The organism is Bibersteinia trehalosi USDA-ARS-USMARC-188 (assembly GCF_000521725.1).
Classification (GTDB): Bacteria; Pseudomonadota; Gammaproteobacteria; order Enterobacterales; family Pasteurellaceae; genus Bibersteinia; species Bibersteinia trehalosi.
Genome location: NZ_CP006954.1, coordinates 288,358 through 346,028 on the forward strand (window position 1 = coordinate 288,358; position 57,671 = coordinate 346,028).

The window sequence follows — 57,671 nt, forward strand, 5'->3', positions numbered from 1 at the left end:
GCGCTGGTGCTATTTTTTTGATGAGTTTGTATCGTTTGGCCAGAAATCCAGCTCTTGCTTGTGGCGTGTTAAGCCTCAGGTCTTAGCAGGAATAAGCCTTGTTGAGAAAGTTGAACATATGCCTGTTGTATATTTGGATCAAAACCCTCTGGATTTGCATTCACCCAAAGCTCTGTGCCGCCCCAATCAGCGACCACTTCCCAGTGGTTGCCCATATACACTGCTTTTTTGATTTCACAGCGTTGTGCTTCTTCACCACTGCTAGCAAGGGTTACCGCTTCTGGGCGAATACCGACCAAGCATTTGCCATCAGATAAACCAAATTGAGCTGCATTTTCCACAGGATAGCGATGTCCATTAATGATGACGTTATCCTGTTGTAACTCCCCATTAAAAATACTACTTTCGCCCATAAAGTTCGCAAGGAAAAGCGAGTTAGGACGCTGATAAAGCTCTTTTGCAGGGGCTTTTTGCATAATTTTACCCTTGTTCATTACGATAACTTCATCTGAAACCGCAAAAGCTTCGGTTTGGTCGTGGGTAACATAAAGGGAAGTAATGCCTAAACGTTGTTGCAATTCACGGATTTTTTCACGCATTGAACGACGTAAGTTCGCATCAAGGTTACTTAACGGCTCATCAAAAAGTAATACTTTTGGTTTAAGCACTAACGCACGAGCCAGTGCCACACGTTGTTGCTGACCGCCTGAGATTTGATCCACATAGCGATCTTCAAAGCCCCCTAAGTCCACCAATTCCAACGCTTCTTTTACACGTTGTTCACGTTCTGCTTTATCCACGCCTTGCATTTTTAAGCCGTAGCCCACGTTATCACCAATAGACATATGTGGGAATAAAGCGTAAGACTGGAATACGATACAAATATCACGATTTTGGATTGAAGATTTAGTCACATCTTCGCCATCAATGAAAATTTGACCGCTTGTTGGATTTTCCAAACCTGCCACTAAGCGTAATACGGTGGTTTTACCGCAACCAGATGGGCCTAATAGGGTCACCATTGTGCCACGTTTGATCACTAAGTCTAAATTATCAATGACCGTTGCTTTACCGAATGATTTGGTAATGTTTTTTAATACTAAAAAATCGTTGTTCATAATTCAGTTCCTTCTAATTCATTTTTTTTGCTTTGGAACGAGAGATACGGGTGTCTCCTACAATCCAGTCAAAGAAGAGAATAATTGCCATCATCACCACAATGAGAATTGAGCCGTAAGCGATCGCAATACCATATTCGCCATCTTCTACTCGGTTTAAGATGTAAGCGGTTGCCACACGAGTATCCGCAGTAACCAAGAAGACTATCGCACTCACTGTTGTCATTGCACGTACGAAGCTGGTCACAAGCGCTGAGAGTAACGCAGGTTTGAGTAGCGGGAAAACGATAAACCAAATTGTTTTAAATGAGCTACCTTTGAGTGATAAAGAGGCTTCATCGAGTGATTTATCTAATTGTCCTAAACCTGCAATCGCTGCACGCATACCAATTGGTAAATCACGCATCACCATTGAGATGATAATAATGATACCAGTTCCTGTGATATACATTGGTGCATTGTTAAACGCAAGGATATAAGAGACCCCAGCTACAGTACCTGGTACCGCAAAGCAGAGCATGGTTAAAAATTCAAGGGTTTTCTTACCTTGGAAATCTTTACGCACCACGATATAAGCAATAAGTAAGCCGAATAATGCAGTAAGCGGTGCAGAAATACCTGCATAGATTAAAGTGTTGATGAGTGAAGGCCACGCACCATCGCTTAAACCTTGACCAAATAACATCGTATAGTTTTTCATGGTTAAGGTGTAATCCACACCCCAGTTCACGGTGAAGCTACCGTAGAAAATACTGCCGTAAAGTGCAAGGTTGAATGCAATCCAGAAAGCAAGCATGACCACAATGGTATATTTCAAGCCATTTGGTAATTCTTGCACATCACCACGATAAGATTTTCCTGACACCGTTACATAAGAGCGGTTACCAATCCAAATATATTGAATCACGAAAATCGCCAATGAGAAGATTAACAACATTGAACCAAGCGTACTTGCAGAGGCGTAATCTAATTGTGAGCCTGCGATGTAGAAGTAGATTTGGGTTGCGATCACGTCAAAGCTACCACCAAGTACCAATGGGTTACTAAAATCGGCAAGTGATTGAATAAATACAATTAAGAATGAGTTTGCCAATGCTGGACGAAGAAGAGGGAAAATGATGTTATAGAATGTTTGGTAACGGTTTGCACGCAAGGTGTAAGAGGCTTCTTCTACTGATGGGTGAATCGATTTCAACGCACCATCTAAAATCATAAATGACATTGGCGAGAAAGCGAGAATTTGTGCAATTGCAATCCCATTGAAACCATAAAGCCAGTTGCTGCTAAGACCAAACCAACTATTGAGCCATTCGGTTACATAGCCAGAACGACCTAGCATTAAGGTTACCCCTAAACCAACTACAAAAGGAGGAGTAACAATCGGTAAGATAGAGAAAATTTTACCAATAAATGCCGTACGGCGCGCAATACGAGTGGTATAAAGCGCAAACGCCAAACCAAATACCGTAGAGACCAAACCAACGAAAGAAGATAAGAACAGTGAATTACTGATTACCCGAACAATATAGCCTTGACTTAAAATCGTAACGACTTGCTCTGGTGCAAAGGTATCACCGTCGTAGAACATTGACACGAAAATCGCCAATGTTGGGTAAACGATAAAGAAGAAAATCAGCAAGATAATGCAAAGCAGTGATGCGATAATAAATTTATCGCCTTGCATCACTTTCAATTTGGCTAACGATAGAGTAGCAAGGGCTGTCAGTACCATAAACAGTACAACGATTGAATAGCCTAAGCTTACTTTTAGAATGCTTGCTGAAATAAAGACAAATAAAGCGTTAAATGCGATAAGAGCAAGCTCAGCTTTAGTCTGTTTTATGCTATCAAGCCCTAATGTGGGCAGAATAAAGAAAGCAAGCAGGGGCAAAAACCAAAGCTGTGTGATATTGATGGATGACCATCCCATTGCTGCTAAAAATTCATCCGAAGTGCTATCTAAAATACCGTAATCTAACGCAGTAGATGGTAGAACTAGAAATGCAATAAATGCAAGAATGACCCAAAAGGATGCTTTCTGTGTCATTGGTGTTTTTATACAATCCATAAAAACCTCAAGATAAAATGAAAAAGCAGGGGATATCCCCCTGCTCGGAGGGAGAGATTATTTGGCGAGTTTAACTTCATTTACCCATTTGTTGATTAAGCGTTTCCGCTCATCAGAGGCACCATATTTTTCAAAATCGTAGTTGATTAAGTTTAGTTTCTCAGGGTCGAAAGCGTGTGGAGATTGTTCAGCTGTTGTATTTGTCAGCGTTTGGAAAGCTTGTCCTTTTTTCCATGCTAATTCTTGACCTTCTTTAGATAGCGCCCAATCAACGAATAGTTTTGCATTATCAATATTACGAGCACCTTTAATGATGCTTACTCCGCCAAGCTCATAGCCAGTGCCTTCACAAGGCACAACCATTTCAACAGGTGCTCCATTTTGGATTTGTAGCGCGTAGTCATGTAAAAAACCAACCCCGATAGTCGTTTCGCCGCGTGCCGTATTTTGAGAAGGGGTTACGCCAGATTTTGTATATTGAGAAACATTTGGATGTAAATCTTTGAAGAATTTGAATGCTTCATCTTCTCCCCAGAGTTGTACGAAAGTCGCAATTGCCGTATAAGCCGTGCCCGCACTTTGTGGATCTGAAATTTGTACTTCACCTTTTAAGCGCGGATCGGTTAAGTCTTTCCAGCATTTTGGCACCTCGGTAATGCCTAATTTTTTCAAACGTTCGGTATTTACCCCAAAACCTAAAATACCCATATAAATAGCAGAGCTTAAGTTACCTTTTACTTTTGCAGGATCTTGGAAACGTGGCATAATTTGATCAACATTTGGGGAGCGATAAGCTTCTAACAAACCAATTTCACCTGCTTGTGATTGAGGGTCTAGCGTGCCACCATACCAAACATCAGCTTGAGGATTATTTTTCTCTGCTTCTAATTTCGCGAATGTGCTACCAGAACCATTGCGAATAAAGGAAGTTTTCACATCATATTTTTCGCCGAAGGCTTTGGTTTCTTCCTCGCACATAATATTGGTTGCACTACAATAAACCACTAAGCGACCTTTTGCTTGAGCGATATTACTGCTTGCAGCTAAGCCTGTTACGGCAATGCTGACGGCTAATGCCGCTGTTTTTAATGCTGTTTTCATCGTATTTTCCTTATATTTGTTAGTGAGATACCGCATTATTATAGTCAAACTTACTGACTAAAACCGTGATCCACTTCACAAAATACTGGACGTAAAAACAATAAAAAAGCTGAACCCTTGCAGATTCAGCTTCTCGTTAGCGTTTAAGAAATTAACCTTCACAGCTACTACAGCTCAATAAATTACGGTTAAATACTTGTGCCGCGCTCATTGAGTATTGATAGTAAATAGATTTCAGACCAAGTTCTTCTGCGGTGAGATAGAGTTGGTTCAAATCTCTTGCCGGTGTTGCTGGGTGCACCATAATGTTGATGCTTTGTCCTTGGTCAATATATTTTTGACGTTGTGCTGCTTGTTGAATTACGCTTAATTGGCTGATTTCAGAGAAGGTTTTAAACACTTCTTTTTCATGCTCTGAAAGCTGTTCTAAGTGCTGCACAGAACCATCATTGAGTAGGATGCTTTCCCATGTTTCTTCGGTATCTAAACCTTTTTCTTGAAGTAATTTTTCTAAGAATGGGTTTTTGTACACGGTTTTGATCTTAGCTAGATCTTTTACATAGTAGTTTGATTTAAATGGTTCAACCGAAGGAGATACACTACCTAAAATAAAACTACTTGATTTCGTTGGTGCGATACTCATTAAGGTTGTATTACGGCGCCCATAGCCTTTGAGAATTTCTGGCTCACCAAAGCGACGCGCTAATTCTTGCGAGGCTTTTAACGTTTTTTCTTGCAGGGTTCTGAAGATTAAATTGTTCTTCTGCATCGCTTCAAAACTATCAAACGCAATGTTATTTGCTTGCAAGTAACTATGCCATCCGAGCACTCCTAAGCCTAGAGCACGATGGCGGCGCGCAAAGCGATTCGCGCGATCTAGGAATGGCATATCGGCACTTTTCTCAATAAACTCGCTCATGACTACATCCAAGAAGTAGGTTAAAACTTCAGGTGCATCGGTGTCTTTCCACTCATCAAAATAGAGTAGATTCATTGACGATAAGCAGCAAACAAAACTTTCCTCGTTGTTTGATGGCAACATAATCTCTGTACAGAGATTTGAAGCATGAATAGTCATATTTTTATCTTTATACACATCAGGGCGACCTGCATTTGCGTTGTCTTTAAAGAATAAATATGGAATTCCAGTTTCCGTTTTTCTTTGCAAAAGTTTTGCCCAAAGCTGGCGCTTGTATGGGTCACCGGCTTTCATTGATTCTAACCAATCATGCCCTACGCAAACACCGTAGTACATCAGCTGAATAGGGTTACCTTCAGTATGAATATCCAGCCATTCATCAATATCGCCATGCTCAATATCAATATAACCCGCAAATTGTCCTTTACGTGAAGTGCCTTGTGAAATCACGTCAATGACAGTATCAAACAGTTTACTAAAGTTAAATGAGCCATCGGATTTACCGTTATTCTTGATAGCACTACCACGCGGGCGAATATCACCAAAGTAAGCAGAGGTGCCACCACCAATTTTGCTCATCATCCCGACTTCAGCGGTTGTTACCATAATTTCATGGATAGAGTCACCAATGTAGCTCCCAAAACAAGAAATAGGTAAGCCACGATCTAATCCAAAGTTAGACCAAATTGGTGAAGAGAGTGAGAAGTAGCCACGCGCCATATAGTGATAGAATTTATCCGCATAGCCTTCGATGCCAAGTTTGTGCTCAGCATGCTCAGCGATAAAGCGGATACGATCTAATGCTGTAGTGCCTTCTAGCAGATAACCGCGTTGTAAAAATAAACGGCTATCTTCATTTAGCCAAGCAAAATCAGGACGTTCAGAATTTGTATAAGTCATTTTAAACAGTATTCGTTAATAAAATAGAAAATAGTTGGGTGCAACACGTTGCACCCTACGAATTAGAATAGATCATCAGCAGTAATCTGCTTCATTTTTTTGCTGTAATCGGTACTGCGTTTGTTGAAGAAATCGGTTTCTTTAGTAGAAAGGATTTCAATATCAAACCACTCTGTTTCCTTTAATAAGTCAGGATCAACATCATACGGTGGTTCCAAACCTAAAGTCATTAATGAATTGTTATAGCGAGATCTAATGTAGTTCTCTACCGTTTTTTGGCTGATAAAGCTTAAATCACCTTCTTCAAAGATCCAGTCTAAAATACCTCGTTCTGCTTCAAAAGCCTGTTGTGATAAGGTTTTTAGCTCTTCATAGAATTCAGGTGTAAAGAGTTCGCTGTGTTCATCACGTAGAATTTCGTAAAGTGCTATGCCGAAACGGCCGTGGATCTCTTCTTCTTTAGAAGTTGCCTCAACAGCATTCGAAATCCCTTTAAACAGGTTTTTATGCTTGTTGAACGACATCATAATTAAGAACTGACCAAACAGGGAAATGTGTTCAACAAAGAGAGAAAATAACACTAAAGAAAGTACAAATTGCCCTTTACCTGCATCTTTCTCACGCATGAACTCTTCCATATATTCAATCCGCTTCATTAGCGGTTTGATTTCAGTGATTTGTGAGAACATTTCATTCAAGCCAAGTTTTTCCAGCAAGAAAGAATAAGCATCTTTATGGCGAACTTCACTTTCTGCAAAGGTACCACCCACATCATCCATTTCTGGTTTTGGAAAGTAGCGATATAACTCCCCCCAGAAACGCTTTACATTCACTTCGATCTGAGAAATTGCCAACATTGCACGGGTTAGCACATGACGCTCGTGATCGTTGATATTAGTTCGATAGTCCTGAATATCACCAGTGAAATTAAATTCGGTATGCAACCAATATGAGTGACGAATAGCGTCTTTAAACTCCAAGAGTTCTGGGTATTCATAAGGTTTGATTTGAATACGTTTTTTGAAAATATTACGGGACATAGCGAGCCTAAGATTTGAATAAGATGCACAGTATTCTAGTCATATTTTTTCATAGAACAAGTCTTGACAAATTTCACTGGTTGAAACTTGGTAAGTAGTGTTTGATTTTAAAGGGATTTTTTATTCTGATAGTTCCTGTAGTTTCACTCCAAAAGTTTAGATAAGGATGGATTAAAAGTTCGGCTTTGTTTTATGTGAAATAGCGTTTATAATCTGCATAATTTTCGAAACGAAAGATAAACCGAAACAAAAGTGTCTAAACGAAATACACAACAACGTCGCCAATTTATTGCAAATTTAGTTCAAACAATAGGTGAAGTGAGCGTTGAACAGCTTGCAATGGAATTAGAAACCTCTGAAGTGACTATTCGTAAAGATCTCACCGCTTTAGAAGAAAGCGGTTTTTTATTGCGCCGTTATGGTGGGGCAATTCGAATGCCACTTGAGATCGCAGAGGAAAATGAGGCTACGTTTTCAAAACAAAAGTTAGTGATAGCCTTGGCTGCACTGAACCATATTCGCGAGCATAATCGGATTATTATTGATAGTGGCAGTACCACGAAAGCTCTGGTGAAACAGTTAAATTTGCAGGGGCTAGTGGTGATGACTAATTCACTATCATTAGCTAATGAACTGACCACGTTAGAATGTGAACCAACAATTTTAATGACAGGTGGAACTTGGGATACTCGCTCGGAGTCTTTCCAAGGCAAGGTCGCGGAACAGGTATTACGTTCGTATGATTTCGATCAGCTTTTTATTGGTGCTGATGGTATTGATTTAGCGCGTGGCACAACAACTTTTAACGAGCTGCTTAGTTTAAGTCAAGTGATGGCAGATGTGAGCCGTGAAGTGATAGTCTTAATTGAATCACAGAAAATTGGACGCAAAATGCCAAATGTAGAGCTCACTTGGCAGCAGATTGATAAATTGATTACCGATGATCAGCTTGAACCTGAAATTCAGCAACAAATTGAAGCAAAAGGCGTAAAAGTGATTATCGCTAAATAATGCAAGCGCCTCCTTTTGCAGAAAATATTGCAAAATTGACCGCTTGCTAGGCAAGAATCTTTTAACTTTATAAATAAGGAAACAAAACTATGTGTGGAATTGTTGGGGCAATTGCCCAACGTGATATCGCAGAGATCTTAGTAGATGGGTTACATCGCTTAGAATATCGTGGTTATGACTCAGCAGGTGTTGCGGTATTAGATCAAAATCACAATATGCAAATTGTACGTCGAGTAGGTAAAGTGAAAGCATTAGACGATGCATTAGCTGAAAATTTCACCCATGGCGGTACGGGGATCGCACACACTCGCTGGGCAACCCATGGTGAACCTTCTGAAACCAATGCACACCCACATCGTAGTGGTAAAATTGCTGTGGTACATAATGGGATTATTGAAAACTACGAAGAATTACGTGAATCGCTACAAGCGCGTGGTTATGTTTTCCAATCGCAAACCGATACTGAAGTTATCGCTCACTTAGTGGAGTGGGAATTTCGTACAGCTGCTTCTTTATTAGAGGCAGTACAAAAAACCGTAAAACAATTACGTGGTGCTTACGGTACTGTGGTAATGAATCAAGACGATCCAAACCGCTTAATTGTGGCACGTTCAGGCAGTCCGCTTGTTATTGGACACGGTATTGGTGAAAACTTTATCGCCTCTGATCCATTAGCATTATTAAGCGTAACTAGCCGTTTTACTTACTTAGAAGAGGGTGATGTTGCAGAAATCACGCGTGAAAGCGTGGCAATTTTTGATCATAATGGCAATAAAGTAGAGCGTGAGTTACACGAAGGAAACTTTGAACACGATGCGGCAGATAAAGGTCCATATCGCCACTATATGCAGAAAGAAATTTTTGAGCAACCAGTAGCAATTCGTAATACGCTAGAAGGGCGTATCGCGAACGACCGTGTTTTAATTGATGCGATCGGGGCAAATGCTGAAGAAATTCTGAAAAAAGTAGAACATGTACAAATTGTGGCTTGTGGTACGTCTTACAATGCAGGTATGGTGGCTCGTTATTGGTTTGAAGCAATTGCTGGGGTTTCTTGTGATGTGGAAATTGCCTCAGAATTCCGTTACCGCAAATTTGTTACTCGCCCAAATAGCTTATTAATCACCCTTTCACAATCTGGTGAAACTGCAGATACCCTTGCGGCACTACGCTTAGCGAAAGAGTCTGGTTTTATGTCTGCTATGACAATTTGTAACGTAGCAAGCTCATCACTTGTACGTGAATCGGATTTTGCCTTTATGACTAAAGCGGGGGTAGAAATTGGCGTAGCTTCAACCAAAGCTTTTACCACCCAATTAACCTGCTTATTGCTTTTAAATGTCGCGATTGGTCGTTTAAAAGGTACGGTAAGTGAAGAAAAAGAGCGTGAGATTATCCATGCATTGCAATTATTACCTGCACAGGTAGAAAGCGCGTTAGTCTTCGATAAAGCGATTGAGAAACTTTCTGAAGACTTTGCCAATAAACATCACACTCTCTTCTTAGGCCGTGGTGAATATTACCCAATCGCGATGGAATCTGCATTGAAATTAAAAGAGATTTCTTATATTCACGCAGAGGCTTATGCGGCAGGAGAATTAAAACATGGCCCACTAGCATTAATTGATAGTGATATGCCTGTAATTGTCGTTGCGCCGGAAAATGATTTACTTGAAAAAGTAAAATCAAACATTGAAGAAGTGCGTGCTCGTGGCGGTCAGCTCTATGTGTTTGCCGATAACGAAGCCGGTTTTGCAGATGCGGAAGGGTTTAAAACCATCACATTGCCAAAAGTAAGCGAAGTAACAGCACCAATTTTCTATACTGTGCCGTTACAATTACTTTCTTACCACATTGCTTTAATTAAAGGAACTGATGTGGATCAGCCACGTAACCTTGCGAAAGCGGTAACAGTAGAATAATTTGTAAAATTCTGATGAAAAATAACCGCTTGTATTTTTACAAGCGGTTATTTTTCTAGTTCGTTTATAAGGAATAAACGATATTATTTCACGCTAATATCTTTACCGAAGAACTGTTCACCGATTTTTTTCAATGTACCCTCTTCGCGTAACTCAACAATTGCCGCACTAATTTTAGCTAAAGCCTCATCATTGCCTTTGTTTGCGATTAAACCAGCCCCAACTTTTTCCTCTGCTTCCCAAACAATTTTTAGGCCTGAATTAGGATTTTTCTTTAAGTAATCTAACAGTGACAAACTATCGTTGAAGGTGGCATCTGCTCGTTTTTGTTGGATTAATAATAACCCTTGTGCCATTCCATCGATAGGTACGATTTCAGCCCCGTTATCGCGAGCCATTTCGCCATAGTTAGAACTTAACGTTTGTGCGGTTTTTACGCCTTTCACATCAGCGGGTTTAGTGATAGTGGTATTATCTTCGCGTGTCACTAGTGCTGCGCCAGACCAGCTATAAGATTCTGATTTATCGAAAGTCGCTTGGCGTTCTGGAGTTGTTAAGCCCACTTGGTTTGCCACTAAATCAAAACGCTCGCCTTTTAAACCAGCTAACATGGCATCCCATTGAGTTTCTTTAAAATCAACGGTTACGCCCAGTTTTTCTGCTACTGCACGTGTTACTTCCACATCATAACCTGTTAATTTGCCGCTTTCATCATGGTAAGTATAAGGAGCATAAGTACCTTCTGTCCCTACTGTAATAGTGCCTTTTGCGTTAATGCGATCAAGCAGTGAATCTCTTGCAGCAGCTGAAACTGAAACCGCTAGAGCTAATGCGAAAACAGATAATTTTTTTACCATATGTTATTCCTTTGGGTATTCACAATCTATTTTTGCAAATTTATGCGGATTTCTGAGCGCTTGCAAATAACTAAATGGAATAATAAATAATAAAGTGCCAGAGTTGCTTGAGATTTTTACTGATTTAATTAAAATTGAGAATTAATATTATTTTTTGTGTAATGCTAATGGTATTGAAAAACTTTTTAATGGTAATCGGTTTACTAAGTGCAATCGGCATAAAAATGACTTACACATTTCTTTACCCAAGAGAACAGTTTCCTGATTGGCTTTTTTGGGGACTTATGTGGGTATGTGGAGTCTCTTTTTATGGGATTTTTAGATTAGGACATCGTTACTTTCAGCTGTCTTTTAAGCTATACCAGCATGCCTTAAGCTTATTATTGCTGATTCCAATAGTGATAGTTATGTGGCGCTTATATCTGCTTTATGCTTGTAACTGTCCCTATCAAGGTGGTATAGCTTATGTGATTCTTGTTATGTTTGGTGGCTTGATTTTTGCTGTGCAGCTTAAAAAAGTAACTGCACAAGATTTGCAGAAAATTAGCAAGCAATCACCGCTATAGCACGCCGCAACAGTGCTTAAATTTCTTTCCCGAGCCACAAATACAGGCTTGTTTCATGCTGGGGAGCGGTACGGTTGGATCAACGAAATACCAATTCCCATCAATCTGTACAAATAGTGAGAGCTCGTGGTGGGTATCAAGACCATTTTCTGTTTGGAAGTGGGCTTTAAATTCCACTGTAGCATGTTGTTTGGAAAAGCGAGGGTTGTATTTCAGAATTTCTAGCCCCGCCCATTGGGTATTCTTTCCCCATTCATGCATAGCCTGTTGATCGAGTAAATTCTGTTGGCTAGGTACAGTTGTCGCAATAATATAGTCGATATTTACCATGGTGTAAGCTGTATAACGCGAGCGCATGAGTTGCTCGGCTGTCGAGGGCATTTGCTTGCCAGTATGAAAAGGTTGGCAACATTCAGCATAAGATTTGTTAGATTGGCAAGGGCAAAGTGAAACTGTCATTTTGTAAAATTTTTTAAAAAAGAGAGCGCTTGAAATAAAAAACCTGCATATCGCTATGCAGGTTCATTATCAATTATTTATGGCGACTATGTAAGCCTTTTTTCTCTAAATTACGATAGATTAGCCATTGCTGCACAATCGTAATTAGGTTTGAAGTGAGCCAGTAAAGTACTAAACCTGATGGGAACCATAAGAAGAATACAGTAAACATCACCGGCATAAAGGTCATCACTTTTTGCTGCATAGGATCAGCAACAGGTGTTGGTGACATTTTCTGTAATAAGAACATTGAGCCGCCCATGAGTAGTGGCAGAATGTAATATGGATCTTGTGCAGATAAGTCTTGAATCCAACCAAAGAATGGCGCGTGGCGCAGCTCTACTGCTTCCATAAATGTCCAGTATAACGCAATGAAGATCGGCATTTGCAGCAAGATTGGTAAACAGCCACCCATTGGGTTTACTTTCTCTTCTTTATAGAGCTTCATCATTTCTTGGCTCATGCGTTGGCGGTCATCACCGAAACGTTCACGCATTTCTTGAATGCGTGGTTGCAGCATACGCATTTTTGCCATAGAAGTGTATTGTGCTTTGGTAAGTGGATAAAGAATAGTTTTTACTACCAGTGTTACCCCAATAATTGCTAAACCCCAGTTGCTGACGATGCTCTGAATGAAAGTCAGTAACCAGAATAGCGGTTTTGCAATGAACCACGCCCAGCCATAGTCCACGGTTAAATCAAAGTTGTTGGCAGCGGCTGCCATCGCATCTTGATCTTTCGGACCAGTCCATAAGTTACTGCTGATAGTTGCTTGAGAATTTGGTGCAACGCTAGTTATTTCACCGCGATAACCGATTGTAGCGATGCTATTTGCAGTGCGAGTATAAAGATTATTTTGTGCATCTTGGTTTGGAATCCAAGCTGAAACAAAATAGTGTTGTAGCACCGCAGCCCAGCCGGCTTTAGTATCAATAGATAAGTTTGCTTTAGCCATATCATCGAAACTATATTTTTTGTAATTTGTTTCAGATGAAGAATAAGCGCCCCCTGTATAAGTAGGCATCGCAAAGTTGCCAGAGCTTTCTACGATCGAGTGTTTTAATTGACCATACGGCTGAACTTCTAACGTTTCAGCAGTTGGGTTATTGATATTAAAATCAACTGCAATATTGTAGCTGCCACGTTTGAGCGTGAAGGTTTTGGTATAGGTGACACCATCTTTTTCAAATACTAATGGCACGGCAATTTCATCTTGGCCTTCTGCAAGTGTAAAGCTATCTGCACTGGTTTGATATTGCGGGCGACCAGCATTAGTATCAATACCGTTTTTACCCACTAAACCACTTTGTGCGACATAGGTAAAGTTGCCTTTATTTTGTAATAGCTCAAATGGGGTATTGGAATGAAGTTCGGCATTGTGTTGTAACAATTTAGAATCGACTACATCACCACCTAATGTATCTACGGTTAAACGCAATACATCGGTTTCGATTGTGATAGTTTTACCTTGAGCAGCGAGATCGCTAATCGGTGTATTCGCATTGGAAGAGGCTGGAACATCGCCAGATTGCATTGCAACTTGTGCTTGCTGTGCTTGTTTTTGCGCTTGAATTTCAGGATCGAAATCTTGTTGCCACTGAATAAACATCAAAAACGACACAAGCAGCAAACCCATAATTAGTAAACTACGGTTTGAGTTCATTTTAGGTTCTCTGTGTGATTAAAGTGAAATGGGTTTCCCCACGCTGAAAGGCTCATATTCTAATATAGCAAGGGGCTGTGAACAATTTATTTTTAAACAAACAAGCGGACAAATTTTGCATTTTTTCTGCAAAATCTGCCCGCTTGCTTAATGAGTGAGATTATTTACGGTTATGTAACGCTTGCACCGAATACACATCAAATTCGTTGATATGTGCCACCGCATAAGAAACCGCTTCAGCCCCTGCCACCGTGGTGTAAACAGGAATGCGTTGTTGCAATGCGGTGCGGCGGATAGAATGGCTATCTGCAATCACCTCAGGATCGCCGTTTACCGTATTGACAATCAACGCAATTTCATTGTTTTTGATTGCATCAACAATATGCGGTCTGCCTTCACGCACTTTATTGATGGTTTGGATCACAATGCCGTTTTCACGCAGGAATTTCGCTGTACCGAAAGTCGCACACAAACCATAGCCTTGCTCTTGTAAGCGTTTTGCCACTTCAAGGGTGCGAGCTTTATCTTGATCGGTAACCGATAAGAACACTTTACCCACGCTTGGGATACGCTCGTTTGCCCCTAATTGTGATTTATAGAAGGCCTCAGCAAAAGTTTCACCTACGCCCATCACTTCACCGGTTGAACGCATCTCAGGCCCAAGAATGGTATCTACACCAGGGAATTTAATGAATGGGAATACTGCTTCTTTGACGAAGTATTTGCTTGGGATCACTTCTTCGGTTGCCCCTAATTGAGCGAGGGTTTCGCCTGCCATCACACGAGCGGCAATTTTTGCGAGCGGTTGTCCTGTGGCTTTACTGACAAACGGCACGGTACGGCTGGCACGAGGATTGACTTCCAACACATAAACCACATCATTTTGTACCGCAAATTGTACGTTCATCAAGCCTTTCACGCCCAATGCAAACGCCATTTCTTTGGTTTGGCGGCGGATTTCGTCTTGAATTTCTTTGCCGAGTGAATATGGCGGTAACGAACAAGCGGAGTCGCCACTGTGGATCCCTGCTTGCTCGATATGTTGCATAATGCCACCGATAACGACATTTTCGCCATCGCAGATACAGTCCACGTCCACTTCTACCGCATTATTTAAGAAGTGATCGAGCAGAATTGGGCTATCGTTAGAGACTGATACCGCCTCACGCATATATTTGTTTAGCTCTTCATCGTTATAGACGATCTGCATTGCACGCCCACCGAGTACATAAGATGGACGCACTACGAGCGGATAGCCGACTTCGTTAGCAAGTTCTACCGCTTCAATCGCATTGCGAGCCGTGCGGTTGGCTGGCTGTTTTAAGTTGAGTGTATGCAGGATTTGTTGGAAACGTTCACGGTCTTCGGCAGCATCAATGCTATCTGCTGATGTCCCGATAATGTTTACCCCATTTTCATGTAACGCATTTGCTAATTTCAGTGGTGTTTGACCACCATAATGCACAATCACGCCCCACGGTTGTTCTACACGCACGATTTCTAACACATCTTCAAGGGTCAATGGCTCAAAGTACAAGCGGTCGGAGGTGTCAAAATCGGTAGAAACGGTTTCAGGGTTGCAGTTCACCATAATGGTTTCAAAACCTGCTTCACGCAAGGCAAGGCTGGCGTGCACACAGCAGTAGTCAAATTCAATCCCTTGTCCGATACGATTCGGGCCACCGCCTAAAATCATCACTTTTTTACGATCTGATGGGTTGGCTTCGCACTCTTCTTCATAGGTTGAATAGAGATAAGCGGTATCACTTGCAAATTCAGCCGCACAGGTGTCCACACGTTTATACACTGGCACAACGCCCAAGCTGTGTCGGTAATCACGCACGGCTTTTTCGCTGACTTTGGTCAGTTGGGCGATACGTTTATCGGAAAAGCCTTTGCGTTTTAAGCGGCGAATTTCGGCTTTATCTAAATCACTGAATTGTTTTTTCTCTAATGCTAATTCTTCTTGCACCAGATCTTGGATCTGAATTAAGAACCACGGATCAATTTTGGAGTAGTGGTGAACTTCTTCTAATGAGAAACCAGCACCGAATGCATCCGCCACATAAAGAATACGGTTCGGGCCCGGATTTGCCAGCTCACGGCGGATTTTTTCAGGCTCTTCGGAAAGCAAGTTGAAACCGCAAATCCCCGTTTCTAAGCCACGCAACGCTTTTTGCAAACTCTCTTGGAAGGTTCTGCCCATCGCCATCACTTCACCCACGGATTTCATTTGGGTGGTCAAGCGGTCGTCAGCATTGGCAAATTTTTCAAAGGCGAAGCGTGGGATTTTGGTGACTACATAATCAAGCGTTGGTTCAAAAGAGGCAGGAATTAAACCGCCAGTGATGTCGTTACGCAACTCATTTAAAGTGTAACCCACCGCTAATTTCGCTGCCACTTTCGCAATCGGGAAACCTGTTGCTTTTGAAGCCAATGCAGAAGAACGGCTCACACGAGGGTTCATCTCAATCACGATCATTTCGCCATTTTCAGGGTTGATCGCAAACTGCACGTTTGAACCGCCCGTATCCACCCCGATTTCACGCAACACCGCCAAAGAGGCATTACGCATAATTTGGTATTCACGGTCGGTTAAGGTTTGAGCAGGTGCAACAGTGATAGAGTCGCCAGTATGCACGCCCATTGGGTCAAAGTTTTCAATTGAGCAGACGATAATGCAGTTATCTGCTTTATCACGCACCACTTCCATTTCATACTCTTTCCAACCAAGCACTGACTGCTCAATCAATAATTCGTGGGTTGGCGAGGCTTCAAAACCACGTTCACAAATCGCCATAAATTCATCTTTGTTATAAGCGATACCGCCACCTGAACCGCCCATTGTGAACGATGGACGAATTAAGATTGGGAAACCCACTTGCTCTTGTGCTGCCAACGCTTCTTCAAAGCTGTGGCACACGAACGATTTTGGCGTATTTAAACCAATTTTGGTCATCGCATCTTTGAAACGACCACGATCTTCGGCTTTATCAATCGCATCTTCGCTTGCCCCGATCAGCTCGACATTGTATTTTTTCAGCACACCTTGTTTGGAGAGACCCAACGCACAGTTCAGAGCGGTCTGCCCGCCCATTGTCGGTAAAATTGCATCAGGGCGTTCTTTCTCGATGATTTTCTCAACGGTTTTCCACTCAATCGGCTCGATGTAGGTCACATCTGCCATATTTGGATCGGTCATAATGGTCGCTGGGTTAGAGTTTACCAACACCACTTTATAGCCTTCTTCCCGCAACGCCTTACACGCCTGTGCACCCGAGTAGTCAAACTCACACGCTTGCCCGATTACGATAGGGCCTGCACCGATAATTAAGATGGTTTTTATGTCTGTTCTTTTTGGCATAATTAAATTCCCTTTCTCTATAATTTTGCTCGATCTGATCCCCCTCTTTAGCAAAGAGGGGTTAGGGGAGATTTGGCAGACTTCATTGGCGAAGTGAGAGAATGAATAGGTGATTTTTGATGTTATACAACCAAGGTAACTCAAATTATGCTCTCGTTAATCACTTCTGCCAAATCTCCTCCCGCTCCTCTTTGCTAAAGAGGGGTGTTCGATCTCTATAACTTTCTCATTCTTCTGTCTTCATCGATAAGTGGTCTCTTTTTGCCGATTTTTTACAAAATCAAACCGCTTGTTACCCCTTCACTCTCCGCATATCGCTAATAAAGCGATCAAACAAATAAGCCACATCGTGTGGGCCGGGGCTGGCTTCTGGGTGTCCTTGGAAAGAAAACGCAGGTTGGTCGGTAAGTTCAATCCCTTGTACCGTGCCGTCAAATAATGAACGGTGAGTCACACGCACATTCGCTGGTAAACTCGCTTCGTCCACTTCAAAACCGTGATTTTGGCTGGTGATGAGCACTTTTTGGCTATCTAAATCTTGCACAGGGTGGTTCGCACCGTGATGCCCAAACGCCATTTTTTTGGTTTTGCCACCTGCGGCTAAGCCTAAGAGCTGATGCCCCAAACAGATGCCGAACACAGGGAGCTTCGTTTCAAGAATGGTTTTAATCGCAGAAATTGCATAATCGCACGGCTCTGGATCGCCTGGCCCATTAGAAAGGAATACACCATCAGGATTATAGGCAAGCACTTCTTCGGCAGTGGTTTTCGCAGGTACAACGGTAATTTTGCAACCACGCTCTGCAAGCATACGCAAGATATTGGTTTTTACGCCAAAATCGTACGCCACGATATGAAATTCGGGATGTTGTTGCGTGTTGAATGGCTTGCCATGATTGGTAACAGGCAAATGCCATTCGCCTTCTGTCCATTCGTAAGGCTTCTCACAGGTGACGACTTGGGCAAGATCAAGTCCAGCCATTGAGCCGAAAGATTTTGCTAGCTCTAATGCTTTCGCTTCATCATCGCCCACAAAAATACAGCCAGCTTGTGCACCTTTATCACGCAAAATACGGGTTAAACGGCGAGTATCAATATCGGCAATTGCGACAACGTTATGTTGAATGAGGTAATCAGAAAGGGAGGAATTTGCTCGGAAATTGCTATGAATTAAAGGGAGATCACGAATGATTAAACCGCTGGCACAGATTTTTTTGGATTCTTCGTCTTCGTTATTTGTTCCTGTATTGCCAATATGGGGATAGGTTAGCGTTACCATCTGCTTAGTATAGGAAGGATCGGTGAGAATTTCTTGATAGCCTGTCATTGCCGTATTGAAGACAACTTCACCGATACTATGACCGTCCGCCCCAATGGATTTACCGTGAAAAACCGAACCATCGGCGAGAACGAGAATTGCGGGTTTGAACATTCTTTTTACTCCTAATATCAAATTGATTCGCCTTAGAAGTAAGGCGGCTAAGTTTAATCAAGCAAACGGTTGCGTTCAAGTAAAAATCGCAAAATTTGTTGATGTTGTGTGTTTTGTGAAAATTTATGCATTTATTTTGCATTTTTATTCATTATTAAGCAAGGAAAAATTTATGATTTTTAGCCGACAAGCGGGTAGAATGGCATCATTTTATGCAAAAATGATAGAGAATTAATAAGATGCATACTCAATTTCCTTTTTCAGATCAACTGCTTGCAATTGTTAGGCGCGATGTCGCACCGGCTTTAGGTTGTACTGAACCAATTTCTCTTGCGCTTGCTGCGGCAATTGCAAAATCCTATCTCTCTTCGCCATTAAGCGCAATTCAAGCTAAGGTATCACCTAATCTAATGAAAAATGGTATGGGGGTTACTGTACCAGGTACGGGAATGGTTGGTTTACCTATTGCTGCAAGTATTGGTGCTATTGCAGGAGATGCGCATGCCGGTTTGGAAGTGTTAAAAAAGATTCAGCCTACGGATGTGCTGGCAGCCAAAGATTTTCTTCCTAAAGTGAGTGTTGATATTGCTAATGTGGATTTTCCACTCTATTCCGAGGCGCTATTACTCGGAGAACACGATTGGGTAAAAGTATGCATTCAGGATAGTCATACAAATGTTGTGCGAATTGAGAAAAATGGTGAGGTATTGTTTGAACAAGCCGTACAAGCAGTAGATATTCCAGATGAGTATGCTTTTTTTGAGCATCTTTCTGCTCAGCAAATCTATGATTTTGCTATGCAAGCACCATTAGAGCAGCTCGCTTTTATTGCTGAATCTGCACAATTAAATGCGGCGCTTTCTAAAGAAGGGCTGGCACAAGAATATGGATTGCATATTGGGCGAACATTAAAAAATCAGATTGCACGTGGGTTAATGTCAGATGATTTATTGAGCAAAATTGTGATTGAAACGACTGCCGCGAGCGATGCGCGTATGGGCGGAGCGCTGTTACCGGCGATGAGTAATTCTGGTTCAGGTAATCAGGGGATTGCGGCTACAATGCCCTCAGTTGTTGTTGCACGTTTTGTTGATGCCGATGATGAACAGCTTATTCGAGCGCTATTTTTGTCGCATACCATTGCGATTTATATTCACTCTAAGCTACCGAAACTTTCGGCGCTTTGTGCAGTAACAACCGCGGCAATGGGCAGTGCTGCGGGAATGGCATATTTGCTGGGGGGGGATTTCAAAGCGGTAAGTCAAGCAATTTGCAGTATGATTGGTGATATTAGTGGCGTGCTTTGTGATGGTGCAGCCAATAGCTGTGCAATGAAAGTCTCAACAGGCGTTTCGTCTGCTTACAAGGCTGTGCTGATGGCATTAGAAAATAGCCGTGTAACAGGGGATGAAGGGATTGTAGAACATAGTGTCGATAAATCGATCAACAACCTTTGTGCTATCGCATCAAAATCTATGGTTTATATGGATAGGCAGATCATTGAAATTATGTCGGCAAAGGGGCAAGAATGCTAGGGTTGTCAGGCAGTTAAATGAATTGGTGCTGGCTTTTCATCTCAATATAGTCAAACAGACCGCTTACAAGCGGTCTGTTCTCAACAAAATTTTACAAATTTACCACATATTTTCCCACGCCTAGCTCATCTTCTTTACGAGTGCGTTGGATAACGGCTTGTGGCGATTGCACCACACGCAATCCCATCTGCTCTTCGGTGCGAACGACTTCGCCACGCAATGAGTTAGTGTAAACATCGGTAATTTTTACATCAACAAATTTACCAATCATATCTGGTGTGCCTTGGAAATTCACAATGCGGTTAGTTTCCGTTCTGCCTGTAAGTTCCATAATGTCTTTTTTGCTTGGGCCTTCGACCAAAATACGCTGTTCTGTACCGAGCATTAAGCGGCTAAATTGCTGAGCTTGGTGGTTAATGCGTTGTTGTAGGCGATAGAGTCGCTCTTTTTTCTCATCATCGCTCACATCATCAGGTAAATCCGCCGCTGGTGTGCCTGGACGAGCAGAGTAGATAAAGCTAAAACTCATATCAAAATTAACTTGCTCGATGATTTTCATGGTATCTTCAAAATCTTTGGCGGTTTCGCCCGGAAAACCAACAATGAAATCTGAACTGATTTGAATATTTGAACGAGCTTCACGCAGTTTGCGGATAATCGCTTTATATTCTAATGCGGTGTGGCTACGTTTCATCATGGTTAGAACTCGGTCTGAACCGCTTTGAATTGGTAAGTGCAAGAAACTCACTAATTCTGGTGTATCGCGATAGACTTCAATAATATCATCACTAAATTCAATCGGGTGGCTAGTGGTAAAACGCAGGCGATCAATACCGTCAATACTCGCCACTAAACGGAGTAATTCAGCAAAAGTACAGATGCCGCCGTCAAAGGTTTCACCACGATAGGCATTTACATTTTGTCCAAGTAAATTGACCTCACGCACGCCTTGTTCGGCAAGTTGAGCGATTTCAAATAATACATCGTCCACCGGACGGCTCACTTCTTCCCCACGAGTGTAAGGCACCACGCAGAATGAGCAGTATTTATTACAGCCTTCCATAATGGAAACGAATGCGGTAGGGCCTTCTGCTTTCGGCTCTGGCAAGCGGTCAAATTTCTCTATTTCAGGGAAAGAAATATCCACCACTGAACTTTTACCGCCACGAATTTGGTTAATCATTTCAGGTAAGCGATGTAAGGTCTGTGGCCCAAAAATAATATCCACATAAGGTGCGCGCTCACGAATGTGTTCGCCTTCTTGAGAAGCCACGCAGCCTCCAACGCCAATGATAAGATCAGGTTTGTCTTGCTTCCAGTTTTTCCAACGTCCTAGTTGAGAAAACACTTTTTCCTGTGCTTTCTCGCGGATAGAACATGTATTTAGCAGTAAAACATCGGCATCTTCAGGATTTTCGGTGAGTTCAAAACCGTGTGTAGAATTGAGTAAATCCGCCATTTTTGAAGAGTCATACTCATTCATTTGGCAGCCCCAAGTGGTAATATGTAATTTCTGTGTCATTGTAAAATAATAAGTGAATCAAATAGTTAGAAAAGAAAAGCGTAAAGCATAATTTAACTTAGGCTTTACGCAAAAATTTGGGCGCTATTCTACCCGTTTGATTGGATTTTGGCTATAAAAAAACCACGACAAGCGGTCGTGGTTTCACTATTTTTTGCAAATTATTTGGTTAAGGTCAATACGACACTTTCGCCTTGTTTAACTTCGCCAGACAATTTTTGTAAGTTACTGATTTCATCCATATTGGAAATCACGATAGGAGTTAATACTGATTTTGCTTTATCAGTTAAAAACGCGAGATCAAATTTGATAATTGGGTCACCAATTTTTACGCTCTGTCCTTCTTCAGCTAAGCGGGTAAAGCCTTCACCTTTTAGCTCTACAGTATCAATGCCGAAGTGAACAAATAGCTCAACACCTTCTTCTGATTCAATAGAAAATGCGTGATTGGTTTCAAAAATTTTACCAATCGTACCATTAACAGGCGCTACAATAGTATCACCAGCAGGTTTGATTGCTACACCATCTCCTACAATTTTCTCAGAAAATACCACATCGGGCACATCTTCAATATTCACAATCTCACCAGAAAGAGGCGCGTAAATCTTTACTTCTTTAGCAACAGCTTCTTTCTTACCAAAGATTTTATCAAGAAATCCCATAGTTAGTCTCCATTCATTTATGAACAAAATTCCCGCATATTTTATACGAGAATTTTGCATTTGTATTGTTTAATTGAGTTTTTGGTAGAATTCGTCAATTAATTTTTCGATATCTGCCGCAGTTGGTTGTGCTAATGCTTCATCAGCAAGTGCTTTAGCTTGTGCGAAATTGATACTGCGAACAAGTTTTTTCACATGTGGTACAGAGATACCGCTCATGCTAAATTCGTCTAAGCCCATGCCAAGCAGTAAAGCGGTTGCTTTAACATCACCAGCTAATTCTCCACACATTCCTGTCCATTTACCTTCAGCATGCGATGCATCAATCACCTGTTTAATGAGATTTAGCACTGACGGCGTCATTGGGTTGTATAAGTGCGCAATGAGCTCATTACCGCGATCTACCGCTAATGTATATTGAGTTAAGTCATTTGTGCCAATGCTGAAGAAATCAACTTCTTTTGCCAAGTGGCGAGCATTGACCGCAGCAGACGGGGTTTCCACCATTACGCCAACTTGTAGATTATTATCAAAGGCTTTCCCTTCAATATGCAATTGCTCTTTTAACTCAGCAATAATGCCTTTTAGAGTGCGGATCTCTTCCACAGAGATAATCATTGGGAACATGACTGCAAGCTTACCAAATGCAGATGCTCGTAATACTGCACGTAACTGGGTATTCAAGATTTCACGACGATCTAAGCCGATCCGTACCGCACGCCAGCCTAAGAATGGATTCATTTCTTTTGGTAATTCTAAATAAGGCAAATCTTTATCACCACCAATATCCATCGTACGCAATACGACTAATTTACCTTGCATTGCTTCGACAATTTCTTTGTAAGCTTGGAATTGTTCTTCTTCACCTGGTAATTGGTTTCTATCCATAAATAGGAACTCGGTACGATATAAGCCAACTCCTTCGCCACCATTACGTAGTACGCCGTCCACATCACGAATTGTACCAATATTTCCTACAACCTCAACACGATGTCCATCTAAGGTTTCAGCTGGTAGGTCTTTTAATTTAGCTAATTCGGCTTTTTCGGCTGCGATTTTGTCTTGTAATGTTTGGGCTGCGGCTAATTTTTCTGCGCTAGGGTTAATTTCTACGCTATTATTAATTGCATCTAAAATTAATGTATCGCCAGTATTTACAAGGCTGGTGACATTATTTGTTCCCACAATTGCCGGTAGTTCTAAAGAACGTGCCATGATTGAGGTGTGAGAGGTACGACCACCAATATCGGTAACAAATCCCAGCACTTTATCTAAGTTTAGCTGTGCAGTTTCTGATGGTGTTAAGTCGTAAGCAACTAAGATTACTTCTTCCTGAATATCACCTAAATCAATGATATGCATACCAAGAATGTTACGAATTAGACGGTTACCAATATCACGGATATCGCCAGCACGTTCTTTTAGATATTCATCATCAATTTCAGATAACATTGCTACCTGCATATCAATGATTTTGCTAGCCGCAACATCTGCAGTGACTAAATTCTCTTCTAGATAAGCAAGAATTTCTTCTTCTAATTCTTCATCTTCTAAGATCATTAAATGACCTTCAAAGATAGCCTCTTTTTCTTCGCCTAATGTGCGTTTAGCCTTTTCTTTGATAGCGATAAGCTGCTCAGCCGCTTTTTCACGACCTGCAAAAAATTTGGCTTTTTCACTATCAACTTGATTTGGTGTGATTTTTTGCGTGTTGAGAATAATTGGTTCTTCTTTTAGTACAAGTGCTTTACCAAAGACGATACCAGGAGACGCAGGAATACCTGTAATCATAAATGAGTCCTTTAGGGAATGATTCAATGGTGCTAAATAGCATAAACGACTTTATCGGCAAAACGATAAAGTCGTCAATTCAGTGCGGATTATTCCAAAGTAGGGATTAAATCTACTAGCGTATCGACCGCTTTTTGCTCGTCTTCGCCTTCAGCAGAAATAGTGATAACGGTACCTTGAGTTAAGCCTAAAGTTTGTAATTTGAACAGACTTTTTGCGCTCGCTTCTTTACCGCCAGATACTACGGTAATGCTTGAAGCGAAACTTTTTGCTACTTTCACAAACTCAGCCGCAGGGCGGGTATGCAATCCATTTGGAGCCGTAATCGTTACTTCTTTTGAGTACATAAAGAACTTCCTCTTTTATCAAATAAAGTTAAAAAAATCTGTTAAGACATCATGGAAGAATGTCTAAAATACGGCGCTCACTTTACTACAAAATTGAGCTAATTACACGCTCAAACGGGCTGAATTTCGCAATTAATTTAATAAATTTATTTAATTCGTCGCGAAACTCGCCAGATTTTTGATAAAAATCAAATGCCTTATTGGTGTTACTAGGCAAACGATGACTAAAATTTTAAGGAGTGAATTAATTTGAATTATTAGTAATTTCTTAGGCTGCTGAGCAAAATTTGGCAAATAAATTAAATCATTTGCAATTGTGCATAAAATCTTGTATTTATCCTATTTTCACTTTAAACAAACACAACTTTTTAGGAGCAAAAAATGCAAAATGTCGGTTTTGTCGGTTGGCGTGGTATGGTGGGTTCTGTTTTAATGGACAGAATGGTACAAGAGAATAACTTCGCTAACATTAACCCTATCTTTTTCACCACTTCACAAGCGGGCCAAAAAGCCCCAACTTTTGCAGGCAAAGATGCAGGCACACTCAAAAATGCTTTTGACATTGAAGAACTACAAAAATTAGACATCATTGTTACCTGTCAAGGCGGCGATTACACCAACGAAGTTTATCCAAAATTAAAAGCAACAGGTTGGAATGGTTACTGGATTGATGCGGCATCTGCGTTGCGTATGGAAAAAGATGCCATCATCGTATTAGATCCTGTCAACCAAAATGTGATTGATGAAGGCTTAAAAAATGGCATTAAAACCTTTGTCGGCGGCAACTGTACAGTAAGCCTTATGTTAATGGCAATTGGTGGCTTGTTTGAGAAAGATTTGGTTGAATGGGTATCAGTGGCGACCTATCAAGCGGCATCTGGTGCGGGTGCAAAAAATATGCGTGAATTGCTTTCACAGATGGGCATTTTAGAGCAATCAGTGAAAGCAGAATTGGCTGACCCTGCCTCTTCTATTTTAGAGATTGAACGTAAAGTGACTGCACAAATGCGAGCAGACGATTTCCCAACTGCAAACTTTGGGGCAGCATTAGGCGGTAGCCTTATTCCTTGGATTGATAAACTTTTACCAGAAACGGGGCAAACCAAAGAAGAGTGGAAAGGCTATGCAGAAACTAACAAAATTCTAGGTTTAAGCGACAATCCAATTCCAGTTGATGGCTTATGTGTGCGTATCGGTGCATTACGTTGCCATAGCCAAGCGTTTACCATCAAGCTCAAAAAAGATTTACCACTTGAAGAAATTGAACAAATTATCGCCTCGCATAACGAGTGGGTGAAAGTGATTCCAAATGATAAAGAAACCACTTTACGTGAATTAACCCCTGCGAAAGTAACAGGTACATTAAGCGTACCAGTTGGACGTTTACGTAAACTCGCAATGGGCGGTGAATACCTTGCAGCCTTTACCGTTGGCGACCAATTATTATGGGGTGCCGCAGAGCCTGTTCGCCGTATTTTGGTGCAATTGACTCAGTAAATCTGGGCTCCCCTTTGTCTTAAGGGGCGTTTAAAACCCTTATAGCCCTGCAAGCGCTCGTTTTGCGGGGCTTTTTTGCAAAAGGAAAAACCATGTTTTTAAGACGTTTGGAAATTATTGGTTTTCGGGGCATAAATCGCCTGTCTATGACCTTGCAGCCAAATATGGTGTTAATTGGGGAAAACGCTTGGGGTAAAACCAGTTTATTTGATGCACTAAGTTTGATTTTTAACCATCAGCAGACGCTGTATCGTTTTTGTGAGTCTGACTTTCATATTGCTCAAAAAGATGGACAGCGCACCAAACAAATCACTTTATTATTCACCTTTGCCGAGCATTTTCCAAATGAGCGACATGATGCTCATAATTATCTGTTTCAGCGTTTTTTTATTGCAAATGGCGCGAAAGATTATCAGATTTATTTGAGGGTAAATGGCTCGATTTCTGCAGATAATCAAATTCATACCGATTATGCTTTTCTTGACCAAGATGGACGAGAGATCCAAACAGCAAAAGTGAGTGAATTAGTGAAAGCATTGATAGCGCGCTTTCCTATTTACTCCATTCGTCATGTAGCGTTACACGATAGTCGGCATTTAGTCGATTTAAGTCAGTTTGATCCACAAATTCGGCAACAGCCCTATTACGATAAAATTCAAGCCTTTTCATTACTAATTCAATACTATTATTTTAATCATGAAGCAAGGCAGTTTGTTGGTTCGAAGCTGCAAGATCTCTCTGCATTATGGGGGAAGGTCAAAGAATTGTGTTATTTACTACGTTTGGGGGATCGAGAATTACGTCAGCGGTTATTTCGCCTGTTTTCTCAGCTTTTTGTTGCAGAGGGGGCATTAATGCCAGTAGATGGCATACATCCTATCGTATTATTTGAAGATCCCGATGCGCGTCTACATCCGCGTTTAGTTGCAATTATGTGGGAGCTTATCAGCTATTTGCCTTTACAGCGAATTACAACAACTAATTCCGTGGAATTACTTTCGCAAGTGGCATTGCATGAAATTTGCCGCCTAGTACGTACGTCTAATGAAATTAAAACCTATCGTTTAAGCCAGCATAGTTTGTCGAAGCAAGCATTACGGCGGCTCACATTCCATATTCACTATAATCGTAGTCTTGCGCTATTTGCCAGTAGCTGGATTTTAGTTGAAGGTGAAACGGAAGTGTGGCTTCTTTCTGCCTTAGCAGAACAGATGGGGTTGAATTTGGAGCTAGAGGGCATAAAGATTGTTGAGTTTGCCCAGTGCGGGCTTTCTCCTTTGATTAAATATGTTAAAGCAATGGGGATTGAATGGCATGTTTTAGCTGATGGCGATAGCGCTGGTAAGAAATATGCAGATACGGTTAGATCATTATTAGATAAAAATGAAACTCTGCTTACACGTTTAACACTTTTACCAAAACGTGATATTGAGCATTTTCTTTATTTTTCAGGTTTTGAGCATGTTTTTGTGCGGCTTGCTCGCTGGCAAGATTTGAGCAGTTCTCGTCCTGCAAGCCGTATTATTCAGCAGGCGATAAAAAAGAGCTCAAAGCCAGATTTAGCCATAGCCCTTGCCGGCGAGATTGAACGTCAGGGCAAACATGCAATTCCAATTCTATTACAGCGAATGTTTAGAAAGGTACTTAATTTAACTAAAGGATAAAACATGAATATCTATCATATTGAAGCGAAGGGCAGTATGGAGCAGCTGTCACATTTGGAAATGGAGCTACTTACCGAGCAAGCTGAAGGGGAGCTCTACACGTTATTTCGTAACTGTGCATTAGCGGTATTAAATTCGGGGGCGATTACTGATGACAGTCGTGCCTTGTTAAGTCGTTACCGTGATTTTAAAATCAATCTTATTCGTCATGAGCGGGGAATGGCGCTGGAATTACACAATCCGCCGGAGTCTGCATTTGTCGATGATAAAATGATTTTGAATATTCAATATCATCTCTTTGCTGTTTTGCGCGATATTCTATTTTTGAATGCGCTCACACCTTGTGTACAAATTGGTGAACGAAACCTGACGACTGCACAAACCAACCAGATTTTTCTGATTTTGCGTAATGCAAAAATGTTGCCGCTGAATAATGATCCTAATATTGCCGTTTGTTGGGGTGGGCATTCAATTAGTGAGATAGAATACCAATATTGCCGAGCGGTTGGTTTGGAACTGGGCTTGCGTGAAATGAATATCATGACCGGCTGTGGCACTGGTGTGATGGAGGCTCCAATGAAAGGGGCGGCAGTAGGGCATGCGAACCAACGTTATCGCAATAGCCGTTTTATTGGGGTGACCGAGCCGTCAATTATTGCTTCTGAACCACCTAATCCGATTGTGAATGAATTGGTGATTATGCCAGATATTGAAAAGCGCTTAGAAGCTTTTGTACGATTAGGGCATGCAATTATTATTTTCCCTGGTGGCCCAGGGACATTTGAAGAGCTACTCTATATTTTAGGGGTGAAACTGAACCCCGAAAATAGCCAGCAGAAACTACCACTGATTTTAACTGGACCAGAAGAAAGTCGTGCTTATTTCGATGCGATTGATCGTTTTATTGGTGAAACGCTGGGTAAGCAGGCGCAAGCCATGTATGAAATTATTATTAATGATCCTGTGCAAGTGGCGCAAAAAGTAAGTCGTTCAATGAAAGAGATTAAAGAATATCGCCGTGTAATTGGTGATTCTTATGCGTTTAATTGGACGCTCAAAATTGCGGAGGAATTACAGCAGCCATTTTTCCCAACCCATGAAAATATGGCAGCACTGAATCTGACTCTTGAGCAACCACAATCTGAACTCGTTGCCAATTTGCGCCGAGCATTTTCTGGTATTGTGGCGGGGAATATAAAATCAGAAACTGTTGAGCAAATTGAACAAAAAGGCCGATTTAAGCTTTCGGGGGATCCGGCGTTAATGGCAAAAATTGATCGCTTATTGTGGGATTTTATTGAGCAAGATCGTATGAAATTGCCAAGTGATGAACCTTATCAGCCCTGTTATGAGATTGTGTAATCTAAATAAAAATCCCAAAGGTGTTAGTCTTTGGGATTTCTCGTTTAAGTTAAGCAAGCGGTTTAATTTGGATAATTTTTTGCAAAATTAAGCCAGAACTCGAGCGCTTGTATGCTTACCAGTAAACACGGAAGCCGGCAACGGTGGTATTATTGCGTGATTTATTGCCAGTTTGAACGCCGTTTGTATAGTGTTTAGTACGGGTAGTTTGCCATTCTAAGAATGCTTTCGCGCGCAGTTTGTATTGTGCAAGTGTCTCTTTGGCAATAGCGTGTTCAGTACCAATCATAAATTGGTTTTTTCGGCTTTCAGATGTTACGCCATTTACTGCGTTTAATTTGTTACGTTTGTGAGCGTACATCCCATAAGCATTCCATTGATCAGTTAAACGATGGAATAATACGGTACGCACTTCTTTTTCAACACGCTCGTTACCAATAACATATTGATCTTCAGTATTGCGACGTTCTAAATCAAGACCAAGCGTTGTTGCTCCGAAAGTATAAGCCGTACCAAATGCGTAAGCGACACGGTTGAATTCTGGTAATGCCGCATTTGCTTTATAGTTTTCACGGGTAAAACCTGCGCCGAATTTCACGCTTTGGTTATCAGCTAATTGCCAACGGTAAGTTGCACCAGCACCATATTCATTATCACGTTTTTGTGCTAAATCGCGGTTTGCATCATTACGCTTGCTGCTACCCGCATAGTAACCACCAATACGTAAGCCTTCTACGCCGTTGTAAACATATTGTACTGAACGACGTGCTGCAAAATCCAATAAACCGTCACTTAGGCTTAAGGTATTTGGCAAATCGGTTTGTTTTACTTCATCGGTAATGGTGGTTTGGTTACCGTAAGTTAATTCACCTAATTGCTTATGACCAATACCTGCATAAAGCTGACGCACATAAAGGTGGTCGAAATCATGTTGTGATGAAGAAACACCTTCAGTATCCATACCACGAGCACGCCATTCAACACGTCCTAATGCATAGAACCCTTCTGCTAAATCTTGTGTAATTTTGAAACCAAAACGTGAACCATTGTTACTAATTGCGTGGTTAACGTGGTTACGAGTTACTACGTGGTTTGCGCTAGTTGAACGATCTGAAGTGCTTTTCCACATTAAACGTAGAGAACCTGTAAAGTCCACTTTCGTGCCTGTTTCTTGGCTATCAACGATAGTTAATGCTGAGGCAGAATGTGCTGCAAATGCCGCAACGCTTAATGCTAACAGAGTTTTTTTCATAAGTTTGCTCCCACAAAAGACAAATAATTATAAATGGAAAATAATCTCCAAATGAAGTGTAGTGTACTCCGTTGCGCAAAGTCAATCGGATTTTGTTCTGCCATATGCAGAAGTGTTATAACACTGTTTGCGGTTGTAAGGCCGAACACCCTATAATAGCGGTTGTTTTTTCTTAATTTTTTGCAAAATATGACCACTTTATCTCCAACTATTGCGATTGTTGCTGGCGAAGTCTCAGGCGATATTTTAGGGGCAGGCTTGATCGATGCGCTTAAACAACATTATCCCAATGCCCGTTTTATTGGTGTTGCAGGCGAGCATATGCTCAGTGCCGGTTGCGAAACCTTGTTTGATATGGAAGAACTTTCGGTAATGGGGTTAGCAGAAGTATTGAAACATTTACCGAGATTGCTCAAACGCCGTCAACAGGTGATAGACAAGATGCTGCAATTAAAGCCTGATGTATTTATTGGGATTGATGCCCCTGATTTTAATTTGACGGTAGAAGAAAAACTTAAAACTGCAGGGATCAAAACAATTCACTATGTGAGTCCGTCAGTGTGGGCATGGCGGCAAAAGCGAGTGTTTAAAATCAAGCGAGCGGTTGATATGGTGCTTGCCTTTTTGCCGTTTGAAAAGGCGTTTTATGATCGTTTTGATGTGCCGTGCCGTTTTATCGGGCATACCATGGCAGACAGTATTGCGATTGAGCCAAATCGAGCAGAGGCTTGTGCCAACTTAAATCTTGATCCAAACCAACGTTATCTCGCGATTTTGGTCGGTAGTCGAGGCAGTGAAGTGGGCTTTTTGGCAGAGCCTTTCTTACAAACCGCACAATTATTGAAAGCAAGATTCCCTGATTTGCAATTTCTTGTTCCCTTGGTTAATCAAAAACGGCGTGAACAGTTTATTGAGATAAAGGCTCGTTTTGCCCCTGATTTAGATCTGATTTTGCTTGATGGTAATGCCCGTCAAGCGATGATTGCTGCCGATGCAACTTTGCTCGCTTCAGGCACAGCAGCATTGGAAGCAATGTTATGTAAGTCGCCAATGGTGGTAGGGTATCGAATGAAACCTCTGACTTATTGGCTTGCTAAGCGTTTAGTCAAAACAGATTACATCTCTTTGCCAAATTTACTCGCAAATGCACCGCTTGTGCCTGAGTTGATACAAGCAGAATGTAATCCACAAAATCTTGCAAAGCATTTAGGCGAGTATCTCTCTGATGAACCTACTGCTCAGCAAAAAACCGCTGAATTAAAACAGCGGTTTGTCGAGCTTCATCAACAGATTCAATGCGATGCTGATAAGCAGGCGGCGCAAGCAGTAGTAGATTTATTGTCGCAAGAGCGAAAATCGTAAAAATTCCACGAAATGATATGCCCAGTGGCTTTCGTGATGAATTTCGTTCGCCATTATTTTCAGGCGGATATTATCAAGCGGATGCCCTGTACGGATTAATGCTTGATAATAATGTAGAGTGCAGTCGATGTAGGCTTGATTCATATTTTGAATAAATTTAGCATCGACTTCATCACCTTCGTTTGTTCCCACTTGGATAAAAACGCGGTTATCGTGGTTGAGCGGTTTTTTATGTAAGAAATCCAGAAAATCAGGTTCACTAAACCATGAAGCCAATGAAAATACGCCTAAATGCCCAAAAACATTCGGATAAGCTGCCCCCATATAGGCGGTAATTATCCCGCCCATTGAACTCCCCGCAAGTAGCGTATTTTCTCGCTCTGGCATTGTGCGATAATGGTAATCAATAAAGGGCTTAACATGATGGACTACCCAATCGCCATATTTAATTCCATCACCGCCAGCGTTAGAAAAATCGTGTGTGCCAGTATTCGTTTGCCACGGGCCATATTCATCTAAACGGCGTTCACCTGCGTTATCAATTCCCACTACAATAAATTTTGGAAATTCTTTGTGCTTTTTAATCGTTGGAATAATTTTCCAAGAGTAGCCCGAATAAGACTCTTTGCTATAAAACACATTCTGTCCATCGTGCATATACAACACAGGATAACGATGCCAAGGCTCATTGTAATAGCCTTCAGGCAATAAAACCCGAATACGGCGATGATGGTTATAATACGGCACGAACAGATGATGTTCTTCCATTTTAAGTTGATTATAAAAGCTAAGTGGTTTTTTCACGGTGTTTCCTGTTGTGTTTGATTTTTCAAAACTCGAATATCTTTGTAACTAATCGAATAACCTAAGGCTGAAGTTCTTTGTTTAATTTGTATTTGAGAGCCGATTTCTACCTTATGATAGAGTTGTGCGTAATCCAATCTTTTCTTTTCATTATTATCTAGCATTATCTCTATGTAATGGCTATAGCTACTTAGTTTCCCTCTTTGATAAACTCGTTGCTTAGCTAAAACCTCCGCATTATATAGTGTTTCATTGCCTAAGCATCGAATATGAAGATTATTTAAATATGGGGTAATAGCACCGCCGAACCATACAGAAAAAGCGAGTTTATGCAACAACTTAATAGGTGTTCCGTCAATAAAATTAATTTTTACTTTTGCAAGTAGTAAAGCAATGATAGGTATCAAAAGGTAAGTGTAATTAGAGATGTCGCTATAACGTGTATAGTAATTTTCCCCCATTACAATAAGAGAGCCGACTGCAAAAAGCCATATAGGCACGAATAGTAATAAAATCATAATTATTTCATAGGGACAGGTTTAGCCTGCCCTATTTTGATGTTGATTTAGGACAGGATAAAACTTGTCCCTACAATAAAAATTAAATTTATATGGTGTTATTGCATTGTTCTCAACTTCGCCAAAACCCCTTTCAATTTCTTATCCAGCGGTGCAGTGACGACCATTTCTTCCCCTGTTTTTGGGTGTTGGAATCGGATTGAATAGGCGTGGAGAAATAAGCGGTTTAAGCCAATTTCTTGCATTTTTTGGTCAAAATCACGTTCACCATATTTATCATCGCAAGCGATTGGGTGACCTGCATATTGGGTATGCACACGGATTTGGTGGGTTCTGCCTGTTACTGGGGATGCTTTCACAAGCGTAGCACTTGCGTAACGTTCTTCAATGCGGAAACGGGTTTCTGATGGTTTGCCGTCTTGGCTGACTTTGACAATTCGCTCACCGCTAGCAAGTTCATTTTTCAGCAAAGGGGCTTTGATTACTTTAACGTGTGATTGCCACTGCCCACGCACCAAGGCAAGATAGTCTTTCTGCACCACTTTTTCTCGCAGTTGCTCGTGAAGCGAACGTAAAGCAGAGCGTTTTTTGGCAACAAGCAAGATGCCCGAAGTATCACGGTCGATACGGTGGACTAATTCTAAAAAACGAGCTTGTGGACGTAACGCACGCAAGGCTTCGATTACCCCAAAACTCAACCCACTACCACCGTGTACCGCAATGCCTGACGGTTTGTTGATAATTAGCATTACATCATCTTCAAACAGAATTTGTTGCTCTAATTCGGCAACTTTATTTAGTTTAGTTGAGATTTGTGGGGCATTTTTTTCCGCAACACGCACAGGCGGCACTCGTACTACATCGCCATCTTGCAATTTGTATTCAGGCTTAATCCTGCCTTTGTTTACTCGCACTTCGCCTTTTCGCACAATACGATAAATAAGGCTTTTGGGCACCCCTTTGAGTTTGGCAAGTAAGAAATTATCAAGGCGTTGCCCGCTCTCATCATCGCTGATGGTAAAAAACTGCACACTGGCACTGAGGACTTTGTCGTTCATAGATTACTTTAATCACAAAAAAAATTATGCAGATCCTATCATAAAATGCAGAGAATTTTGATCTGAAACAGTCGGATAAATTGCAAAACTAAACCGTTTTAGCTAGTATGTCGCATGAATATTTTTGACTAAAAAAGGAACATTTATGAGCAAGATTTGGGTACTCGGTGATGCGGTAGTGGATTTAATCCCTGATGGTGAAAATCACTACTTAAAATGCGCCGGTGGCGCACCAGCAAACGTTGCAGTTGGCGTTTCCCGCTTAGGCGTTTCTGCGGGCTTTATTGGACGAGTGGGGCATGATCCGCTCGGTAAATTTATGCAACAAACGCTCAAAGCCGAAAATGTTGGCGTTGAACAGATGATTTTAGATCCTAAGCAACGTACCTCAACGGTGATTGTGGGATTAGATGATGGTGAGCGTAGTTTTACTTTTATGGTCAATCCAAGTGCTGATCAATTTTTAGAAGTCGCCGATCTACCTCAATTCCAAGCTGACGAATGGCTACACTGCTGTTCAATTGCGTTAATTAACGATCCGTCTCGTTCAACGACTTTTGAGGCCATTCGCAGAATTAAACAAGCTGGTGGTTTTTTCTCTTTTGATCCAAACTTGCGTGAAAGTTTATGGAAATCGCTAGATGAGATGAAGCAGGTGGTGAATCAAGCGGTTGCTTTAGCTGATGTATTGAAATTTTCGGAAGAAGAATTAACTCTTTTAACTCACACCACCGATTTAGAACAAGCCACTGCGGCGATTACCGCACAATATCCTGAAAAGCTGATTATCATCACACTCGGCAAAGACGGTGCGATTTACCATTTAAATGGCAAAAGCAAATTAGTTGCTGGTAAAGCATTAAAACCTGTGGATACCACAGGGGCAGGCGATGCTTTCGTGAGTGGTTTACTCGCCGGACTTTCCCAATCAAGCGATTGGAAAAAAGAAAGCGTTTTAGTTGATATTATTCGCAAAGCAAATGCGTCTGGTGCATTGGCAACTACCCAAAAAGGGGCGATGTCAGCATTGCCAAGTAAAGAAGAACTAGAAACATTTTTGTCAAAATGATATTGGTAGGGGCGAACCGATGTGTTCGCCCTTGAAATTCTTGAGATATTTGGGCGGACACCTCGGTCTGCCCCTACAAATTAACACAGGTAATTCCAATGCAAATTTTCAACAACGGCAAATATAAATCACTACATGCCCAATCTGAAGGTGAATTATCCGCTATTGCGGCAACAGTAGCTCAAGATATTCATTTTCGCCCCAGCTACCATCTTACTCCGCCAACAGGCTTGCTGAATGATCCAAATGGTTTGATTTTTGATGGCGAAAAATATCACATTTTTTACCAATGGTTTCCTTATGACGCTATTCACGGAATGAAACACTGGAAACATTTTATTACCACTGATTTTCAGTCCTATATGGAAGCCGATCCACTTATTCCTGATGAAATGTTTGAGAGCCACGGTTGCTATTCAGGAGGGGCTATCTTGTGGCAGGATAAAATCGTCGCGTTTTATACGGGGAATACTCGTAGAGCGAGTGATAACCAGCGTGTACCACATCAAAATATCGCAGTTTTCAACAAAGATGGTAAATTACTAGAAAAGCGTTGCATTATTGAGCAAGCCCCTCAAGGCTATAGCGAACATGTACGTGATCCGAAGCCTTTTGTGACCAAAGACGGTAAAATCCGCTTTGTGCTTGGTGCTCAACGGGAAAATCTCACCGGCACGGCATTGTTATATGAGATGGACGATTTAAAGAGTACGCCTCGTTTGCTTGGTGAGCTGGATATTAATGGCTTTGATAACCACAATGTATTTATGTGGGAATGTCCGGATTTATTCCAACTTAGCGGTAAAAATGTGTTTGTTTGGTCACCACAAGGTAAGTTACGCGAAGCAACGCGTTTTCAAAATAATTATCATGCGACTTATGCTCTTGGTTCATTAAATGGCTTGAGCTTCAATGTAGAACAGCTTGATGAGTTAGATTACGGCTTTGATTTCTATGCACCACAAACCGTACAAAATAGTGATCGTATTTTATTTGGTTGGGTAGGATTGCCAGATTTAACGTATCCTACCGATCTCTATAAATGGCATTCTATGCTGAGTTTGCCGCGCAAAATTGCTTTAGAAAATGGCAAAATTAAACAACAGCCCATCGTGCAATTAGCTAAAAAGCAAGCGGTCGAATTAAGCGAAAAATCTGCAATCTCAGGATTAGATAGCAGCTATTTGCAAATTTCTGTGCAAAATCAACCGCTTGAGTTGAAATTTTTTGAGAATGAACAAGGGCAGCATTTAGCATTGCGCTATGAAAATGGCGTATTAAGCTTAGATCGTTCTCATACAGAACAGACAGACTTAATGCAACAATTTGGTTCGCTACGCCATTGTGAAGTCGGTGAATTGCACACACTTGAGTGCTATTTTGATCGTTCTGTCTTAGAAATTTTTATTAATGATGGTGAAAAAGTGATGACTTCACGCTTCTTCATTGCAAATCGCTCAATACAGTTAGAGAGTTCACGCAATATTACGGCAATAGTTGCACAGATTGCACCAATCGTTTATAAATAGTGGTGTTTGAGGGCGTAATCATACGCCCTCTTTTTATGACTGAGAGTAAGAGAATGATAATAAAAAAGCGGATGACATTAAGTGACATCGCATTGCTCGCCGGGGTATCTAAAACCACTGCAAGTATGATTTTAAATGGGCAAGCGGATCAGTATCGAATTAAAGAAGAGACACGAGAGAAAGTCTTAGCAGTTGCTAAACAGTATGGCTATCGAGCTAATGCTTATGCCAAGGCTTTAAAATTACGCCGAACCAATGTGGTCGGTTTAATTATTCCTGATCTTACGAACTATGGTTTTGCAACGACCGCTAAGGGACTTGAAAAACTTTGTCGTGAAAATGGACTGTATCTATTGATTGCTTGTTCAGATGATAATCCTCAACAAGAAAAAATGGTGATTGAACGCTTACTTGATCGCCAAGTCGATTTGTTAGTGACTGCTCCAACTCATCAGGATCCAACTTATTATAAATCAGTACAAAAGCAGACATTATTACTACAGCTTGATCGCCAAGTGCCAGATTTAGAACTCTGTTATGTAGGCAGTGCGGATAGTGAAAAAATTGCGGAATTAGTGTCGAAGATGGTTAAAAGTTACCAACTAGATGAGTTTTTTTATTTTGGTGGGCAGCTTTCTCTTTCACCGAGTAATTCACGTTTAAATGGCTTTCGTCAAGGCTTAGCGGACGCAGAATTGGTTGAAAATGCACAGTGGATTTTGCATAAAGATTATCAGCCTCATTCTGGGTATGTATTAATGCAACAAACTGTGGAGCGTTTAGGACGTTTGCCACAAGCGGTATTTACGGCATCTTATACGATTTTGGAGGGCGTATTACGCTATCTTGCTGAACACAATTACACAGATAAATTGATTCAGCAAGAATTACATCTTGCGACCTTTGATGATCATCATTTGTTAAATGCATTACCATTCCATATTCATTCTATTTCACAAGATCATGAGCAGATTGTTACGCAATTATTTAAGCTTATTCAACAAAAATTGCAGGGTAACAAGCAAATTTATGCTGTGAAAGCTGAATGTCAGATAATTTGGCGAGAATAGTCGAAATTTTGTTAAATTATTGAGAAATTTTTAACATGAGGTTGTTCTGCATTTTATCTTTTCAGTTAGTGTAAAGAACTGCTTTGGAAAATAAATTAGAATAAAAAACCATGATTATTTAAAATTATGGTTTTTTGTTTCTAAAATTGCTTCAATGTGTCAGATTTTTAGCACTTTACATTGATAAAATAATTAGGCATAGTTTCTAACCTTGCGAATCTGTCGCAATAGGAATTCTATTTAAAATGATGAGAAGTTAGGGCTTATTTGTTAAGTTGAACCAAATGTCAATAGGTACTGACTCGTTTTAATAAATAGGTATTAACTATATTTGAGGTACTTACTGTGTCTAATTCAAATTCAAAAGCACCGAAAAGAGAAACCTTCTCTGGACGTAGTGCGTTTATTTTAGCTGCCATCGGCTCTGCTGTTGGTCTTGGCAATATCTGGCGTTTCCCTTATACCACTTATGAAAATGGTGGCGGTGCATTTATTGTGCCTTATCTAATTGCTCTATTAACCGCAGGGATTCCGCTGCTTTTCTTAGATTATGCCATCGGGCATAAACATCGTGGTGGTGCACCACTTTCTTTCCATCGTTTTGTTCCTAAATTTGAAACCTTTGGTTGGTGGCAGGTGATGATCAATGTGATTATTGGTGTTTACTATGCAGTGGTTTTAGGTTGGGCAGCGAGCTATACCTATTTCTCAATTAGCGGCGCTTGGGGAGATAAACCGGTTGATTTCTTTATTGGCGAATTCTTAAAAATGGGCGATATAGCTAATGGCGTAAGCTTTGAATTTGTTGGTATGGTAACCGGCCCATTAATTGCTGTATGGCTTGTTGCATTAGGTGTATTAGCGTTAGGGATTCAAAAAGGAATTTCTAAATCGGCAAATATCTTAATGCCGGTGTTAATCGTGATGTTTTTAACCTTAGTTGGCTACGCTTTAACCTTACCAGGGGCTGCAAAAGGCTTAGATGCACTCTTTACTCCAGATTGGTCAAAATTAACTGATCCAAGTGTGTGGATTGCCGCTTATGGTCAAATTTTCTTCTCTCTTTCTATCTGTTTTGGGATTATGATCACCTATTCTTCTTACTTGAAGAAAGACACAGATTTAACGGGGTCAGGCTTGGTAGTTGGTTTTGCTAACTCAAGTTTTGAATTGTTGGCAGGTATCGGTGTGTTTGCTGCATTAGGTTTTATGGCAACAGCAGCAGGTTCAGAGGTTAATGAAGTGGCAAAAGGCGGTATTGGCTTAGCTTTCTTTGCTTTCCCAACGATTATTAACGAAGCACCATTTGGTACATTACTCGGTATTTTATTCTTTGGTTCATTAACCTTTGCGGCTTTAACTTCTTTCATTTCTGTTATTGAAGTTATTATCTCTGCGGTACAAGATAAATTCAATTTACGCCGTGCAAAAGCAACCTTTATGGTTGGTTTACCAATGATGTTTGTTTCTGTGATTTTATTTGGTACAACCACTGGCTTACCAATGTTAGATGTGTTCGATAAATTCGTGAATTATTTTGGTATTGTTGCGGTTGCCTTTGTTTCTTTGATCGCAATTGTAGCAAACGAAAAATTAGGCGTATTAGGTGATCATTTAAATGAAACGTCATCATTCAAAGTAGGCTTTATCTGGCGCTTATGTATTGTAGTAACCACAGGTATCCTCGCCTTTATGTTATTCAGCGAAGGAGCAAAAGTGTACTCCGAAGGCTATGAAGGTTATCCAAGTTGGTTTGTAAATACGTTTGGATGGGGTATGGCGATTGCTTTAGTCGTCGTGTCTTACTTACTTTCTCGTCTGCCATGGAAACATGAAGTAAAAGGAGCATAATATGAGTAGCGCAGCAATTATAACTATGCTTGTTGCAATGGCAATTCTTTGGGGGGGATTAGCTTTTGCAATTAAACGCTTGCCAAAAGAAGAGCAATAGTTTGCCAATTTAGTCTAAAAAGAGACCGCTTGTAGTATGTGTGATACAAGCGGTCTTTTTTGACCATTTTTTCACAAATAATTAGATGCTGAACGAAGAGCCACAGCCGCAGGTCGAACTGGCATTTGGATTTTGTACCACAAAACGGGAACCTTCTAAGCCATCGACATAATCCACTGTTGCCCCAATCAAATATTGTAAGCTCATTGGATCGACCACCAAGCCAACATTTTGATTTTCTACGGTCAAATCACCGTCATTAATTTGATCATCGAATGTAAAGCCATATTGGAAACCACTACAGCCACCGCCAGTGATATAAACACGTAAACGTAGGTTTGGATTATCTTCGCCTTCGATAAGGAACTTCACCTTGTTTGCTGCCGCATCGGTGAAAGTCAGAGGAATGTTGATATCGTTCATTTTTGTTTTAGATCAAGATTTATAAATTAGGTTATTATCTAATAATTGTTTGCCTAGGGCAATGATAGATTAAGTTTTCCTTTCTGTTATAATTCTAAAAAGTTTTTACTTTTCAAAAGGCAATTATGAAAATCCTCATCACAGGCGGTGCGGGCTTTATTGGCTCTGCGGTGGTGCGCCATATTATTAACCACACCCAAGATACAGTTATCAATCTAGATAAATTGACCTATGCAGGTAATTTGGAATCGCTTGAAAGTGTGGCTAATAGTCCTCGTTATCATTTTGAACAGGTAGATATTTGTAATCGTGCAGAGTTAGATCGTGTGTTTACTCAATATCAGCCTGATGCAGTCATGCATTTGGCGGCTGAAAGCCACGTAGATCGCTCTATTGATGGACCAGCGGCATTTATTGAAACCAATATCGTTGGTACTTACACATTATTAGAAGCTGCTCGTAACTACTGGAATGGCTTACCAGACGATAAAAAATCCGCATTCCGTTTCCACCATATTTCAACCGATGAAGTTTATGGCGATTTAGAAGGGACGGACGATCTATTCACCGAAACCACGCCTTATGCCCCGAGTAGCCCTTATTCTGCGTCCAAAGCATCTAGCGATCATTTAGTGCGTGCGTGGTTACGCACTTATGGTTTGCCAACGATTGTAACCAACTGTTCTAATAATTATGGGCCTTTCCACTTCCCCGAAAAATTGATTCCATTGATGATTTTAAATGCAATCAGCGGTAAAAAATTGCCTGTTTACGGCAATGGTATGCAAATTCGTGATTGGTTGTTTGTCGAAGATCACGCACGAGCCTTGTATAAAGTGGTTACCGAAGGGGCGGTAGGTGAAACCTACAACATTGGCGGACACAATGAAAAAGCGAACATTGAAGTAGTGCGTACCATCTGTGCCTTATTGGAAGAACTTGTACCAAATAAACCAGCAGGGGTCGCAAAATACGAAGATTTGATTACCTATGTAACAGACCGACCAGGACACGATGTGCGTTATGCGATTGATGCAGCAAAAATTGGGCGTGAATTGGGCTGGACACCGCAAGAAACTTTTGAAAGCGGTATTCGTAAAACGGTGGAATGGTATTTAGCCAATGAAAACTGGTGGAAGCGTGTGTTAGACGGTTCATACAATATGGAACGTTTAGGCACAAAATAGGGGGAAAAATGAAAGGGATTATTCTCGCAGGCGGTTCTGGCACTCGCCTTTATCCGATTACTCGTGGCGTATCTAAACAGCTTTTGCCTGTTTACGATAAACCGATGATCTATTATCCGCTTTCCGTGTTAATGCTAGCCGGAATCCGTGAAATACTCATTATTACTACCCCTGAAGATAACGCCAGTTTCCGCCGTTTACTGGGTGATGGTGCTGATTTCGGTATTAAATTGGAATATGCTATTCAACCTAGCCCTGATGGTTTAGCACAGGCATTTTTAATTGGCGAAGAATTTATCGGTGATGAGAGTGTTTGCTTGGTATTAGGTGATAACATTTTCTATGGGCAAAGTTTTACTCAAACACTACACAATGCCAAAGCCGATGCAGAACAAGGCAGAGCAACCGTATTTGGCTATCAAGTCAAAGATCCTGAGCGTTTTGGTGTCGTGGAATTTGATGAGAACTACCGTGCAGTTTCGATTGAAGAAAAACCAAGCCAACCAAAATCCGATTGGGCAGTAACAGGCTTATATTTTTACGATAATCGTGTGGTGGAATTTGCCAAACAAGTTAAACCTTCGGCACGTGGAGAGCTAGAAATTACCACTTTAAATGAAATGTATCTCAATGATGGCTCGCTTAATGTGCAAATTTTAGGGCGTGGCTTTGCTTGGTTAGATACAGGCACGCACGCCAGCCTTCACGAAGCTTCTTCATTTGTGCGTACGGTGCAAAACATTCAGAATTTACAGGTAGCATGTTTAGAAGAAATTGCGTGGCGAAATGGCTGGCTTTCATCGGAACAAGTTGAACAAATAGCCAAACCAATGAGCAAAAATGAGTATGGTCAGTATTTGTTACGCTTAATCAAAGGAAACGAATAATGGCAAAATTTTTGATTACAGGTGCAAATGGGCAAGTCGGATTTTGCTTAACGCAGCAATTGCAAGGTAAAGCAGAAGTATTAGCCGTAGATCGGGATAAATTAGATATTACCGATCGTGAGGCGGTATTTCGTACGGTTGCAGAATTTCAACCTGATGTGATTATTAACGCTGCAGCTCATACAGCGGTCGATCGTGCGGAAAGTGAAACAGCATTATCTGAAGCGATCAATGTTAATGGGGCAAAATATCTTGCCGAAGCGAGTGCGGAGATTGGTGCGTTAATGCTACATATTTCCACTGATTATGTGTTTAATGGGCAAGGCAACCAAGCTTACACAGAAGATGATCGTGTTGATCCGCAAGGTGTTTATGGCAGAACCAAACAAGCGGGTGAAATAGCGGTATTAAATGCAAACCCTAAATCGGTGATACTACGTACTGCTTGGGTGTTTGGTGAACACGGGCATAACTTTGTCAAAACTATGTTGAGATTAGGTAAGGAACGTGAAACACTTGGTGTAGTAGCCGATCAAATTGGGGCGCCAACCTATGCAGGGGATATTGCAGCGGCATTGATTGAGATTGCCAACCAAATTTTAACAGGCAAACATAATGCGTTTGGCATATACCATTTTAGCGGACAGCCTTACATCAGCTGGCACGGCTTTGCCGAAGAAATTTTCCAACAAGCCATTTTGCAAAAAATGCTAGAAAAAGCACCGCTTGTGAATGCCATTTCAACTAGTGATTATCCAACACCTGCGAAACGCCCGGCAAATTCTCGTTTGGATTTAACGAAAATCCAACAGGCGTTTGGTATTAAACCAAGTGATTGGCGTAAAGCCTTGTTGCATTTAAAAGATTATCAGGAAAAACAATGAAAATTATTGAAACGAAAATCCCAGAAGTTAAATTATTAGAGCCACAAGTTTTCGGTGATGAACGAGGCTTTTTTATGGAAACTTTCCGAGATGAATGGTTTAAGCAAAATGTGGCAAATCGCACTTTCGTACAAGAAAATCATTCAAAATCCGTAAAAGGTGTATTACGTGGTTTACATTACCAAACAGAAAATACGCAGGGCAAATTAGTCCGAGTAGTGAGTGGAGCAGTGCTTGATGTGGCAGTGGATTTACGCAAAAGCTCACCAACTTTTGGGCAATATGTTGCTGAAATTTTATCAGCTGAAAATAAACGCCAACTTTGGGTACCCGAAGGCTTTGCACACGGTTTTTATGTGTTAAGTGATGAGGCAGAATTTGTATATAAATGCACCGATTATTACAATCCAAAAGCGGAGCATTCCTTAATTTGGAATGATCCTTCTGTGGGAATTGAATGGCATTTAGAAGGTGAGCCTAGCTTGTCTGCGAAAGATTTGGCTGGGAAAAGTTTACAGGATGCTGTAACATTTTAGGAATAAAACGAATGTTATTATCTAAATTAATTTCATCTTGGAAGTATGGTGAACTTTTAGAACAATTGGTCGTAAAAGATATAAAACTCAAATATCGCCGTAGTTATTTGGGCTATGTTTGGAGTATTCTTAACCCATTATTAATGATGATGGTATTGGTGGTTGTATTCTCTAATATTTTCCGTTTTGATATTCCCAATTTCCCAGTTTATCTTCTTGCAGGTCAAGTTATTTTTGGCTTTATGGCAGAAGCAACAAATAGCTCTGCAAATGCTATTGTTGAAAATGCACCTTTATTAAAGAAGACCTATTTACCTAAATATATATTTACGCTATCAAAAGTCACTAGTGCATTAGTGAATTTTTTATTTTCTTTGATCGCATTATTTATTGTTGTTATATTTAGCGATGTAGAAATTAGCTGGAGTTTATTGTTTTTCCCTATTGTTATAGTACAGTTATATATTTTTAGTTTAGGACTAAGTTTCGTTCTATCTACTATTTCTGTGTTTTTTCGAGATATACAATATCTCTGGAATGTATTTGTTACAATGTGGATGTATCTAACGCCAATTTTCTATCCAGTGAGTATTATTCCTGATAGTTACCGTAACTTATATACAGCTTTAAACCCTATGTATCATTATCTTTTTCAATTTAGAGAGATAGTTTTATATGGTAATGCCTTATGTATGTTTGATATATTTTGTGGTTTAACAATTTCAGTTTTGGTATTCATTATAGGGTTGTTTGTTTTTAGTAGAAAACAGGATGAGTTTATTTTATATATATAATTATGGATAAAGATATTGTAATTGATGTAAGTAATGCTTCAGTTATTTTTAATAAGTCTTCGGAAAATGTAACTGGCTTGAAAGAATATGTAATAAAGCTGTTAAAAAAAGAGCTGATGTTTGAAGAATTTTATGCTTTAAAAGATATTAACTTCCAAGTAAAAAAAGGGGAGTCTTGGGGGTTGATCGGTACAAATGGCTCAGGTAAGTCTACTTTATTAAAATTAATTTGTGGTATATTAAAGCCCTCTAGAGGCAATGTTAATATTACTGGAAATATTTCTCCTTTGATTGAATTAGGAGCAGGTTTTAATTGGGACCTGACCGCTAGGGAAAATATTTATCTAAATGGTGTGATACTGGGATACAGTAAAAAATTTATTCAAGAAAAATTTGATGAAATAGTTGAATTTGCAGAGCTGAAAGATTTTTTAGATATGCCAATTAAAAATTTCTCGTCAGGTATGGCTGCACGTTTGGGTTTTTCTATTGCCACAGTTGTAAAACCAGAAATTCTTATTGTTGATGAGGTTTTAGCGGTTGGAGATATTGCTTTTCAGCAAAAATGTCAAAAACGAATGGAAGCTATGTTAGCTGATGGTACTACATTACTATTTGTTTCTCATACGGCGGATCAAGTGAAAGAGCTGTGTCAAAATGCAATATGGTTAGATAAAGGGTGTGTAAAAGAGATTGGCTTTACGGATACCGTATTACAATCTTATCACCATTATTTAGGTGTCGTTAATTCTTAAATTATTATATCCAAGGTTATTTAAATGGAAAAACAAAATTTGCCTAAGTCTAATTCTGATATGGAAATGTATTTAATATCACAATTAAAAGATAAATATGAAGAGATTTCTAATTTAAAAGAGAAGTTTATGCATAGCAATCAAAATAATAGATTACTAAAGCATAGTTATCAACAAAAGAAAAAAGAGTTTGAAATAGAGGTAAGATCTAAACAAGAAGAAATTATTACCTTAGGGCATAAAGTAGAATTATTAGCACAAGTTAATGCTAATCTGCATGCTGATGTACGATCTTTGAGAGCAACAATTGCTTTATTTGAAAATAGTCTTTCTTGGAAAATAACAAGACCGCTAAGAATAATGATGAAGATCATAAAAAAATCTCTTTCATTATTATCTAGAATTGCTAAAGAGCCTAGCCTTATTAAGAAAGGAATTATTGCGACTAAAAAATACGGTGTTAAGTATGCAATTAATAAAGTGTTAAATATTACTAGAGATGTGAATAATCGTGTATCAGTAAATAAAGCTGTATTTGAACTACATAAACAGAGACAGATTTATATCTTAACAACAAAGCATTGTTTTTTCATAGCGAAATTAATTCAGGAAAATTTGAACAAATTAAATATATCCTCTGATATTGTTTATGGTAAGCCTGTAAATGGATTTGGTGATGGTATACATTTTGTTATTTGCCCACAGATGTTTGATGAGTTACCGAGCGTTTATATTGCCTTTCAATTAGAACAATCAGTCAGCTCTCGCTGGTTTACAGATAATTATATTCGTACGTTAGAGAATTCTTATGCCATCTTTGATTATTCTTTAGAAAATATCAAGTTTTTACAATCTAAAGGATTATATTATCAACAAATTTATTTTATGCCTTTAGCTTATAATGCTTATTACGCAGAAGATTATATAAGTTCAGATAAAGAAGAGTATGATGTTTTATTTTATGGGGATATAAATAATGAACGTCGTAAGAAATTTATTGAAAATCTATCTAAGAAATTTAAAGTAAAAATAGTTAAAGATGTTTTTGGAGAGGAGCTTTATAAAGAGCTAAATAAGGCAAAAGTTATTGTGAATATTCATTATTATGAAGGGGCTTTGTTAGAAACAACCCGTTTATATGAGTGTCTTTCTTTGAATAAGCTAATAGTTTCAGAAACAAGTTCAGATATTGATAAACATAAAGATATGCAAAAATGTATTGATTTCATTGAAGTTGGCGATGTTGATGCTATGTGTGAGAGAGTTGACTTTTGGCTTAAAAATGATGAAAAACGTAAAGAACAGATTCGATTTAATATTGATTATTTAAATCAATCTCCGAATTGGTTTGAGTATTATTTTATGCGTTTTATGCTAGCAAATGATTGGATTGACTTTGAAAAATTCTATGAAATTGCTGGTCGCCATATTCATTTTGATACTGACTTTATCTGTTTAGGATTACCTGAATCAGTAGATCGTATTACTGATTTCGAAAAAGATAACCACTATAACATTCAGTTATTCCCGGGGTTGAGGCATAAAAAAGGCTGGATTGGTTGTGGAATGAGCTATAAGTTTATGCTTAAAAAAGCTCAAGAACAAAAAATAAAACAAATTACGATTTGTGAAGATGATGTTGAGTTTAAACAAGGCTTTGAACAGAAATATAGCCAAATTAAGGACTACTTGAATAGTAAGAATGATTGGGATGTTTTTTCAGGATTGATTGCTGATTTACATAGTAATGTAAAAATATTAACTATAGAAAATAGTAACGGTAATGCCTATATTCACCTTGATAAAATGACAAGTATGGTCTTCAATATTTATTCAGAGAAGTTTTATCCTAAATTATTGGCTTGGGATGAAAAAAATCATAATGTTGAAGAAAATGCGGTAGATCGTTTTATCGAAAATACTGTGGAATGTATAACAATTACGACTAACCCATATTTAGTCGGACATAAAGAAGATTTACATTCAACATTATGGGGTGCGAATAATTCTATTTATTCAGAAATGATTAAAACAAGTGAAAGAAAATTGTCTGAGAAGATAAAGAATTTTAATCATAAAGTGTAATGATAGCATTTAATTTAATTATTCCAACTTACAATGCGGGTTCTCTTTGGAAAACTTGGATCAATCGTTATCAATCACAATCGCTGAAAGCAAATAAAGTAATTGTGATTGATTCGTCATCTACAGACAATACCGCCATGCTTGCTAAGCAAGCGGGCTTTTTTGTGCATAAAATTGCAAAATTAGATTTTAATCACGGTGGAACTCGGGATTTAGCAGTACAGTTTGCTGATCCGCAGTGTGAGATTTTGGTGTTTATGACTCAAGATGCACTACTTGCCGATGAGAATGCGTTAGAAAACTTACTTAAACCGTTTGAAGATCCTCAAGTGGCAGCAGTTTGTGGACGACAGCTTCCACACTCCGATGCCAATCCGTTGGCTGCTCACGCACGGTTGTTTAATTATCCGTCTGAAAGTCGAATAAAAACAAAAGAGGATATTGCTGATTTAGGTATCAAAACGGTATTTATGTCAAATTCTTTTGCTGCGTATCGTAAAAGTGTTTTTAAGCAGTTAGGTGGTTTTCCCAGAAATACCATTCTTGCTGAAGATATGTATTTAAGTGCTAAAATGATTTTAGCTGGCTTTAAAGTTGCTTATTGTGCAAAAGCTGTTGTGCAGCATTCTCACAATTATACTCTTAAACAAGAGTTTCAGCGTTATTTTGATACGGGGGTTTTCCAAGCTTGTGAGCCGTGGATTGGGCGGCAATTTGGTAACGCTAGTAGTGAAGGTAAAAAATTTGTCTGTTCTGAATTAGGCTATTTAGCTAGAAATGCACCGCTTTGGTTACCTAAAGCATTCTGTTCAACCCTTTGTAAATATATTGGATTCAAGCTAGGTTTACATTGGAAAAAACTTCCTTCTACTTGGAGGCAGAAGTTAAGCATGCATGGTTTTTATTGGGAATGGAAATGATAGTGGGTATAAAAATACGATGAAAAAGCAAATTTATTCAAAATATATTTTAGCACTCACAGATCTTTGTTTTTTTACCTTGTCATTGCTGTTAAGCATTATACTTTTATTTTATATATCGAATGATTTTGAAACCTATGTGCCTTTAAATGAAGTTTCAGATAGGCTAGCAATTCATTTTTCGTTAGTCTGTTTTGGTGTACTATGGTTCTGGCTACGCCTACGTCATTACACCTATCGTAAACCCTTCTGGTTTGAACTTAAAGAGATCTTACGTACCTTGCTTATTCTTGCTGTTATGGAATTGGCAATTATTGGCTTCTCTAAGCTCTATTTTTCTCGTTATTTATGGGCAATGGTTTGGTTAATCTCTTTCATTTTAGTACCACTTGGGCGGATTTATTTGAAAAAGTGGCTAATTAAGCGAAAATTCTATCTGAAAAAAACAATCATCATAGGCGGTGGTGAAAATGCAATAGATGCTTATCGCGCATTGCAAAGTGAACCTTATTTAGGTTTGAATGTAAAATATTTTGTTTCAGATAAGCCATCAATTGAGCTTTCAAAACTAGGTATTCCCGTTATCCAGAATTTTGAAAAGGGTCTGTGGAAATTAGTTAGCGATAAATCGGATCAATTTATTATTGCACTAGATGATAATGATGTAGAAGAGAGGGATAAATGGTTACGCTATCTTTCTAAACAGAATTATCGCTCTGTCTCCGTGATTCCAAGCTTGCGTGGGCTGCCACTTTATAGCACAGATATGTCTTTTTTATTTAGCTATGATGTGATTTTGCTTCGTATTAATCATAACCTTGCAAAGCGTTCTTCTCGCTTAATTAAACGTAGTGTAGATATTGTTTTATCTAGTGTTGGTTTAGTTATTCTTGCTCCACTATTTGTATGGTTAGCGGTAAAAATTCGTCAAGATGGTGGCAAAGCGATTTATGAGCATAAGCGTATTGGGCAAAATGGCAAAATATTTTCTTGTTTAAAATTCCGCACAATGGTGCTAAATTCTGAAGAGGTTTTGCAAAATTTATTGAGAAATGACCCGCTTGCAAAAGTAGAGTGGGAGCGAGATTTTAAATTAAAAGATGATCCAAGAATAACTCCTATTGGATATTTCTTACGCCGTACGAGTCTAGATGAGTTACCTCAGCTATGGAATGTGCTAAAGGGAGATATGAGCCTAGTTGGTCCTCGTCCTGTCGTTAAAGAAGAGCTTGCCCGCTATCACGATGAGGTGGAGTATTATTTAATGGCAAAACCTGGAATGACCGGTCTGTGGCAAGTGAGTGGTCGGAATGATGTAGATTATGCTAAACGAGTTTATTTTGATACGTGGTACGTAAAAAATTGGTCACTTTGGAATGATGTAGTGATTTTATTTAAGACAATGACTATTCTTATAACAAAGAAAGGCGCATATTAAGCTTATTTTGATAAATAGCCTGCTTGCTGGAAATTCACTATAATAGGTTTGTGAATAGCAATTATAAGGAATTTCTAGCATGAGAAATGAAAGAATAGGTGTACTGTTAGCGAATTTAGGTACGCCAGATGAGCCTACCACGCCGGCGGTTAAACGCTATCTTAAGCAATTTTTGAGTGATCCTCGAGTTATTGATCTGCCTAAATTGAAATGGCAGCTTATCTTAAATCTTTTTGTTTTACCTAAACGTTCGCCGAAAGTAGCAAAAGCTTACAAAGGTATCTGGACAGAGCAGGGCTCACCATTGTTAGCTATTTCCCGCCAACAGCAAAGATCTCTCCAAACTTATTTTCATGCTAAAGGCAAAGATGTTGTGGTGGAATTAGGTATGAGTTATGGCTCTCCAAGCATTGAAAGCGCGGTTTCTAATTTGTTACAGCAAAATGTTGAGAAAATCATTGTATTACCGCTTTATCCTCAATACAGCTCAAGCACGACTGCTTCGGTGTTTGATGCTTTTGCCCGAGGACAAGCGCAGCATAAGAAAATGGTGCCGTTTGAATTTATTCATAATTACCACAATCACCCACTTTACATTAAAGCCTTAGCCAATAGTGTGCAATTAGCAGAAGATGAGTTATTACTTTTTTCATTCCATGGTATTCCACTGCGTTATGCGGCGGAAGGCGATTGTTACCCTGAACATTGTCAAACCACGGCTAAGTTAGTGGCAAAAGAATTGGGATTGACTGAAAAACAGTGGTTTATGTCGTTTCAATCTCGCTTTGGCGATGAAGTTTGGCTACAACCGTATACTGATGAAACATTAATGCGCTTTCCTCGCGAAGGAGTGAAAAAGGTGGCGGTGATTTGTCCTGGATTTGCGGCAGATTGCCTTGAAACAATCGAAGAAATTGCCGAAGAAAATAAAGAAAACTTTATCCATGCAGGTGGGGAAAGCTATCGTTATATTGAAGCATTAAATGCGAAAGCTGATCATATCAAGTTACTGGTAAGTTTAATTGAAGAGAAAATCTAAATTTAAGCGCGCTACGATCACGATCATTTTACAACTATGCGGTGATAATGGTGCGCTTGTTATAGGAGCAAGCATGAAAAAATTATTCATTTCCCTCATTTCATTGGCAGTCTTGAGCGCTTGTCATGGCACAAAAACATATCAAAGTACATTAACTGAAGGTATGGATGACAATGTTGCTCCACAGCATGATTTTTATCGTTATGTAAATGGTAAGTGGCAAGAAAGTGCTCAAATTCCGGCTGATCGTACCTCGTGGGGGACGTTAGCCGAGTTGAATGAAATTAATGAAAAACGCGCTATTGCGTTGTTACAAGCGGTGATTTCTGAGCCAAAATTTGCAAAAGATCCGCGTGCTATGCGTTTAAATGCACTCTATCAAACTTATACCGATTTAGAAACCAGAGAACAATTAGGGCTTGCCCCAATTCAGTCCGAGTTGGCAAAAATCGACCAAATTAAAACATTGGCGGATTTAAATCATTACCTCATTGAGGAGACCAAACAAGGTAACGAAATGCTATTTGGCTGGTCGGTATTTGCACATCTCAAAAATTCGCGCCAAAACGCTATCTATTTTAGTAATCAAGATTTAGTTTTAAGCAATGATTACTATCAAAAAGATACACCGGAAAATCGTCAGACGCTCAAGCTCTATCAAGACTATATTGCACAAATGCTGCGTTTTATTGGTGAAAAACAGGCAACGCAAAAAGCCAAAGCGATAGTTGCTTTTGAGAAGCTAATTGCGCAAAGTTTATTCACAAATGAAGAAGGTCGCGATATTGAAAAACGCTATAACCCCTACTCTATGGATGAATTGGCTACACTAAGCAAAAATATTAACCTTGCTGATTATTTACATGCTGTGGGGGTAGAAACGGATGAGGTGATTGTATGGGAGCCTCGCTGGATCAAGCGGTTTGATTCTTTGATTAATTTGCAAAATTTAGCGGTGATCAAAGATTATTTACGTTTTCGGACAATTTCTGATGCCGCGCCTTATTTAAATAAAGCGCTAGACGATGCCAGTTTTACTTTTTTTGGCAAAAAATTAGTGGGACAGCAACAGCAGCGTTCACTAGAAAAGCGGGCATTGAGTTTGATTAACGGGCAAATTGGACAAGAGTTTGCGCAATTCTATGTGGACAAGTTTTTCCCTGTAAGAGCTAAACAAGATTTAAATAAAATGGCTGGTTATTTGGTTAAAGCTTATCATCAACGGATTGATAATTTAGCTTGGATGTCAGAAACCACTAAGCAGAAAGCGAAAACGAAATTAGATAAATTTATTGTAGAAGTGGGCTATCCAAATAAATGGAAAGACTACAGCCAGTTGAGTTTGAAAACAACAGAGCAAGGCGGTAATCTTTATCAAAATTTGCAAGAAATTGCAAAATGGAACTATCAGGATGCTTTACGCAAAGTTGGAAAGCCAGTTGATTTATACGAATGGGGCATGTTGCCGCAAGTAGTCAATGCTTCTTATAGCCCATTGATGAATCGTATTATCTTCCCTGCTGGGATTTTACAAGCGCCACTATATGATATTCATGCAGATCCTGCGGTAAATTTTGGTGCTATAGGGGCGATTATTGGGCATGAAATTACCCATGGTTTTGATGATAGTGGCTCAAAATTTGATGGTGATGGCAATCTTACTGATTGGTGGACAACAGAAGATCGTCAAAAATTTGAAAAACTTGCCGATCAATTAGTTGAGCAATTTAACCAATTTGAAGTTGTCCCAAAAGTGTTTGTGAATGGCCGCTTTACCTTAGGTGAAAATATTGCTGATTTAGGTGGTTTGAGCATTGCTTATGATGCTTTAAAACTGTATGAGCAAGATCATGGGCAAGTACCATTGATTGAAAATCTAACCCAAGATCAACGATTTTTTATGAGCTGGACACGCTCATGGCGCAACAAAGCTACAGTGCAAGCGCTTACTCACCAAGTAAAAAGTGATCCTCATGCACCTGGGCAATTTCGTGCATTTGCCCCAATTCTAAATATTCATGGTTTTCACAATGCATTCGCAACTAAGCAGGGGGATGCAATGTTTAAACCGATTAATCAACGTATTCAAATTTGGTAAAAAACTGCTCGGATCTGCCCGCTTGTGACCATTTATCGGTTCAGGCTGGGCGGAAAATCGGGTAGAATAGCTAAGTTTTTAATCTTTAAGAAAGGATATCCAGAATGAAAAGAGTGGTGATCACAGGCTTAGGCGTGATTTCAAGTATTGGTAACAACAAACAAGAAGTGTTGGAATCTCTCAAGGCGGGTAAATCAGGGATTGAATTTGTACCAGAATTCGCTGAAGTTGGTATGCGTAGCCAAGTTGCAGGAACAATCAAATTAAACCCAGCGGAACTTATCGATCGTAAAGTGTATCGTTTCATGGGGGATGCAGCAGCTTACGCATATTTGTCAATGAAAGAAGCCATTACTGATTCTGGTTTAACCGAAGAACAGGTTTCTCATGAACGTACCGGCTTGGTGATTGGCGCAGGAACAGGTTCTGCACATAGCCAATTAGTGGCATGTGATGCAGTTCGTGGTCCACGAGGCGTAAAAGCTGTGGGGCCTTATGCAGTAACTAAAACCATGGCATCAAGTGTGTCTGCTTGTTTAGCAACACCATATAAAATCAAAGGCGTGAACTACTCTATTAGTTCTGCTTGTGCGACTTCAGCACACTGTATTGGGCATGCCATGGAGCTGATCCAATTAGGTAAGCAAGATGTTGTTTTCGCAGGTGGTGCGGAAGAACTTTCTTGGGAATGTGCAACAGAATTTGATGCAATGGGTGCAGTTTCAACTAAATATAATGATACTCCAAGCAAAGCAAGCCGTGCTTATGATGCTAATCGTGACGGTTTTGTGATTGCTGGCGGCGGCGCGGTTGTTGTTGTAGAAGAGCTTGAGCATGCCTTAGCGCGCGGAGCTAAAATTTATGCTGAAATTGTTGGTTATGGTGCGACCTCTGACGGTTATGACATGGTTGCACCGAGCGGTGAAGGTGCAGAGCGTTGTATGCGCCAAGCCTTAGCAACGGTTAATGGTGAAATTGAGTACATCAATGTGCATGGTACTTCAACACCTGTGGGTGATGTGAAAGAGTTAGGCGCGATTCGCAATGTATTTGGTGAGCAGAAACCTGCAATTTCATCAACTAAATCAATGACAGGGCACTCACTAGGTGCAGCAGGTGCGCATGAGGCTATTTATTCATTGTTGATGTTAGAACACGGTTTTATTGCACCAAGTATCAATATTGAGACTCTAGATGAACAAGCCGAAGGTTTGAATATTGTCACCGAGCGCCAAGATAAAGCGCTCACAACAGTGATGTCAAATAGCTTTGGTTTTGGTGGTACTAACGCCTGCTTAGTGTTCCAAAAATATCAAGGTTAATTTTAATTACGAATGATTTAAAGCGTAGGCAGAGGTCTACGCTTTTTGTTATGTTGGAGTGTATGATGAAATTAAGACAGCTTTTTGCTTTATTGATGTTAGGTCTAGCAAGTTTTGCTAGCGCGAATGTATCGATGGAAATGTTTCAAATGAATCGTCAAGTTGGTGGTTTGATTAATGCCACTTCAGTAGAAGCTTTCCAACAAAGTGCAACAGATTTTGTTAAAGCCGCAAATGAAGCTCGTGAAAAAATGCCAAGAAGCCTGATTGATGAGCCTGAGCGTTTTGAAGGTTACCAAAAGGCGATGGATGAAGTGATTGATATCGTCATGACAGCCTATGAGCTGGCGGGGCAGGGTAAACTTGAGGAAGCGAAAGCGCTTGCAAGTAAGTTAAACCAGCTTAAAAAGCAGTATCATACTGAATATAAATAGTTTACAAGCGGTCGATTTTTGTAAAAAATGTGCAAAGATCTCCTGCTTATTTAATATTCTATATGCAACAAACTTCTTTAACCCGTGTTTTTGTGGCGATGGCTGCAATCGTGATTATTTTAGCTGGCGTAAAATTGGCATCTGAAATAGTGATCCCTTTTTTACTCTCGCTATTTATTGCGATCATCTGTTCTCCGATTATTCAAGCAATGACTGCGCGGAAAATTCCGCTTTGGCTGGCAATCTCTCTACTTCTTGTACTGTTTGGTACGGTGTTTATGTTTTTAGCCGGTCTAGTCAATAGTGCTGTGCGCGAGTTTAGCGCCTCGATTCCTCAATATAAACTCTTACTCTTAGAGCGTTTAACTACCTTAATGCAGCTGGCACAACGTTGGGATATCCCGCTTGCCCTATCGCGTGAGCAAATTTTAGAGCTGTTTGACCCGAGCATTATTATGAATTTTGTTAGCCGCTTGTTACTAAGCTTTTCAAGCGTGGTCACCAATATTCTGATTTTGCTGTTAGTGGTTGTGTTTATGTTATTTGAAGCTCCAACAGCAAAACATAAATTGGCTGTTGCATTAGGTGGGCGTGGGCAGAGTATTAATGCCAAGGAGAACCATATTGATCGTGTATTGCAAGGCATCATTAATTACCTTGGTGTGAAAACAGTCATTAGTTTGACTACCGGAATTGCTATTTGGATATTGCTTGAAATCTTCGGGGTGCAATACGCAGTATTGTGGGCAACCTTAAGTTTTTTATTTAATTACATTCCCAATATCGGCTCTTTTATCGCGGGTGTACCGATTGTGGTGCAAGCATTGCTACTCAATGGGTTTTCAATCGGTTTTGGTGTGCTGATTGGGGTAGTTGCAATAAATATGCTGATTGGCAATGTGATTGAGCCCCGTATGATGGGCAGACGCTTGGGGCTTTCAACCTTGGTGGTATTCCTTTCTTTGCTCTTTTGGGGGTGGTTACTCGGTACTGTCGGCATGTTACTTTCCGTACCCCTGACCATGGCATTAAAAATTGCGTTAGAATCTAGCCCTAGTACGCTTCGTTACGCAGGGCTATTGGGCGATGTTCCTGAAGAACTGAGTGAACAAGCGGATTAAATTTGTGTAAAAAATGCAAAAGCCAATCTACTGATTGGCTTTTATTATGCTACTTAGTCCCTGTAAATGCACCTTGTACGGAACTATCCTGGGCAGTATTGTTGGTACTAAATGTGCCAGTAACCCCTTCAGCATGCTCACCGGTAAAAATACCTTGGTAAGTACCGCTGCCATCACCTTTGGCGTTAGGTAGGAAACCATACCCATAGTTAAATTGAGCATCACCGCTAAAGCCAACCATATCGTCCGTAATTTTAATTTCACTATTTTTGAAGCTAATTATTTCTGCTGCTTGACCAAGCTCTGCTCGTTTTGCCATATTGGCTGCGTTTGTATTTACAATGCCACCACTGATGTGGTTATCTTTGACATTGAGTGTCAGCTCATATTGATATTCACCTTGGTTGGTTTTTTCCATTAAGGTTATGTAATTCATCGTAGAGAATGCAGCACTGCCTTTATAAGTCGCATCTACCACAGCAGCCTTATCTGTCGTTGCTGTTTTCGCTAATGCCATAAAATGGTTAAATGGCGAGTTACCTCCGCCAATACTTTCCGAATAATTTTCACGAACTACCGCATACCCACCATAGTTATTGGCTGTAGTGGTGAGTAGTGTACCTGCCGGCAATTTAGCATTAGCGCCAATTAAACTGTTAATATTTTTGTTTTCCGTCATGGCTTGCTTTTGCAATGCAGTACCTTCTGCTAATGCTTGAGCCAGCTCGGTTTTGCTCACAGAAGTATCGCCCAAGACGTAATTAGTTGCTTTTTCTAATAGTAAGCGAGCGGTTTCTTCTGTCGCTTTTTGTTTATCAGCTTCAGCTTGCTGTTTTTCTGCTTCGAGTTTGGCTTGTGCTTCTTTTAAGCGCGCTTCTTCTTCGGCAATACGTTGTTTTTCTTGTTCACTACTGGCAAGCTGTTTTTGTAAATCTAACATTTTATTTTGCAATTCAATAACGGTTTGATTTGCGGCTAATTTAGCAGCTTGTGCATCCTCTAATTGCGCCTGTAGTGCACTACTATTTTCTTTTTGCTCAGCTAATTCTGCTTGTAAGCTGTTTAACTTGGCTTGCGCACTTTCTGCAGCTTGTTGCGCTTGTTCTAATTTTGTTTGTAGCTCTGCTAAAGCGGCGTTGTTATCTGTGGTTGTTGCTGAGTTAGCTCCTGCTTGAATTTGCTGAGGAATGGCACCAGTCGAACTACCCCCAGAACATGCAGTGATGCCCATTGTAAGAAGTATAGATATAGCTAAGGTGATTTTTGATTTCATACGAGATATTCCTTTGATGCTTGTAATAATCGCAGACAATTTTACGCTGATGCAAAATAATTTCAAACGGAATGCAAGTTATTCTCAAGAAAGGATCGTTCCCAATAAAATAACTGCTGATTTTTTGTGGTACTAAAAAGGCGAGTAGCTTATTTGCTCTCGCCTTGAGAATGTATTTAGAAACGATATGCTGCAGTGGCAGAAAATGCATTGCCTTTTAATTTATCGCCATGGTATTTTAAGTTGCTACGCAGATACTCTGCACCCACTTCAATGTCGTTTGATATGGCATATTTTGCACCCGCGCCATAACCAAAACCTTTGAATGTACCAATATCCCCGACTTTGCTTAAGCTGTAATTTGCTTTAACGTATGGTAGTAAATCAGGTAAGACACGATAACCCTGCGCATAGCCTAGGCTGAATTGATTTTTTTGTTTGGTATCATTAAAGATTTTGCTACTGCCTAGTTTTGCTTTCCCTTCTACAATACCAAGTACGTTATTGCCATAATCAAGCGCATAATCCAGCACAAAGTTAGCACCAGTGGCCTGCTTGCCCTGTAAGTTGCTATTTTTGTATTTAACGGTGGTGAGATCAAGCCCAACACCTACACCAGTAAAAGTTTCACCGACTGGGGCAGCGAAAGTAGATACAGAAAGAAAGGCTGTTGCCATCATTGCTAATTTTTTCATGATCAATCTCCAGTTAAAAAATAGGCGTGCAGTTTAACTGCGATACGCAGTTTTGTAAATTTTTTGCCATTTTGTACCGCTTGTATTACCAATTATAAGCTGCTCCAAACCAGTATTGGCGACCTAGCTGATAAGAGATACTGTCGGCATCGCTACGAGAAGAAAGCAATTTTGAATTAGTGTTTGCGGTTGCAACTCGGCTGTTAAATACATTCAGCACATCAACGCTCAGTTCTAATTTTGTGGCTTTAGGCAATGGTATTTCATACAAGAAACTCCAATCGACCACAAAGGCTTTTTTATGCTGGACGGTACGGTAAACACTGAC

Annotated in this window: 49 protein-coding genes (1 of these 49 running past the window's edge); 27 read left to right on the plus strand and 22 right to left on the minus strand. The window is 40.0% G+C overall.

The genetic code is table 11. The features are described 5' to 3' along the window. Positions 1 to 68: 68 nt before the first annotated feature. From fbpC to F542_RS01430, 5 genes are all read right to left on the minus strand, one after another. The gene (fbpC, locus tag F542_RS01410) at positions 69 to 1,118 is read right to left on the minus strand and encodes a ferric ABC transporter ATP-binding protein (RefSeq protein ID WP_015433380.1); all 1,050 of its coding nucleotides are present in this window, start codon (positions 1,116 to 1,118) and stop codon (positions 69 to 71) included. Between the two features lie 13 nt (positions 1,119 to 1,131). After that, on the minus strand, positions 1,132 to 3,165 hold the full coding sequence (locus F542_RS01415) for an ABC transporter permease (RefSeq protein WP_407636810.1): 2,034 nt from the start codon (positions 3,163 to 3,165) through the stop codon (positions 1,132 to 1,134). Positions 3,166 to 3,243: 78 nt separating this feature from the next. After that, entirely contained in the window at positions 3,244 to 4,287 is a 1,044-nt protein-coding gene (locus F542_RS01420; RefSeq protein ID WP_015433378.1) for an ABC transporter substrate-binding protein, read from the minus strand. Positions 4,288 to 4,438: 151 nt separating this feature from the next. Then, positions 4,439 to 6,106 (minus strand): ribonucleoside-diphosphate reductase subunit alpha, encoded by a 1,668-nt coding sequence (locus F542_RS01425; RefSeq protein WP_015433377.1) that lies wholly within the window; start codon positions 6,104 to 6,106, stop codon positions 4,439 to 4,441. A gap of 62 nt (positions 6,107 to 6,168) precedes the next feature. Further along, positions 6,169 to 7,146: a ribonucleotide-diphosphate reductase subunit beta gene (locus tag F542_RS01430; RefSeq protein WP_015433376.1), complete on the minus strand. Its 978-nt coding sequence runs from the start codon at positions 7,144 to 7,146 to the stop codon at positions 6,169 to 6,171. A 252-nt stretch (positions 7,147 to 7,398) separates the two neighbouring features. Between F542_RS01430 and F542_RS01435 the strand changes: the two genes are divergently transcribed. Together F542_RS01435 and glmS are read left to right on the plus strand one after the other, a co-directional pair. Beyond that, entirely contained in the window at positions 7,399 to 8,157 is a 759-nt protein-coding gene (locus F542_RS01435) for a DeoR/GlpR family DNA-binding transcription regulator (RefSeq protein ID WP_015433375.1), read from the plus strand. An 89-nt stretch (positions 8,158 to 8,246) separates the two neighbouring features. Further along, entirely contained in the window at positions 8,247 to 10,079 is a 1,833-nt protein-coding gene (gene glmS, locus F542_RS01440; protein ID WP_015433374.1) for a glutamine--fructose-6-phosphate transaminase (isomerizing), read from the plus strand. An 83-nt stretch (positions 10,080 to 10,162) separates the two neighbouring features. Here glmS and F542_RS01445 read toward each other — a convergent pair whose 3' ends face one another. Continuing rightward, positions 10,163 to 10,936, minus strand: coding sequence for an amino acid ABC transporter substrate-binding protein (locus F542_RS01445; RefSeq protein WP_025266733.1), 774 nt, complete (start codon positions 10,934 to 10,936; stop codon positions 10,163 to 10,165). A 167-nt stretch (positions 10,937 to 11,103) separates the two neighbouring features. Here F542_RS01445 and F542_RS01450 point away from each other — a divergent pair, with 167 nt between their 5' ends. After that, positions 11,104 to 11,502 carry a hypothetical protein gene (locus F542_RS01450; protein WP_158329198.1) on the plus strand — a complete coding sequence of 133 codons (399 nt, stop codon included), beginning with the start codon at positions 11,104 to 11,106 and terminating at the stop codon, positions 11,500 to 11,502. On the opposite strand, the gene F542_RS01455 is transcribed toward F542_RS01450, so the two are convergent. The 4 genes from F542_RS01455 to carA all read right to left on the minus strand — a co-directional run bounded on the left by F542_RS01455 (position 11,497) and on the right by carA (position 18,459). After that, the gene (locus F542_RS01455) at positions 11,497 to 11,961 is read right to left on the minus strand and encodes a YchJ family protein (RefSeq protein ID WP_025266735.1); all 465 of its coding nucleotides are present in this window, start codon (positions 11,959 to 11,961) and stop codon (positions 11,497 to 11,499) included. The two genes, F542_RS01450 and F542_RS01455, sit on opposite strands and share 6 nt — an antisense overlap. 73 nt (positions 11,962 to 12,034) lie before the next feature. Next, positions 12,035 to 13,663, minus strand: a complete 1,629-nt coding sequence (gene yidC, locus F542_RS01460; protein WP_025266736.1) for a membrane protein insertase YidC — start codon at positions 13,661 to 13,663, stop codon at positions 12,035 to 12,037. A gap of 160 nt (positions 13,664 to 13,823) precedes the next feature. Continuing rightward, entirely contained in the window at positions 13,824 to 17,027 is a 3,204-nt protein-coding gene (gene carB / locus F542_RS01465) for a carbamoyl-phosphate synthase large subunit (protein WP_025266737.1), read from the minus strand. Positions 17,028 to 17,319: 292 nt separating this feature from the next. Next, the gene (gene carA, locus F542_RS01470) at positions 17,320 to 18,459 is read right to left on the minus strand and encodes a glutamine-hydrolyzing carbamoyl-phosphate synthase small subunit (protein ID WP_015433366.1); all 1,140 of its coding nucleotides are present in this window, start codon (positions 18,457 to 18,459) and stop codon (positions 17,320 to 17,322) included. Between the two features lie 239 nt (positions 18,460 to 18,698). Between carA and F542_RS01475 the strand changes: the two genes are divergently transcribed. Beyond that, positions 18,699 to 19,994, plus strand: coding sequence for an L-cysteine desulfidase family protein (locus F542_RS01475; protein WP_015433364.1), 1,296 nt, complete (start codon positions 18,699 to 18,701; stop codon positions 19,992 to 19,994). Positions 19,995 to 20,085: 91 nt separating this feature from the next. Here F542_RS01475 and miaB read toward each other — a convergent pair whose 3' ends face one another. The 4 genes from miaB to ptsH form a co-directional block, all read right to left on the minus strand. Continuing rightward, the gene (miaB, locus tag F542_RS01480; RefSeq protein WP_015433363.1) at positions 20,086 to 21,516 is read right to left on the minus strand and encodes a tRNA (N6-isopentenyl adenosine(37)-C2)-methylthiotransferase MiaB; all 1,431 of its coding nucleotides are present in this window, start codon (positions 21,514 to 21,516) and stop codon (positions 20,086 to 20,088) included. A gap of 161 nt (positions 21,517 to 21,677) precedes the next feature. After that, complete coding sequence (crr, locus tag F542_RS01485) at positions 21,678 to 22,178, minus strand: PTS glucose transporter subunit IIA (protein WP_015433362.1); 501 nt, start codon at positions 22,176 to 22,178, stop codon at positions 21,678 to 21,680. Positions 22,179 to 22,247: 69 nt separating this feature from the next. After that, positions 22,248 to 23,969: a phosphoenolpyruvate-protein phosphotransferase PtsI gene (gene ptsI, locus F542_RS01490; RefSeq protein ID WP_015433361.1), complete on the minus strand. Its 1,722-nt coding sequence runs from the start codon at positions 23,967 to 23,969 to the stop codon at positions 22,248 to 22,250. An 89-nt stretch (positions 23,970 to 24,058) separates the two neighbouring features. Then, positions 24,059 to 24,316 carry a phosphocarrier protein Hpr gene (gene ptsH / locus F542_RS01495; protein ID WP_015433360.1) on the minus strand — a complete coding sequence of 86 codons (258 nt, stop codon included), beginning with the start codon at positions 24,314 to 24,316 and terminating at the stop codon, positions 24,059 to 24,061. Between the two features lie 381 nt (positions 24,317 to 24,697). Between ptsH and asd the strand changes: the two genes are divergently transcribed. The 3 genes from asd (at position 24,698) to ppnN (ending at position 28,839) form a co-directional block, all read left to right on the plus strand. After that, the gene (gene asd, locus F542_RS01500; protein WP_025266738.1) at positions 24,698 to 25,813 is read left to right on the plus strand and encodes an aspartate-semialdehyde dehydrogenase; all 1,116 of its coding nucleotides are present in this window, start codon (positions 24,698 to 24,700) and stop codon (positions 25,811 to 25,813) included. A 92-nt stretch (positions 25,814 to 25,905) separates the two neighbouring features. Further along, entirely contained in the window at positions 25,906 to 27,477 is a 1,572-nt protein-coding gene (locus F542_RS01505; RefSeq protein WP_025266739.1) for an ATP-dependent nuclease, read from the plus strand. 3 nt (positions 27,478 to 27,480) lie between these two features. Next, positions 27,481 to 28,839 (plus strand): nucleotide 5'-monophosphate nucleosidase PpnN, encoded by a 1,359-nt coding sequence (ppnN, locus tag F542_RS01510; protein ID WP_015433356.1) that lies wholly within the window; start codon positions 27,481 to 27,483, stop codon positions 28,837 to 28,839. Between the two features lie 115 nt (positions 28,840 to 28,954). On the opposite strand, the gene F542_RS01515 is transcribed toward ppnN, so the two are convergent. Continuing rightward, positions 28,955 to 30,091, minus strand: coding sequence for a porin (locus F542_RS01515; protein ID WP_025266740.1), 1,137 nt, complete (start codon positions 30,089 to 30,091; stop codon positions 28,955 to 28,957). Positions 30,092 to 30,280: 189 nt separating this feature from the next. Here F542_RS01515 and lpxB point away from each other — a divergent pair, with 189 nt between their 5' ends. Further along, a complete protein-coding gene (lpxB, locus tag F542_RS01520) occupies positions 30,281 to 31,453 on the plus strand; it encodes a lipid-A-disaccharide synthase (protein WP_025266741.1) in 1,173 nt (390 codons plus the stop codon). Here the strand turns inward: lpxB and F542_RS01525 are convergent. The 3 genes from F542_RS01525 to rluC form a co-directional block, all read right to left on the minus strand. Beyond that, complete coding sequence (locus F542_RS01525; protein WP_038445903.1) at positions 31,427 to 32,221, minus strand: alpha/beta hydrolase; 795 nt, start codon at positions 32,219 to 32,221, stop codon at positions 31,427 to 31,429. The two genes, lpxB and F542_RS01525, sit on opposite strands and share 27 nt — an antisense overlap. A gap of 32 nt (positions 32,222 to 32,253) precedes the next feature. After that, positions 32,254 to 32,775, minus strand: coding sequence for a hypothetical protein (locus tag F542_RS01530; protein ID WP_025266742.1), 522 nt, complete (start codon positions 32,773 to 32,775; stop codon positions 32,254 to 32,256). A 98-nt stretch (positions 32,776 to 32,873) separates the two neighbouring features. Beyond that, positions 32,874 to 33,833, minus strand: coding sequence for a 23S rRNA pseudouridine(955/2504/2580) synthase RluC (gene rluC, locus F542_RS01535; RefSeq protein WP_015433350.1), 960 nt, complete (start codon positions 33,831 to 33,833; stop codon positions 32,874 to 32,876). Between the two features lie 145 nt (positions 33,834 to 33,978). On the opposite strand from rluC, the gene F542_RS01540 reads away from it, so the two are divergent. From F542_RS01540 to F542_RS10855, 5 genes are all read left to right on the plus strand, one after another. Then, complete coding sequence (locus F542_RS01540) at positions 33,979 to 34,902, plus strand: aminoimidazole riboside kinase (RefSeq protein ID WP_015433349.1); 924 nt, start codon at positions 33,979 to 33,981, stop codon at positions 34,900 to 34,902. A gap of 98 nt (positions 34,903 to 35,000) precedes the next feature. Then, positions 35,001 to 36,431: a glycoside hydrolase family 32 protein gene (locus tag F542_RS01545; RefSeq protein WP_015433348.1), complete on the plus strand. Its 1,431-nt coding sequence runs from the start codon at positions 35,001 to 35,003 to the stop codon at positions 36,429 to 36,431. Between the two features lie 53 nt (positions 36,432 to 36,484). Next, positions 36,485 to 37,501, plus strand: a complete 1,017-nt coding sequence (locus F542_RS01550) for a LacI family DNA-binding transcriptional regulator (protein ID WP_025266743.1) — start codon at positions 36,485 to 36,487, stop codon at positions 37,499 to 37,501. 345 nt (positions 37,502 to 37,846) lie between these two features. Further along, the gene (locus F542_RS01555) at positions 37,847 to 39,352 is read left to right on the plus strand and encodes a sodium-dependent transporter (protein ID WP_015433346.1); all 1,506 of its coding nucleotides are present in this window, start codon (positions 37,847 to 37,849) and stop codon (positions 39,350 to 39,352) included. 1 nt (position 39,353) lies between these two features. Beyond that, complete coding sequence (locus F542_RS10855; RefSeq protein WP_025266744.1) at positions 39,354 to 39,452, plus strand: methionine/alanine import family NSS transporter small subunit; 99 nt, start codon at positions 39,354 to 39,356, stop codon at positions 39,450 to 39,452. Positions 39,453 to 39,533: 81 nt separating this feature from the next. On the opposite strand, the gene erpA is transcribed toward F542_RS10855, so the two are convergent. Continuing rightward, positions 39,534 to 39,875, minus strand: a complete 342-nt coding sequence (gene erpA / locus F542_RS01565) for an iron-sulfur cluster insertion protein ErpA (protein WP_015433345.1) — start codon at positions 39,873 to 39,875, stop codon at positions 39,534 to 39,536. Positions 39,876 to 40,000: 125 nt separating this feature from the next. Here erpA and rffG point away from each other — a divergent pair, with 125 nt between their 5' ends. The 14 genes from rffG (at position 40,001) to F542_RS01635 (ending at position 55,375) form a co-directional block, all read left to right on the plus strand. Next, positions 40,001 to 41,062 carry a dTDP-glucose 4,6-dehydratase gene (rffG, locus tag F542_RS01570; RefSeq protein ID WP_015433344.1) on the plus strand — a complete coding sequence of 354 codons (1,062 nt, stop codon included), beginning with the start codon at positions 40,001 to 40,003 and terminating at the stop codon, positions 41,060 to 41,062. An 8-nt stretch (positions 41,063 to 41,070) separates the two neighbouring features. Continuing rightward, entirely contained in the window at positions 41,071 to 41,949 is an 879-nt protein-coding gene (rfbA, locus tag F542_RS01575) for a glucose-1-phosphate thymidylyltransferase RfbA (RefSeq protein ID WP_015433343.1), read from the plus strand. Then, on the plus strand, positions 41,949 to 42,833 hold the full coding sequence (gene rfbD, locus F542_RS01580) for a dTDP-4-dehydrorhamnose reductase (RefSeq protein ID WP_015433342.1): 885 nt from the start codon (positions 41,949 to 41,951) through the stop codon (positions 42,831 to 42,833). The genes rfbA and rfbD overlap by 1 nt, the downstream gene beginning before the upstream one ends. Then, complete coding sequence (gene rfbC / locus F542_RS01585) at positions 42,830 to 43,369, plus strand: dTDP-4-dehydrorhamnose 3,5-epimerase (protein ID WP_015433341.1); 540 nt, start codon at positions 42,830 to 42,832, stop codon at positions 43,367 to 43,369. The genes rfbD and rfbC overlap by 4 nt, the downstream gene beginning before the upstream one ends. An 11-nt stretch (positions 43,370 to 43,380) precedes the next feature. Next, positions 43,381 to 44,163 carry an ABC transporter permease gene (locus F542_RS01590; protein WP_015433340.1) on the plus strand — a complete coding sequence of 261 codons (783 nt, stop codon included), beginning with the start codon at positions 43,381 to 43,383 and terminating at the stop codon, positions 44,161 to 44,163. Between the two features lie 2 nt (positions 44,164 to 44,165). Next, entirely contained in the window at positions 44,166 to 44,918 is a 753-nt protein-coding gene (locus tag F542_RS01595) for an ABC transporter ATP-binding protein (protein WP_015433339.1), read from the plus strand. Positions 44,919 to 44,942: 24 nt separating this feature from the next. Next, on the plus strand, positions 44,943 to 47,003 hold the full coding sequence (locus tag F542_RS01600; protein ID WP_015433338.1) for a glycosyltransferase family 25 protein: 2,061 nt from the start codon (positions 44,943 to 44,945) through the stop codon (positions 47,001 to 47,003). Beyond that, on the plus strand, positions 47,003 to 47,923 hold the full coding sequence (locus F542_RS01605; RefSeq protein ID WP_015433337.1) for a glycosyltransferase: 921 nt from the start codon (positions 47,003 to 47,005) through the stop codon (positions 47,921 to 47,923). The genes F542_RS01600 and F542_RS01605 overlap by 1 nt, the downstream gene beginning before the upstream one ends. 19 nt (positions 47,924 to 47,942) lie before the next feature. After that, positions 47,943 to 49,361: an undecaprenyl-phosphate galactose phosphotransferase WbaP gene (gene wbaP / locus F542_RS01610; RefSeq protein WP_015433336.1), complete on the plus strand. Its 1,419-nt coding sequence runs from the start codon at positions 47,943 to 47,945 to the stop codon at positions 49,359 to 49,361. A gap of 79 nt (positions 49,362 to 49,440) precedes the next feature. Next, positions 49,441 to 50,400 carry a ferrochelatase gene (hemH, locus tag F542_RS01615; RefSeq protein ID WP_025266748.1) on the plus strand — a complete coding sequence of 320 codons (960 nt, stop codon included), beginning with the start codon at positions 49,441 to 49,443 and terminating at the stop codon, positions 50,398 to 50,400. 73 nt (positions 50,401 to 50,473) lie between these two features. Continuing rightward, positions 50,474 to 52,498, plus strand: coding sequence for a M13 family metallopeptidase (locus tag F542_RS01620; RefSeq protein ID WP_025266749.1), 2,025 nt, complete (start codon positions 50,474 to 50,476; stop codon positions 52,496 to 52,498). A 104-nt stretch (positions 52,499 to 52,602) separates the two neighbouring features. Next, positions 52,603 to 53,820, plus strand: coding sequence for a beta-ketoacyl-ACP synthase I (gene fabB, locus F542_RS01625; protein WP_025266750.1), 1,218 nt, complete (start codon positions 52,603 to 52,605; stop codon positions 53,818 to 53,820). Positions 53,821 to 53,882: 62 nt separating this feature from the next. Then, positions 53,883 to 54,254, plus strand: a complete 372-nt coding sequence (locus F542_RS01630; RefSeq protein WP_025266751.1) for a cytochrome b562 — start codon at positions 53,883 to 53,885, stop codon at positions 54,252 to 54,254. A 62-nt stretch (positions 54,255 to 54,316) separates the two neighbouring features. After that, on the plus strand, positions 54,317 to 55,375 hold the full coding sequence (locus F542_RS01635) for an AI-2E family transporter (protein WP_015433331.1): 1,059 nt from the start codon (positions 54,317 to 54,319) through the stop codon (positions 55,373 to 55,375). A 49-nt stretch (positions 55,376 to 55,424) separates the two neighbouring features. Here F542_RS01635 and F542_RS01640 read toward each other — a convergent pair whose 3' ends face one another. The 3 genes from F542_RS01640 to F542_RS01650 all read right to left on the minus strand — a co-directional run. Beyond that, positions 55,425 to 56,648, minus strand: coding sequence for a hypothetical protein (locus F542_RS01640; RefSeq protein ID WP_025266752.1), 1,224 nt, complete (start codon positions 56,646 to 56,648; stop codon positions 55,425 to 55,427). Positions 56,649 to 56,824: 176 nt separating this feature from the next. Beyond that, on the minus strand, positions 56,825 to 57,343 hold the full coding sequence (locus tag F542_RS01645; RefSeq protein WP_015433329.1) for a porin family protein: 519 nt from the start codon (positions 57,341 to 57,343) through the stop codon (positions 56,825 to 56,827). An 85-nt stretch (positions 57,344 to 57,428) separates the two neighbouring features. Further along, on the minus strand, positions 57,429 to 57,671 hold the end of the coding sequence (locus tag F542_RS01650) for a TonB-dependent receptor (protein ID WP_015433328.1). The gene runs 2,442 nt beyond the window's last position; 243 of the gene's 2,685 nt are visible here — the last part of the coding sequence; its start codon lies off the right edge, out of view; it ends in the stop codon at positions 57,429 to 57,431.

Coding starts and splice junctions, on each gene's coding strand:
- wbaP (WP_015433336.1), top strand. CDS start 47,943: ATGAAAAAGCAAATTTATTCAAAATATATTTTAGCACTCACAGATCTT.
- F542_RS01640 (WP_025266752.1), bottom strand. CDS start 56,648: ATGAAATCAAAAATCACCTTAGCTATATCTATACTTCTTACAATGGGC.
- ppnN (WP_015433356.1), top strand. CDS start 27,481: ATGAATATCTATCATATTGAAGCGAAGGGCAGTATGGAGCAGCTGTCA.
- F542_RS01445 (WP_025266733.1), bottom strand. CDS start 10,936: ATGGTAAAAAAATTATCTGTTTTCGCATTAGCTCTAGCGGTTTCAGTT.
- lpxB (WP_025266741.1), top strand. CDS start 30,281: ATGACCACTTTATCTCCAACTATTGCGATTGTTGCTGGCGAAGTCTCA.
- F542_RS01635 (WP_015433331.1), top strand. CDS start 54,317: ATGCAACAAACTTCTTTAACCCGTGTTTTTGTGGCGATGGCTGCAATC.
- F542_RS10855 (WP_025266744.1), top strand. CDS start 39,354: ATGAGTAGCGCAGCAATTATAACTATGCTTGTTGCAATGGCAATTCTT.
- F542_RS01525 (WP_038445903.1), bottom strand. CDS start 32,221: ATGGAAGAACATCATCTGTTCGTGCCGTATTATAACCATCATCGCCGT.
- F542_RS01450 (WP_158329198.1), top strand. CDS start 11,104: ATGGTATTGAAAAACTTTTTAATGGTAATCGGTTTACTAAGTGCAATC.
- F542_RS01545 (WP_015433348.1), top strand. CDS start 35,001: ATGCAAATTTTCAACAACGGCAAATATAAATCACTACATGCCCAATCT.
- F542_RS01430 (WP_015433376.1), bottom strand. CDS start 7,146: ATGTCCCGTAATATTTTCAAAAAACGTATTCAAATCAAACCTTATGAA.
- F542_RS01515 (WP_025266740.1), bottom strand. CDS start 30,091: ATGAAAAAAACTCTGTTAGCATTAAGCGTTGCGGCATTTGCAGCACAT.
- F542_RS01550 (WP_025266743.1), top strand. CDS start 36,485: ATGATAATAAAAAAGCGGATGACATTAAGTGACATCGCATTGCTCGCC.
- F542_RS01415 (WP_407636810.1), bottom strand. CDS start 3,165: ATGACACAGAAAGCATCCTTTTGGGTCATTCTTGCATTTATTGCATTT.
- miaB (WP_015433363.1), bottom strand. CDS start 21,516: ATGACACAGAAATTACATATTACCACTTGGGGCTGCCAAATGAATGAG.
- carB (WP_025266737.1), bottom strand. CDS start 17,027: ATGCCAAAAAGAACAGACATAAAAACCATCTTAATTATCGGTGCAGGC.
- F542_RS01420 (WP_015433378.1), bottom strand. CDS start 4,287: ATGAAAACAGCATTAAAAACAGCGGCATTAGCCGTCAGCATTGCCGTA.
- erpA (WP_015433345.1), bottom strand. CDS start 39,875: ATGAACGATATCAACATTCCTCTGACTTTCACCGATGCGGCAGCAAAC.
- hemH (WP_025266748.1), top strand. CDS start 49,441: ATGAGAAATGAAAGAATAGGTGTACTGTTAGCGAATTTAGGTACGCCA.
- F542_RS01530 (WP_025266742.1), bottom strand. CDS start 32,775: ATGATTTTATTACTATTCGTGCCTATATGGCTTTTTGCAGTCGGCTCT.
- F542_RS01540 (WP_015433349.1), top strand. CDS start 33,979: ATGAGCAAGATTTGGGTACTCGGTGATGCGGTAGTGGATTTAATCCCT.
- rfbD (WP_015433342.1), top strand. CDS start 41,949: ATGGCAAAATTTTTGATTACAGGTGCAAATGGGCAAGTCGGATTTTGC.
- F542_RS01455 (WP_025266735.1), bottom strand. CDS start 11,961: ATGACAGTTTCACTTTGCCCTTGCCAATCTAACAAATCTTATGCTGAA.
- F542_RS01475 (WP_015433364.1), top strand. CDS start 18,699: ATGCATACTCAATTTCCTTTTTCAGATCAACTGCTTGCAATTGTTAGG.
- F542_RS01595 (WP_015433339.1), top strand. CDS start 44,166: ATGGATAAAGATATTGTAATTGATGTAAGTAATGCTTCAGTTATTTTT.
- glmS (WP_015433374.1), top strand. CDS start 8,247: ATGTGTGGAATTGTTGGGGCAATTGCCCAACGTGATATCGCAGAGATC.
- F542_RS01645 (WP_015433329.1), bottom strand. CDS start 57,343: ATGAAAAAATTAGCAATGATGGCAACAGCCTTTCTTTCTGTATCTACT.
- crr (WP_015433362.1), bottom strand. CDS start 22,178: ATGGGATTTCTTGATAAAATCTTTGGTAAGAAAGAAGCTGTTGCTAAA.
- yidC (WP_025266736.1), bottom strand. CDS start 13,663: ATGAACTCAAACCGTAGTTTACTAATTATGGGTTTGCTGCTTGTGTCG.
- F542_RS01590 (WP_015433340.1), top strand. CDS start 43,381: ATGTTATTATCTAAATTAATTTCATCTTGGAAGTATGGTGAACTTTTA.
- ptsH (WP_015433360.1), bottom strand. CDS start 24,316: ATGTACTCAAAAGAAGTAACGATTACGGCTCCAAATGGATTGCATACC.
- F542_RS01425 (WP_015433377.1), bottom strand. CDS start 6,106: ATGACTTATACAAATTCTGAACGTCCTGATTTTGCTTGGCTAAATGAA.
- rfbA (WP_015433343.1), top strand. CDS start 41,071: ATGAAAGGGATTATTCTCGCAGGCGGTTCTGGCACTCGCCTTTATCCG.
- fbpC (WP_015433380.1), bottom strand. CDS start 1,118: ATGAACAACGATTTTTTAGTATTAAAAAACATTACCAAATCATTCGGT.
- carA (WP_015433366.1), bottom strand. CDS start 18,459: ATGTTCAAACCCGCAATTCTCGTTCTCGCCGATGGTTCGGTTTTTCAC.
- F542_RS01620 (WP_025266749.1), top strand. CDS start 50,474: ATGAAAAAATTATTCATTTCCCTCATTTCATTGGCAGTCTTGAGCGCT.
- F542_RS01505 (WP_025266739.1), top strand. CDS start 25,906: ATGTTTTTAAGACGTTTGGAAATTATTGGTTTTCGGGGCATAAATCGC.
- ptsI (WP_015433361.1), bottom strand. CDS start 23,969: ATGATTACAGGTATTCCTGCGTCTCCTGGTATCGTCTTTGGTAAAGCA.
- fabB (WP_025266750.1), top strand. CDS start 52,603: ATGAAAAGAGTGGTGATCACAGGCTTAGGCGTGATTTCAAGTATTGGT.
- rfbC (WP_015433341.1), top strand. CDS start 42,830: ATGAAAATTATTGAAACGAAAATCCCAGAAGTTAAATTATTAGAGCCA.
- asd (WP_025266738.1), top strand. CDS start 24,698: ATGCAAAATGTCGGTTTTGTCGGTTGGCGTGGTATGGTGGGTTCTGTT.
- rffG (WP_015433344.1), top strand. CDS start 40,001: ATGAAAATCCTCATCACAGGCGGTGCGGGCTTTATTGGCTCTGCGGTG.
- F542_RS01600 (WP_015433338.1), top strand. CDS start 44,943: ATGGAAAAACAAAATTTGCCTAAGTCTAATTCTGATATGGAAATGTAT.
- F542_RS01630 (WP_025266751.1), top strand. CDS start 53,883: ATGATGAAATTAAGACAGCTTTTTGCTTTATTGATGTTAGGTCTAGCA.
- F542_RS01605 (WP_015433337.1), top strand. CDS start 47,003: ATGATAGCATTTAATTTAATTATTCCAACTTACAATGCGGGTTCTCTT.
- rluC (WP_015433350.1), bottom strand. CDS start 33,833: ATGAACGACAAAGTCCTCAGTGCCAGTGTGCAGTTTTTTACCATCAGC.